This window comes from Acinetobacter sp. H1(2024), from assembly GCF_046557555.1.
GTDB classification, from domain to species: domain Bacteria; phylum Pseudomonadota; class Gammaproteobacteria; order Pseudomonadales; family Moraxellaceae; genus Acinetobacter; species Acinetobacter seifertii.
Genome location: NZ_JBKGFO010000001.1, coordinates 1,038,085 through 1,095,755 on the forward strand (window position 1 = coordinate 1,038,085; position 57,671 = coordinate 1,095,755).

Consider the following 57,671-nt stretch of genomic DNA (forward strand, 5'->3'; position numbering starts at 1 on the left):
AAAAAATTAATATTCCTTTGGATTGCCGTGATGGTGCATGTGGAACTTGCCGCGCATTTTGCGAATCCGGTAGTTATGACATGCCAGAAGAAACCTATATTGAAGATGCACTAACCCCAGAAGAAGCTGAGCAAGGCTATATTCTTGCTTGCCAATGTCGTCCAACTTCAGATGCGGTATTTCAAATTCAAGCCTCGTCAGATGTTTGCAAAACTGCAATTCATAGCTTCCAAGGTACCCTAGCTCGCGTTGAAAATTTATCAGACTCAACCATCACATTTGATATTCAACTTGATGAAGGTCAACCGGATATTCATTTTCTTGCAGGCCAGTATGTGAATGTTGCAATTCCTGAAACTGGCGAAACACGTTCATATTCATTTAGCTCAAAACCAGGCAATCGCTTAACGGGCTTTGTGGTCCGTAACGTACCGAATGGCAAAATGAGTGAATTCCTAAGCAAAAATGCCCAAGCTGGCGACAAAATGACATTTACCGGTCCATTCGGTAGCTTCTATTTACGTAATGTAGCGCGTCCAGTACTGATGCTTGCCGGTGGTACTGGTATTGCCCCATTTATGTCGATGTTACAAGTGCTTGAAGAGAAAGGTTCAGAACAGCCTGTTCGTTTAGTCTTTGGTGTCACCAATGACTTTGATTTGGTTGCTTTAGAAAAACTCAATGAGTTGCAAGCAAAATTCCCATGGTTTGAATATCGAACTGTAGTTGCAAGCCCTGAGAGCAATCATGAACGTAAAGGCTATGTCACTGGTCATATTGAAAGTGACTGGTTAAACGGTGGCGACGTCGATGTTTATCTATGTGGCCCAGTACCAATGGTAGAAGCGGTACGTGGTTGGTTAGAAACTGAAAATATCAAACCTGCTAATTTCTTGTTTGAAAAATTCTCTGCAAATTAACAGGTGGAGAAGTTATCTATGTCAAACTGTCAAAGATTTATCGATAAGGTCGTGATTGTTACGGGTAGTGCTCAAGGCATTGGCCGTGGCGTGGCACTACAAGTTGCAGCTGAAGGTGGACAAGTCGTCATGGCGGACCGCTCTGAATATGTTGAAGACGTTCTCAAAGAAATTCAGCGTGCAGGTGGCGATGCTGTCACGATTAATGCCGACCTTGAAACCTATGCAGGTGCACAAGCGGTTATTGCAAAAGCCATTGAACATTATGGTCGGGTAGATATCCTGATTAATAACGTAGGCGGCGCGATCTGGATGAAACCTTTTGAAGAGTTTTCCGAAGAAGAAATCATTAAGGAAGTGAATCGCTCATTGTTTCCAACGTTATGGTGCTGCCGCGCTGTGCTACCCGCCATGATTAAGCAACAAGCGGGTGTTATTGTAAATGTCTCTTCAATTGCAACCCGTGGTATTAACCGTATTCCCTACTCTGCATCTAAAGGTGGTGTAAATGCTCTAACAGCATCGCTTGCTTTTGAACATGCGAAAGATGGGATTCGAGTCAATGCCGTGGCGACGGGTGGAACCGAAGCGCCACCTCGTAAAGTACCGCGCAATGCCAATCCGTTAAGTCAAAATGAAAAAGACTGGATGCAGCAAGTAGTTGATCAAACAATAGATCGAACATTTATGGGTCGTTATGGCACAATTCAAGAACAAGTCAATGCAATTTTATTTCTTGCATCAGACGATGCATCCTATATGACCGGATCGGTTATTTCGGTCGGAGGTGGAGATCAGGGTTAACCCTGATCTTTTTGCATGATTGGGTAAATAATATGATTTGCATGGAGGCAATCACACATGGCAACCCTGTTCAAGACATTAAAAAATGACTGGTCCATATCAGCAACAGTTGCTGGCTTTCTTGCGGTTTTAATTTCTTACTCAGGCCCACTGATTATTTTTTTCCAAGCTGCTCAGCGCGCCCATGTGTCCACCGACATGATGGTGTCATGGATTTGGGGAATTTCAATTGGTGCCGCCGTTTCAGGTATTTATCTTTCAATTAAATATAAAACGCCTGTCATCACCGCGTGGTCTGCACCAGGTACTGCCCTGTTAGTTACTCTATTTCCAAACGTCTCGTTGAATGAAGCAGTAGCCGCCTATATTACTTCCGCTATCGTTATTTTGTTAATTGGCGTTACAGGTTACTTCGACAAGTTACTGAAGTGGATTCCGCAAGATGTTGCTGCGGGCATGATGGCAGGTATTCTTTTTCAATTTGGTATTGGTCTGTTTACCGCGTCTGATAGCATGCCTTTTATTGTATTTAGCATGCTTATTGTCTTTTTAATTGCCAAACGTTTAATGCCGCGCTACACCATGATTTGGGTGTTAGCTGCTGGAGTTTTATTAAGCCTCATTTTAGGCAAGATGAATCCGGTTGATGTGAGTTTTAGTTTAGCTATTCCACAGTGGATTAGCCCAGAATGGACATGGAACTCAACACTGAACCTCGCTGTTCCTCTCATTTTAGTCAGCCTAACCGGCCAATTTTTACCAGGTATGGCGATTATGAAACTCAGCGGTTACGATACCCCAGCCAAACCCATTATTACTGTCACCAGTATTGCCTCTTTAGCTGTTGCATGTGTCGGCGGTATTACAATTGTACTTGCCTCAATTACCGCAGCTTTATGTATGGGAAAAGATGCACATGAACTTAAAGAAAAACGTTACATCGCAGGAATCGCCAACGGAATTTTTTATATTTTAGGAGGCCTATTTGCTGGCAGTATTGTCATGCTATTTAGCTTACTTCCTAAAGAATTAGTTGCAGCACTGGCAGGTTTAGCCTTGCTTGGAGCGATTGCCACCAATATTTCTGTTGCCATGAAAAATGACAGTCAACGTGATGCTGCACTTATTACCTTTTTAGCCACAGCATCGGGCATGCATTTTCTTGGATTAAGCTCAGTTTTTTGGGGTATTTGTATTGGTGTAATCGCCCATTTCATTCTCACACCACGCTCAACGCCAGTCACAAATTAAGTTTTTTATCTAAGCACCCGCCACTAAAATAAAACCTCAATCGCCAAATTAGGATGCAAATAATTTGCTAATTCTGATTTGGCATTTTTTATTGAATATAAATTAAATTTCATTTTTAAGATCAATTTCTAAAATAATTAAATAATAGACTTTAGTATTTTATTTTTATATTTTCACTTCAACTCACAATATAAATTTAACGATATTTTTAGCTGTGATTTTCATCAATAAAATATATAAAAAAACATCTATAAAATCCTTAAAATTCTCATCATACAATATTTAGCCCTATTTTTAGAGACACAACCAAGACAGCTAAAACAATAAAAATAAATACATATTTTTTAATTAATTAAATCAATAAAAGCACAATACCTTAAACACATAAAGATATATCAATTAGGTTTTTGACTCTAATCCAATAACAAAATAGTTTATTAAAAAATAACGCGATACTTCACAAATTGGAGGTGAAGAAATGGATATGAGCAAGGTTAATATTAATGAGTTAATTGATAAGGCCAGTTTTACATCTTTTCATTGGAAAGTTTTAATCTGGTGCTTACTTATTATTATTTTTGATGGATATGATTTAGTTATTTACGGGGTTGCTCTTCCTCTGTTAATGCAACAATGGTCATTAACTGCGGTAGAAGCTGGTTTACTCGCCAGTGCTGCTCTATTCGGCATGATGTTTGGTGCCATGATTTTCGGCACTCTTTCAGACAAACTGGGACGTAAAAAAACCATCCTGATTTGTGTCACCTTATTTAGCGGATTTACCTTTATCGGTGCCTTTGCCAAAGGACCAACTGAGTTTGCTATTTTGCGCTTTATTGCAGGTCTTGGTATTGGTGGCGTTATGCCAAACGTCGTTGCGCTTATGACCGAATACGTACCAAAAAAAATCCGCAGTACATTAGTGGCAATCATGTTTAGTGGCTATGCAATTGGGGGTATGACATCTGCTCTACTCGGTGCATGGCTCGTGAAAGACATGGGCTGGCAAATCATGTTTTTAATTGCAGGTATTCCTCTTTTACTACTCCCACTGATTTGGAAATTTTTGCCAGAGTCTCTCACCTTTTTAGTGAAATCAAACCATAGCGAGCAGGCAAAAAGTATTGTTTGTAAAATTGCGCCTCAAACGCAGGTAAACGCCAATACACAACTGGTGTTAAACGAAAGCACAATCACAGATGCACCTGTCCGTGCGCTTTTCCAACAAGGCCGTACCTTCAGCACATTTATGTTCTGGATTGCTTTCTTTATGTGTTTACTCATGGTGTATGCCTTAGGAAGCTGGTTACCTAAACTCATGCTGCAAGCGGGCTACTCATTAGGTGCGAGCATGTTATTCCTGTTTGCACTTAATATTGGTGGCATGGTCGGTGCAATTGGTGGCGGTGCTTTAGCAGACAGATTCCATTTAAAACCTGTTATTACGATCATGTTTATTGTGGGATCAGCAGCTTTAATTCTGCTTGGTATTAATAGTCCACAAATTATTTTATATAGCCTGATTGCGATTGCTGGTGCTGCCACAATTGGTTCGCAAATCTTACTCTATACCTTCGTTGCACAGTTCTATCCAACGGCACTTCGTTCAACAGGCATGGGCTGGGCATCTGGAATTGGCCGTATTGGTGCGATTATCGGACCAGTTTTAACTGGAGCCCTACTCACTCTTGAGCTTCCACACCAAATGAATTTCTTAGCGATTGCAATTCCAGGTGTGATTGCTGCACTTGCAATATTTATGGTGAATCTCAAAGCCTCTGTTGCTGCACAAACGCCATCAACTTTTAACTCTCAAAACACGCTTACCCAGCAGTAAAAATACATGCGTCGAGGACTGGCGCATCTTTTTGGAAATGGATTATGGAATTATTACACCGTTTTAGACCATGTAATTTAGCAATAGCTACATTATTAGGTTTATTGACTAGCTCAAGTTTATGGGCAGCAGATACAGCTCAACAAAGTGAAGATGAATGGAAGTTCACTTTAAAAAACGCCTATATCAACCGTAATTTTGATAATGATGCCTTAAAAGATACTGGCAGTTGGTCTCAGGCAGCATCATTATTTTATAAGTCGAAAATGCATGACACTCCACTGCAAATTGCAGACAAACCGATTACGATTGGGGCCGATGCTTCTGTTCAATACGCCGTGCGCTTAAGTTCAGATAAACATGTTGCAGACACAGTTTTGCCTTTTAATAAAGAAACTCAGTCACAAGCATCGGACTTCTTAAAATACGGCGCAACTTTAAAACTCGGTTATGACAAAACCCTTTTAAGTGTCGGTGAACTTTGGCTAGATTTACCTGTAACGGCTGTCGATGCCAGCCGACAATTACTTGCCTCTTATTGGGGAACCAATCTTAAGTCGCAACTTTCAGATCAGCTCTATGCCGAAATTGGCCGAGTGGAAAAAGTTTCACCACGCAATGAAGAAGACTTTAAAAAGTTTTCGTTCACGGCAAATGGAATGACTAAAGAATCTGATGGTTTAAATTACATTGACCTGCGCTATCAATTTACGCCGTCATTCAAGGGTGAATATTACTTTGGTAATTTAGAAGACCTCTACAACAAACACTATGTTGGACTTGAGCATAATTGGAAACAACCTAACTTTGCGCTTACTTCTAAGTTTAAGTACTTCAATGCAAAAAATGACGGCAATACTTTTGATATTGATGCGCAAAACATTGGAGTACTAGAAACACTTAAAGTAAAAAATCATACCTTTGGTTTGGGTTACCAGCAAATCATTGGCGAGTCAGCCTATCCCTTACCGGATGGCTTTTTACCAGAGACCTATTTCATTAACTGGAATGCCACGGGATTCTTTAAAAAAGAAGAAAAGTCTTACCACGTTATGTACGGCTATGACTTTAAAGATTACGTTCCGGGCTTAAACGCGATGGTGAAATATGTTTACGGAAATGATTTTAGAGCAACCAATGGTGAGAAAAATCATGAAACTGAGTCAAATGTCATTCTAAACTATGCATTTCAACAACCTTTCTTAAAAGGTCTTGCCCTGCAATACATTCGGATTGATTACAACGTTAAACACGGCAATGACTTTGGTGAAGACCGCTTGTTTGTAAACTATACCAAAAAGTTTTAATTATTTTTGATTCAAATGAAGCGGGCCACTTTTGGCTCGCTTCATTATTTTCGACCTAAAAAAAACGCTCTTACGAGCGTTTTTAATTAATCTAGTAACTTAATTAAGCAACGTGCTTTTGAACAACAATCGAACCTACTGAATAACCAGCACCGAAAGATGAAATCACGCCATATTCACCATCATTCACTTCGTGGCCTGTACGGTGTAAAGCAATAATCACACCTGCTGAAGAAGTATTCGCAAACTCATCCAGAATAATTGGGGCGCGGCTTAAATCTGCATCTTTACCAGCCACATATTTCAAGATTAGTTCATTCATATTGGCATTGGCTTGATGTAACCAGAAACGCTTAATATCGTTTGCAGTTAACTGCATTTTTTCCAACTGCGCATTAATGATTTTTGCCACTAACGGACAAACATCTTTAAATACTTTGCGGCCATCTTGACGGAATAACTTGTCGTCAACCACTGCATCTTCGCTACGGTTTAAGAAACCAAAGTTATTGCGAATGTTGTTTGAAAATTGAGTAAATAAATGAATATCTAAAATTTCAAAACCAGTCTTAGTAGTCGTTTCTTCAATAATAGAAGCCGTTGCAACATCACCAAAAATGAAGTGACAATCACGGTTACGGTAGTCTAGGTGACCAGAAGTAATCTCAACGTTCACTAATAAAACACGGCGAGCACCTGAACGAATTGCATCAGCCGCTTGTTTCAAACCAAAAGTCGCAGCTGAACATGCAACGTTCATGTCATAGGCATAACCTTGAATGCCAAGTGCTGACTGAATTTCAATCGCTACAGCTGGATAAGCACGCTGCATGTTTGAACATGCCAAAATTACAACATCGATATCTTCAGCAGTTACGCCTGCATTTTCCATTGCCTGCTTTGCAGCGATCACACCCCACTCTGCTTGAAGTGAAAGTTCATCATTTGAACGTTCAGACAAACGAGGACGTAAACGTGTTGGATCGAGAATACCTGATTTCTCAATCACGTAACGGCGCTTAATACCAGACGCTTTTTCAATAAATTCAGCACTAGAACCACGTAATTCTTCGAGTTCACCTGCTGCAATTTTCTCTGCATTCTCTTGGTTATATTGTTCCACATAAGCATTTAAACTGTCGGCCAGTTCTTCATTAGAAATGATTTCTGTTGGGTGAAATAACCCAGTACCTGTGATACGAATGCCCATGTAAAACTCCTAAAAAAATGAATAGGGTCTGTTAATCTTTCATTTATAAATTGCGTTGTAGGCTAAACAAACGCATAAACAAACCCCGATCTATCTTAACTGATTCCCAAACGATCCCATAACTTTTGCAGTCGAGTTGGCGAAATAGGCATCTTGGTTTTCATCGGTTGAGAAAATAAAGAAATGCGAAATTCTTCCAACATCAAATACAATTCTTTGATTCTTGGATCGTTTTTGAATTTAAATACCTTGTCCATCCATGGATCGACATCATCAATAGCGGCATGATCTCGCTGTAGATTATTTGGCAATCGATCTAAACGCAATAGCAGCGCTTTTAAATAACGCGGATATTCTTGCCAAAGATCTACTGGTTGGCAGTAAACAAAATTGCCAAGTGACATGAGATCTAACTGATCTTCAATATCATCAATACTACGTCCAAACACCCCTGCATCAAGCACTAAAAGCTGACGGCGAATTTGCTGCCATTGAATGTAAATATCACTTAATTGCTCAAGTGCTTGCTGACCATAACTCAAAAATTGCTTTTTGACCTGATCTAGCAGCTTATTAAATTCATCAGCATTAATTGGCAAAGTTGTAATTGCCATCTGCAACGTAGCATAGACCAGCATCTGCTCAAGCTTAGCTTTATCGCCTAAAGGCGAATAAGCAAGCGCAAGTGGTTTTGAAATCTGCTTTTTCAACTGACGAACCAAGTCACCCAGTTGCATATGTACTAGACGAATAATCCCTTCACGATGCTGCTTAATAGCTTCAGCCTGATCATTAAAAGTCTGTATAACCACACCAGACTCATCTTTCACTTCAATATCGGCAAAAGTTTTGGTCGGTACCAAAGCTTGATATTGTTTAACAACAACACCTGTCACCTTTTGCGAAGCTTCAAAGGTAAAGTTTTCAGGGAAAGTTTTAAATTCGCCTTTTTGCTGTTTCACTGGACGATGCGTTTCAACACGACAGCGTGCTTTTAACTCAGGTAAATCACGTCCTTTGGCAATTAATTTACCTTTTTCATCAATGACCTTAATAAAAGGCACCAAATATGGATCAATACGTTCAAACGAAAAATCTTTTTCAGTAATTTGCTCACCACGTAAAGCAAAAGCTAAATAACTAAAAATATGCTGACGCAAATGTACAGCATCGATACCCTGCATGAGTTTACGAGCTGTGTCAGGAATAGGCACTACACTACGACGTTTGTCTTTTGGTAAAGCTTTTAGTAGTGCTTCGATTAAATCTAAACGCCAACCCGGAATACCCCAAGACCAGATATTTTCATCAACTTGAGGAAGAGCTTGGACCGGAATTTGAACCGTTGCACCATCTTCATCATGGCTTGGGTCAAAACGATAAGTCGTTGCTAAACGTAGCTGCCCATTATGCAAATGATCTGGGAATTGCTGTGTTGTTGGACGGTCATTGAGCCAAAGTGCATCATCTTCTACAAATAAATAACGTGGATTTTTTGCTTCAACCGTTGCACGCCAGTCTTCAAAACTACTTCGACTTGCAATTTCTTCAGGAATTTTAGAGGCATAGAACTGATAAATCGTTTCTTCATCCACCACCAAATCACGACGACGCAATTTATCTTCAACGCGTTCAACTTCTTCAAGTTTAAGTAAATTGTGTTTTAAAAATGGCGGAACTGTACCTAAGTTACCTGTGGTTAATGCATCACGTAAGAAAATTTCATGAGCAGCAGGCTGGTCAACTTTCTCAAAATTAATTAAGCGCTTTGGTTCAATAATTAAACCAAACAGCGAAATTTGAGCATACGCATTTACAATCCCAGCTTTCTTAGACCAATGCGGCTCAAAATAGTGATATTTCAATAAGTCACGTGCAGCAAGCAAAATCCATTCAGGATCAATTTTGGCTAAAGTACGTAAATAAACCTGAGAGGTTTCCACCATCTCAAAAGCCATCACCCAAGCAGTATTGGTTTTGTGCAAAGTACTGGCAGGAAAGACTTTCGCCTTTTGCTGACGCACTGCCATAAAGATATTACGTTCATCAGTTTTATTGGCAATAAAAGACAATAAACCTGTCAGCAACGCACGGTGCAGGTTTTCATAGTTCGCAGGTTTTTCATTAAAACTCAGTTTTAAACCTTCAGCTAACTCAACCAATTGTTTATGTGTCTGTTTCCATTCGCGTAAACGTAACCAGCTTAAGAAGTGCTGCTTGGCAAACTGGCGACGTTTATTTTCAGACATGCCTGCTTCACCTTTAGGATTTAAAGTCTCCCAAAGTTTTAAATAAAACAGAAAATCTGAATCTGCTTCTTTGAATAGTGCATGCTTTTGGTCAGCCTGCATTTGTTTGTCGGCAGGGCGCTCACGTGGGTCTTGCACTGCAAGCGCACTGACAACCACTAAAATTTCTTTAAGTACCCCGAAATGAGCACCGCCCACAATCATGCGCGCGAGTCGTGGGTCAATTGGCATACGTGCCATCATTTGCCCGACTTTAGTCAGCTCATTTTTCTTCTCGTTAAGTGCTCCTAACTCGATGAGTAGTTTTCGACCGTCATTTACAAGGCGGAAATCTGGTGGCTCAATAAAATCGAAGTTTTCTAGCTCACCTAACCCTAAGCTTTGCATTTGCAAAATAACCGAAGCCAAGTTGGTTCGTTTAATTTCAGGTTCGGTAAATTCAGGGCGGCTTAAGAAGTCTTCTTCGCTATATAAACGAATACACACACCCGGAGCAATACGACCACAACGCCCTTTACGCTGATTGGCCGCAGCCTGCGAAATTGCTTCAATTGGTAAACGTTGTACGCGTGAACGGTAGTTATAACGCGATATACGTGCAAAACCACTGTCGATTACATAACGAATATTTGGAACCGTCAGTGCAGTTTCGGCCACGTTCGTGGCAATAATAATACGACGACCTTTTCCACCCGGACTAAAAATCTTTTGTTGTTCAGAAACAGCTAAGCGTGCATACAAGGGTAAAATTTCGGTGTGTCTTGGCCCGTACTTTTGTAAGGTTTCCTGCAACTCACGAATTTCTTGTTCTGTGCTTGAGAAAATCAGAATATCGGCATGTTCAGGATGGCCTTTTTCTTCGGCATCGGCAAAACATTCTTCTACAGCTTGTACCACTGCGCGAGGAAGGTTTTCTTCAAAATCATCGAACTCGTCATCATCACTACCCCCAATATTCATCTCTGAAATTGGGCGATAACGTACTTCAACTGGGTAGCTACGACCTTCTACTTCAAAAACTGGTGCATTATTAAAGTAGTTACTAAAACGATTTACGTCTAAAGTTGCCGAAGTCACAATCACTTTTAGATCTGGGCGCTTTGGCAGTAACTGCTTTAAATAACCCATAATAAAATCGATATTGAGTGAGCGTTCATGCGCTTCATCAATAATGATCGTGTCATATTTAGATAAAAAACGGTCATTACCTAACTCAGCAAGCAAAATACCGTCGGTCATTAACCGTACAATCGAATCTTGCGAGCCTTGTTCATTAAAGCGGATTTTAAAACCAATCGATTCGCCGAGCTTTTCGCCGACTTCTTCTGCAATACGCTGAGAAACACTACGTGCAGCTAAACGACGTGGCTGGGTATGACCAATCATGCCCGTTAAACCACGTCCCGCTAACATGGCAATTTGAGGAAGCTGAGTAGTTTTACCTGAGCCTGTCTCACCTGCCACAATAATAACTTGATGCTTTTGAATCGCTTCAATTAAACGGTCTGCATATTGAGAAACAGGTAAATCCTGATTCAGTTTAATTTTAGGTAGACGTTCAAAACGCTGTCTAACTTTTGCATTAGACTGTTCAAATAATTTTTCAATCTCTGAAGTATCGGCTTTTTTATCTTTACGCAAACGATTTAAACGGTAACGATCTCTCGCCATCACCCATTGATCTATATTTAAACCATTCAGCACAGATAAATTTTCCTGAAAATTCAACAATCCGCTATTTTACGCTGTAATGCTCTTCAGGTAAAACAGTTGGTTTTTTATATATTTTTAATTTTTTAAAATTTTACCCTTGAATTTTGTCTCGCTAGACTTCATGTTGTTATGCAAGTTTCTTTTACGATAACTGTCATTTGATTTACATGTTTTTGCAGTCAAATCGAATACAGTGTTTGGGGACTTAAAAATCGTAAATTTATCACTTATTCAATTTTCCGATTTTAGTCATGTAAAAATACTATTTCCCCAATAAAGAATTTTTATTTATTCTACATCTCGTAAACAAGTTTAAATATAAACCTCAATCATGGAGACAATGATGAGCTTGATTAATACTGAAGTTAAACCTTTCCAAGCAACTGCTTACCACAACGGCCAATTTGTTGAAGTTAACGAAACTAACCTTAAAGGTAAATGGTCTGTTGTATTCTTCTACCCAGCTGACTTCACTTTCGTTTGTCCAACTGAACTTGGTGACTTAGCTGACAACTACGCTGAATTCCAAAAACTTGGTGTTGAAATTTACGCTGTATCTACTGATACACACTTCACTCACAAAGCTTGGCACGACACTTCTGAAGAAATCAAAAAAATCCAATACCCATTAGTTGGTGACCCAACTTGGACTCTTTCTAAAAACTTCGACGTTCTTATCGAATCTGAAGGTTTAGCTGACCGTGGTACTTTCGTTATCGATCCAGAAGGTAAAATCCAAATCGTTGAACTTAACGCTGGTGGTATCGGCCGTGACGCGTCTGAACTTCTTCGTAAAGTAAAAGCTGCTCAATACGTACACGCTCACCCAGGTGAAGTTTGCCCAGCTAAATGGAAAGAAGGCGAAGCTACTCTTGCTCCATCTATCGACTTAGTTGGTAAAATCTAATTTTTTAGATTAGACCAATACGTCTAAAAACCACCCTTTTTAGGGTGGTTTTTTTATTGATTATTTTTATAAATCTAAGTCTTATTATCTACCAAAATTTCATAGCTAATTTTTTACAATTCTTATACTTATAAATTTATAGCAACATTCATTTATGAATTGTCAGCCTGCTTAACTTAGAGTACTGTCGAATTATGAAACAAAAGAGTTTTGTATATGTATTAAAAGATCAAACAAAAGTAGGAGTAGTTATATGGAAAAATCTGTTGTTGTAACCTCTTGGAAATATGATGTTTCTTCACGCTATTTAAAAATTTTCTATAGCAATGGCTCAGGTGAGCTTTATCATCCCGTTCCAGAGTTTATCTACAATAATTTGTTACGCACCACGGATAAAACTGCATTTGTTCATAAATATCTTGAGTTTGATCTGCATTTTAACAGGCTCTGTATTTCTGCTTAATTATAAAAAATCAGCCCGCTTGGGCTGATCTGTTTTATATCTTTCGACTATTAAGCCGCGTTATTTTGCTTAATATATTTCTCTAGCATTTTTTCTTTCACATCAACATGCATATTGATTTTACTGAGGTCGCCCTTATAGTGCTCGACAACGCGTTCATCCATAATTTTTGACCACCAAGATGGAATAAACGCAGGCAAAATCATTGCACCATAACCTGCTGGCAATTGCGGCGCATCTTCAAAATGCCGCAAGGTCTGAAAGCTGCGAGTTGGATTGGCATGATGATCTGAATGCCGTTGTAATTGATACAAGAACAGATTGGTCACCACATTATTATTATTCCAGCTGTGCTCTGGCAAAGTACGTTCATATTGGCCATTTTCTTTCTTTGCACGCTTTAAACCATAATGTTCAATGTAATTCACCGATTCAAACAAAGTTATTGCATATGCAGCTTGAGTAACTTGAAACGGAATCGAACGGGCACCAAATTTCGCAAACATGGCTGCATGGTACACAGCCGACATTGCCCAGCCATGAATCAGTTCATTTTCCTTACAGAAGAAAGGCAATTTCTTACGCTCTAAGCGATTCTTCTCAATTTCAATCGCCGATTTAAAACTCCCAACTACAGTCCGCGGTAAGAATTTCCAAAAGGTTTCGCCAAATTGTGAAGATGCTGGGTCCTCAGGTGTCGCAACACGGCGGTGATGTCCATAAGGGTGTTCAATTCGGAAATGGTTATACCCCGAAGGTGCTAACGCCAAATGAGATAAATAATGTTCAAGTCGACCACTCTTATGACTAAGTTCATGTGCAGTATTAATCGCAATCCCATTGACCATTCCTACTAAAGTTCCAAGTAAAACCTGATCAGCTATAGGTGTATTTTTACGAGTTGCCAAATATGCTCCATAGATATTGGTTGCATATTGCAAAGGAATAAAAAGTTTAACAATGCGTGCGTAATACGGATCTGCTTCTAAATCATCGATTGCATCTAATGGTGGATTTTCCTTGTCTTCACCAATCAGTTTATCCAATGCTGGAATAACACCATGAATAAATAATGGCCCAAATGAAGCGAAGAACTTTTTAGTTTTTTTAGGACCAAATTGGTAACCTGCTAGCCCACCCATTGCAATGGTCGGTACAGCTAAACCCAATAGCCATAAATGGCGTTTTTTATCCTTAAATTTTGTTGTCGCTTGCTCGACATCCAGTTGAGTATGCATATTCATTAGAGACTCCAATCAAACACAAAATGTTTTGCTTGAATTGATTGTGCTCGCTCATAGCCCCTCTATATTATCATTTTAAGACTTGCTATTATCATTTTAAGACTTTGCTGAATTTTTCTTGTGCAGAAGCAACAGATTCCTGTTATCCCATCACGTTATTATTTACGGCTGATTGAAATTTTAATCGGCACGCATCAATACGATAATGATTTACTGAGAGCATTCCAACAAGAACTGGCAAAAACAGAATTATTATCGATTCAACAAATCGAACAATTCATTGAGATGGGTTTGAGTTTGCCCAACACTCAAGAATTAGCCTTTGAACTGGGTAAAAATATTAAACTCAGCTCACATAGTCTGGTCGGCTATGCGCTAATGACTAGTCCTAATTTGGAACATGCACTTAGGCTGATTGCACAATATTTTAGACTGATTATGCCGAGTTTTAAGCTCAGCATCGGGTTTCCAACCAATCAGCAAAAGGTTGAATTATTATTTGAACCGATTTTGCAGATGAATAAGCAGTGTTTGGCTTTTCATATTGAAGCGATTGCCGTGGCGTTTTACTACAGCTTGTTAGAGTTGGCAGGCCAGCAATTACAACGCTACCAAGTGTATTTGAGTATTCCTGAGCCGAGCTATCAAGAACGTTACATATCTTTAGTGAAGGCCAATTTCCACTTTAACTATACATGGCTTTCAGGTATACGCGTGGTGATTGATGAGCAACAACTAGCACTACCCTTGCCTCTAGCTGACGCACATAGTTTAAAAATAGTTGAGCAACGCTGTCAGGAACAAATCCAGAAGATCTACCATCAAGGCGAAATTGTTGAATGGGTCAGCATGATGTTGCGACAAGCCAATCAAGTTCCAACCCTAATGGAATGTGCCAAAGTATTAAATATTTCGACCAAAACCTTGCAACGTTATTTACAGCAGCAAGGTGTTGAATTCCATGCTTTAAAGCAACAAATCAGCACTGAGCGTGCCATTGATTTATTAGAGAATTCTAGCTTTACCATTACCCATATTGCCTATGAACTGGGCTATTCTAATCCTGCCAATTTCACTCGTGCATTTAATAGAGTACACGGCTGTAGTCCACAAGCTTATCGACAAGAATATCTCAAGAAAGTAAATCTACTTTAGAACCACTAAACATAAACCAGCGCCTATAGGTAAAATACTACTCATGAAATCTGCATTCTGTTTAATCAAAGATAAAAATGGACTTACCTCAGCTGCATGTGAAATAACCTTATCAATAATAAGAACACCACCTTTGGGCTTCATCAGACGCTTTAAATCTGGCCAATAACTTTCATATGCATCACGTTCAGCGTCTAACAAAATAAAATCGAAAGTTTCCTGAGCTTCATTTAAATAATCTGCGGCATCCCCTATCCAAAAATCAACCACTTCATTTAATGCCAGTTCAGTAACATGGCGTTTCGCTTCATTACTACGATTGGCATCAATTTCAAGCGTGATTACTTTCCCGTGTGTCGATTGTGCAGCCTCAGCAAGCCATAAAGTAGAATAACCCGTTGAAGTACCAATTTCTAAAATTGATTTGGCCTGCTGCATTCGAATCAATTGCGATAGAAGTTTTGCAGACTCAGCCTCTATATTTCGATAACGCAGCAAGCGATCTGACTGCTGGGCATCATGCCGTTTAAAGGTGTCATATAAATCTGCAACTCTTTGTAAGAAAAAAGTATTTGGCATATTTTCACCCTTTAAAATTGTTATTTTATATGACAGCCGTTTAAATTAAGTGCTTTGAATTAACTTGAACCGCGGCACGATACTTCCATCAGCCATTTGAACCGTTTCAGTAAACATATCTAGCGGACGTACCCATGTTGAATAGTCACCATAAAGACACTGATAAACAACTAACTCTTCTTCAGTCTCGCTGTGTTTTGCCACAGAAAAAACTTGATAGAGATTACCTTTATAATGCTGATAAATGCCGCGTTGCAATGACATGAAAGTACCTTTTAATGTTATGACATAAAATCTTTACAGCCATATAACATATATAAATTTTTAAATACTTTCACTTTAAAAGATAAAAATGAGTAATAAAGAGCATTTATAGATAAATTATTGAACTTATTTATGAATACACTCAATAATTCAAAAAACCGATTAAATCTATAAAAACATACTGTTTCACCTATTTTGTGTTTTAACGTACTATGCATCTATTGAAAGAATTTGGATGCATTGGAGTAAAAACAGATGTTAGATCAAAATATTAAAACTCAATTAAAAGCTTACTTAGAACGTTTAGAAAGTCCAATCGAATTAGTAGCTGCTTTAGATGAATCAGATAAAGCTGCTCAAATTAAAGAACTTGTGACAGAAATCGCTGAGCTTTCTGACAAGGTGACTGCCCGTTTTGATGGCAACAATACACGTCGCCCAAGCTTTGGTGTAGCTAAAGCAGGTGAACAGCCACGTGTGTTCTTTGCTGGCTTACCGATGGGCCATGAGTTTACGTCTTTGATCTTGGCGCTGTTACAAGTCTCTGGTTATGCACCTAAAGTGTCGGATGAAGTGCTCAACCAAATTAAAGGCCTAAACCTCAAAGCCAACTTTGATGTGTTTGTATCCTTAAGCTGTCATAACTGTCCAGACGTGGTACAGGCACTTAACCTGATTGCCATTTATAACCCGAACACCACAGCAACCATGATTGACGGTTCATTCTTCCAAGACGAAGTGGAACAACGCAAAATCATGGCTGTACCAATGGTATTTCAGGACAACGAACACATTGGTCAAGGTCGTATGACCCTTGAAGAGATTGTGGCAAAACTTGACACCAACTCAGCTGAAAAAGATGCAGCAGCACTGAATGCCAAAGATGCCTTTGATGTATTGGTGATTGGTGGTGGTCCTGCGGGTGCAACAGCTGCAATTTATGCAGCACGTAAAGGTATTAACACAGGTATCGTAGCTGAACGCTTTGGTGGTCAGGTCATGGATACCATGGACATTGAAAACTTCACGTCTGTGCAAAAGACTCAAGGTCCTAAGTTTGCTGCCGAGATGGAAGCACATGTTCGTGAATATGATGTCGATATCATGAACCTGCAACGTGTCAGCAAAATCACAGGGGCCAACCAAACTGAAAATGGTCTGGTTGCAGTTGAACTTGAAAACGGTGCCAAACTTGAATCGAAAACTGTCATCCTTTCAACAGGAGCGCGTTGGAGAGAAATGAATGTACCGGGTGAAGCTGAATACCGTACCCGTGGTGTCGCATACTGCCCACACTGTGATGGTCCATTGTTCAAAGGCAAACGTGTCGCAGTGATTGGTGGTGGTAACTCAGGTGTTGAAGCTGCAATTGACCTTGCAGGGATTGTTGAACATGTAACTTTGGTTGAGTTCGATACAAAACTTCGTGCTGACCAAGTCTTACAAAACAAACTGCATAGCTTGCCGAACACCACTGTAATTATGAATGCCTTAAGTACAGAAGTGTTAGGTGATGGCTCACAAGTAACTGGTCTTAAATATAAAGACCGTGCGACGGATGAAGAGCATGAGGTAGAGCTTGCAGGGATCTTTGTACAGATTGGTTTATTACCAAACACTGACTTCTTAAAAGACAGTGAGGTTGAGTTAACCAACCGTGGTGAGATTATTGTGAATGACCGCAACGAAACCAATGTACAAGGTGTATTTGCTGCGGGTGACTGTACCACTGTGCCTTACAAGCAAATCATTATTGCTACAGGTGAAGGCGCTAAAGCATCGCTCTCTGCGTTTGATTACATCATTCGTTCTGGACAGTAAAAACTGGTTAGCCCCCTCTTATTAAGCGAAAGCCTAGCATTGCAAAATGCTAGGCTTTTTTAATATTGAAGTTACAACTTTTTAACAATTTTCGATCTTTATTAATCATTTACTTTATGTTTATATTTTAGACATCCATATTTGGATGCCATGAATTAGAAGGAAAAACACAATGAATAAATTACTTGTTGCTTTAGGTCTTGCTGCGACCGTAGCCCTAGTTGGTTGTAATAAAGATAAAGCTCCAGAAACTGGTGCGACTACAGGTGAACATTTAGAAAATGCAGCTAAACAAGCAACCGCTGATATTAAATCTGCTGGTGATAAAGCTGCGAGCGATATTGCAACTGCTACAGACAATGCTACAGCTAAAATTGATGCTGCTGCTGACCACGCTGCCGATAAAACTGCAAATGCTGCTGCTCAAACTGAAGCGACTGCGCGTAAAGCAACTGCTGATACAGCCAAAGCTGTTGAACATGCTGCTGCTGACGTTAAAGAGAAAGCTCAAAACTAACAATCTCTAATATTAAAAAAGCCCCTATTGATTAGGGGCTTTTTTAATACACTTAAAATCGCTTATGAAATTAAACCTTCATCACGCATTGCAATTTGTACAGATTGACGCTCAGCTACTTTATTACGTAATGCAATAATATTTTTATAAGGTGTTAAATCATGCTCAATAGAGTTTGACCAATTCGTTAAAACAAATAAATAAGCATCAGCTGGCCCAAAATTATCATTTACTAAATAGTCATAGTCCGATTCAGATAAATAACTATCGATATATTTTAAAAGACGGTCGATTTCAGCATAAGCTTTCGTCTTTTCATCATTTGTTAACTGCGCCCCAAAAAATACTGCATAAGCATCATGTAATTCAGAGTTCAAATAACCTAACCATTCCAATACTTTCGCACGGCCTAAGCCTGAAGGAGGAATTAAATCCTGTTTGGGGTCATGTTGCGCAAGGAATGGTAAAATCGCCACGTTTTCAGTCAAAATTAAACCCGGGTTAATTTCTAAAGCTGGTACATAGCCCTTCGGATTAATTTCGTAATAATCTGCGCCTTTTTCTGTTTTATGTGTTTTTAAATTTACTTTTTCTAAATCAAAATCAACATTAATTTCATTTAAAATAATATGTGCAGCTAAAGAACATGCGCCTGGCGAATAATATAATTTCATATCTGATCCTTCTTATCTCACATTAACGTTTTAAATTGCTTCTAAAAAACCTGCAAGGTTTGTACAATTCCTTAATTGTAAAAAAGCGTAAATTTATAAATTAGTTACACTATCTAATATTCTTGAAAAAGTTTGACCTTGCAAGTTGTCTTGCGTGACGATTGTTTAAAATATGATAAAACACATTCACATCACGCATTTTTTACCGTTAATTACGCTTAAAAAGTTGGCTAATCCATTCCACTAATTGGTTTAAGAAATCCAATATAGGATTTTTGTTGCCATTATCAGGATGACTTGAGTCTTTACCATTTAAATCTAGATCGACAATGACAGGATCATGGTCCGAAGAACGATAGGCATCTTCACCATAAAATAGCGCCTTTTGTTCATCGGTTTTATATTCTTCGTTGTAGTCTAGAACTGTTGGCTCATCTGCATTGATATGCCAAGCAAAGGTACGAACTACTTTTGGATATAAATCTGCGTCGGCAATTGCATGGTCTAAGTTACCCGCTCCACCATTGCCATTTGCATCACTTGCCACACCAAAAACATAGCTATATGCCTGAGTACCTTGCCCAATCTTAGCGTCATTGAGTAAAACCTTATAGTTGGCTTTTTCAAAAGCTAAAATTGGTGCTTCTTTTGCGTAGCTGTTCATATCCCCTACCAGCAAAGCATTTTGCTTAGGAACTTGAGTTGGATTTTTCGCGAGCCACTGCACGATTTGATCAACTGCTTTCACACGGGTTGGGTTCCAACATCCTTGACCATCATTTTGATCAGCGTCAGTAGAGTTCGCGTCTACTCCAGTACAACCTTTTGACTTTAAATGGTTTGGAATAACAGTAAATGTCTTATTGCCACGAACAGCTTGGAAAGTTTGTGCTAAGGTCGTTCGGTTTTTATCACCTAAGTCCAGCACAACAGGTTTGTTTAAAGGTTTAACACGCTTACTGTTATAAATAATCGCAACAGCAATAACATCACCACCTAAACGATCCAAGTTTTCAGGAACCACATATTTCCAGTCTGGACCTAATGCACTTGTTAAATGAGCAATTGCGCTGTTTGGACCATAACCATTGTTGGCAATTTCCATTAAACCGTATACGTCAGCATCAATCGCTTTTAATGCACTTACAATTTTACGATGCTGTTTATCAAACTCTGCTTGTGTGTTTGCACCACGCTCTGTTGGGAAGCCAGTTGCACCATTGTCATAGTTCAAAACGTTAAATGAAGCTACACGAATGTGATTAGCATTTTTTGTAAGGACACTTTGACGCGGGTTTGTTTGAGTAACAACTTCTGGTTGTGTCCGTCCAAGTACTGGCTGTACGCGCCAGCCATTAAAACGATACTCTAAAATCCCTTCAACGTTTTTAAGCTGATAACCTGAACGTAATGTATTGGCAGCACTAAAATTTGTTGGTAACCACGGAGTACGATTTTGGTTGTTATATCCATCATCAAAAATAATTTTCGATAATAAATTTTTCTGAGCTAAAGCTTTCGCTTCTGGCGACAAGGCAGGATATAAATTGGTTGGAATATATAAGCGGCCTAAGCTCAGCGATAGTTCACCATAACGGCCATAGTTATAGTTTTCACTTACCGTCAAAGCTTGAGGTAATTTGACCAACATCCCTTGATAACGCTGCGGAGAATTTGTTGAACCGCCTGCTAAGCTAGTAAATGGTAACTCCAAGCTAATTGGCTGAACTTGATTTGCCATATTGCTATTACAGCTTTGAATATCTTGCTGTAATTGGTCTATTTGTAGCTGGTTTTGATAACTTGTTAAACGGCCTCGTAAAATAACTTCATCACCAACTTGGCCACCTTTTACCGTGCTGCTATTTGGAATATAAACAAAAATGGCATTACTTACATTTGCACGTGCTTTGGTGTCAGGTGTTTGAACATAAAAGCCTGAAAAACCATTCGCATAGCGATAGTCAGCAGTAATTACGCCACGTACTGTATAAGTCTGGTTTTGTGTTGAAGATGCTAAATCGGCAATTGGTGTATCTGAGCTTGAACAACTGACCGTTTGCACTGGCGGCTGAGTCGTAGAACCCGATAGATTTGAAAAATCATTTCGGTTTGCCCATGCTGTCCACGAGTGGTCCAAATCAAATACTGCGGTTGGATCGATACTTAAAGCTGGATTTTCAGTTTCAATACGTTTAAAACTATTTCCTAAACTTGAAACGGCTGTTCCCCAACCTGCCTCTGGTCGTTCACCAATACGCCCAAAACGATCGACAGGTGTGCCTTTATAAACGAGTACAACTGCATCATCACCATTAAAAGACAAGGCAGCTACTTGATTTACTTTACTACCAAGTTCAGTTTGTAGCTCCGAGCGGCCCACTAAAAACTTCTGCTTACTCGCAAGTGTACCCTGTAAACGGAAAGTCACCGTTTTTGCAGTACCACCATTATTAAACTGTTGAATCTCATAATCGGCTAAGTTAACTGTAGTACCATCCGGGTTATAAATCTCTAACCCTTTTTTATTGCTACTACCATCAACATACTGGCTAAACATGAGCTGTGCCTGAGCAACAGAACTATATGAAAATGCACCAAATGCACTTAAAAAAACTGAAAGTGTTCTTAATTGAAAAGTTTTCATGATTAAAAATGTTCATGTGAGTTTTAATTAGTCTCTTAGATTAAATATTGATCATGACATCTACATGAAGAAAAACACCGAAATATTTGACTTGACCACCTGAAGACTTAAAATACCGCATTTGAATTTCAATATTGCCAAGGTTATGTCGATCGATCAGTTAGAAACGCAAATTGCAGAATTAGACAATTTGCCTGAACACCGTGAAATTGTGACGTTTATGCGTCGTTCAGCACCACTTAATACGTCTCAACGCACGGCATTAGAACAACATCGCGATTTAATTTTGGAATATCCTGTTGGTGACTTACGTCAACACTTTGAACATCCAGAACGTCCTTTAACTGTTGAGATCGGTTTTGGTATGGGACGTTCGCTAGTGCTTATGGCTAAAGCAAACCCAGAACGCAACTATGTGGGCATTGAAGTCCATGTACCTGGTATTGCTCAATGTCTATATGAAGCAGGTATAGCGGAACTTAAAAACTTACGTGTACTCGATGCAGACGCGATTCAAGTTTTACGTGAAATGCCAGACAACAGTATTAACTGTGTACAACTTTACTTCCCAGACCCTTGGCAAAAGAAACGTCATTTCAAACGCCGTTTTGTTATTCATGAGCGTATGCAACTGGTTGAACAGAAACTTGAGCTTGGTGGTACATTCCATGCAGCAACAGACTGGGAACCATATGCAGAATGGATGCTTGATATTTTAGATAACCGCCCAGATCTTGAAAATTTGGCAGGTAAAGGCAACAGTTACCCTCGACCAGAGTGGCGTCCAGTGACTAAGTTTGAACGCCGTGGTATTGAGTCAGGTCATAAAATTAATGACTTTATCTTTAAAAAGATTAAGTAAACAACAAAAGGCTTAGTTCTTTACTAAGCCTTTTATCTTTTAATATTAAAAAATTTATTAGCACTTACTTATTCTATTTTTTCTTTCGAATTAATGTTTGCCAATCGCACTAAATCTAGCTATTTATAGAAACTGGTATTAGCCACACTAAAAAACACTAAGGACAACCCATGTTAAAAATTTTAGGGCGTGATAACTCCATTAATGTTCGCAAAGTCTTATGGTTATGTGAAGAATTAAATCTTGAATATGAGAGAGAAGACTGGGGTCGAGGCTTTCGCTCTGCTCAATCACCTGAATATTTACAATTAAACCCAAATGGTCAAATTCCTGTTGTTTTAGATGGCGATTTAGTCCTTTGGCAGTCCAACAGTATTATACGTTATCTCGCCAATGCTTATGATAAAGAGCATAAGCTTTACCCTACTCAAGCGAAAGAAAGATTCTTTGTTGACCAGTGGCTTGATTGGCAAGCGATCGAGCTAAATAATAGTTGGACTTATACGATTATGTCTTTGCTTAGACATTCACCAAATCATCAAGATCCAGATTTATTAAAAAAAGGTATTGATAATTGGAATCACCATATGCAGATTCTTGACCAACAGCTTGCAAAAACTCAAGCCTATGTTGCAGGAACTGAGTTCACTCTAGCGGATATTCCAATTGGTCTATCTGTACAGCGCTGGAAGGCCACCCCTTTTGACCATCCAACACTTAAGCATGTCGACCAATATTTTGAACTATTAAATCAGCGTGCTGGCTTCTTAAAATGGGGCAATAACGGCGAACCTTAATTTTAGAATCACTTTTAGTCCGAGTGATGGCGCTTCACGATGCCATCACTTAAAAGTTGATAGACCTGTTTTAAGTCATCCCTATTTGCTTGAGTTAATAGACTCTCATGCATTGCCAAGATATTCTGATCCCCCCTTACCGCAGGCCCAGTTTGCATTTGTTTCGGATCGTTTTCAGTGGCTTTTTTTGCTGTTTCCACTATTAATGGGTAGAGCAAGCTAAAGTCGACTTGTTCTGCATCCACAATCTGTTTAGCCATATCAAAACAGTAATTAGTAAAATTACAAGCAAATACAGCTGCCAAATGTAATGTTAAACGCTGCTTTGAGGTGTATTGATATACTCGATTACTTAGGCTATTTGCCAAATCAGAGAGCATGGCTAAATCGGCTTTATTGGTCGCCTCTACAAATAATGGTGTGGCTTGCCAATCAACGTCTCTTTCCAGACTGAATGTTTGTAAAGGATAAAACACCCCTGCTTTTTCATGAATATTACTGATAACTTCAATATTGGTACTCCCCGATGTATGAACCATAAGCGTTTCTGGGAATATCTCATGTACCTGCATTACAAGTTCAGCAATAGCGCTGTCTGAAACTGCCAAAATAATTAAATCACTTGCTTGAAACTCTTGAAGAGACTGACATGCTTTTGCTTGAATTTTTTCTGCAAACTTCTGGGTTTTCTCAAAATCACGCGCATAGACTTGGGTAATGTGATGCCCCTTAGCCAAAAATGCCTTTGCCAAATGAAAAGAAACACGCCCACTTCCTAACAAACTGATTTTCATGTCAACCCAACAATATTGATCTCTATAAAAAAGCTTCTCAAAATGAGAAGCTTTTTTCAAATCAGAATTCAGTAAAATCAAGATTTCTTATAAATCTATTGATTATTGGGCTACTGAAAACTCAATACGACGGTTTTTAAAGCGACCTTCTTCAGTCTTGTTGTCAGCAACAGGGTTTTCTGAACCATGACCTTGGGCAACAAGCTTAGAAGCATCTACTCCTTTAGAAACTAAGTAATCTACTACAGCTTGAGCACGGCGTTGAGAAAGTGCTTTATTGGCAGCAGCATTACCTGTTGAGTCAGTATGACCACCTACGTTTAATTTCACGCTAGTCACTTTATTTAACAGTGTTGCAGCTTGATCAAGAATAGCTTTGTTATCTGCTGGAATTTCACTTGAACCACTCGCGAAGTTAATGATTTGCAAGTTAAGAGCTTTAACTAAAGCATTTACGTCTACATTGTTCGGATCAATTGAACCTAACGCTGTTTGCGAAGCCGTTAAACTATTACTCACAGATTGCTCAGCTGTTGCAGGTGCTGTACCAACAACTTCAGTATGTGGCACCAACGCTTTTACCTTAGCAGTTAAAGCTTCTAAAGCTGCGGCATCACCTGCTTTCAATGTAATTTTGTCACCTACCCATTCTAAAGATGCATTTGGAACACCTTTCAATGCACCAAGTACACCTGCTAATGCATCCTTATCGGTAAATGCAGCGGCATAAGTTTGGCTAGTATCAACATCACAGTCTTTAGTCGCTGAAAGAACTTTCTTAACATGCATTTGCAAAGTTGCTAAGAAGCCCTGATCACCAATACCCGCCTGACATTGGCTCACAGCGCCTTTGTCGTCTGTACTTAAAGTTAAAGTAGCAGGTGCAGCTGCTGCGGTTGCCACACCACTTGCAGGTGAAGTCTCAGGTACAGGTGCAGCCTCTTTATGCTGGCAAGAGCGCCATAACCAAGCAATTAACAATCCAAGAATAATGAGTGCAATAATCGGTAAAATTCCGCGAGATTTCCCTGTTGTTTCGGTTGCTGCTGCAAGCGGTGGTGCAGTTGATGTAGTTACTGATGATAAACCTGCACCAAGACCTAATGGTGCCAATAGTCCAACTGCCCATCCTGGTAAATATGAACGAATCGTTTCTGCATGTTGACGTAAATAGTTCACAATACTTTGTTGATCACTTCCGGCAACTTCAGAAATTGTATTAAGACTAGGTTTGATCGCACTATTGAGTGTACTTTCAATTTCGGCAGATGGCGCAGTACCGCTTAAATGAGTCAGTACAGTATTTTTAATTTGATCATTATGAGAAAAAAGATCGGATAATGAGGGGGCTAAACTATTTTTCAATTGTCCAATAAGATCAGGTTTAGCAGCTAATAATGAAAGTAAAATTGGATAAAACTTAGAAAGCGCATTAGTTTTTTCGCCTAGGAATCCATCCTGATTATCTAATATTGTTGAAGATACTTTTTCTTTAAGCAGTTCTATAGGGTTTATCGACATTGTTTATTCTCCCGAATCTTATACGTCGTAACCAGCAATTTTTTGGTTATTCAAATACTTCTGTTTGCTGATAGTTTTTTATTCTAATGCGCTCGAAATCTTTTGTTGTTTTTTAAATAATTTATATACAATTTTCCATCTAGTATTTACAAAACAGGCAGATCAAAAAGATCTGCCTGTTTATATTTTGAATAAGTTTTTAGCCGTCGGAAACTACACAGCAAAAGTTTGTAGCACTTTACCAGTAAGGTTTTGACCCAGTAGTGGCGTATTTTTCCCTTGCGATAAAATAGTGTCTTTGCTTAAGGTCCAGCTTAATTCAGGATCGACCAACACCCACCCTGCTTCGGCTTGCCAACGTGTAGTCATGTTTGCTACCTGTGCAGGAGCACTTGTCACTTTGGTAACCCATTCAAGCGGCTCAAATAAGCCTTCATTAATAAGTTGAATGCCTAGGGCTACATAAGTATCGAATGCTGTAATACCCGGTTGAGTTTCAGCAAATGGTGCCATTTTCGCTGAACTGCTTAATGGTTCGTGATGCGTACAAATTGCATCAATGACACCTTGTTTTAAACCTTGGCGTAAAAGCTCTTTATCTTGCTCAGAACGTAATGGAGGACGAACATGGGCTAGCGAGTTGAAGCCATCAGTTAATTGCTCAGTTAAATGTAACTGATGCATTGCTACATCGGCAGTCACAGGCAAGCCTTTTGCTTTTGCTGCACGAATTAATTCAACCGACGCACCGCAAGACAACAAGCCAAAGTGAGCATTGACACCTGTCGCTTCAATCATAAGCAAATATTTTGCAATTGCTACAGTTTCAGCAATTGCAGGAATCATCGGCAAACCTTGACGCGATGCGATAAAACCTTCATGAGCACATCCGTCTTTAGCAAGTTGCGGTTCTTCAGCATAGAACACGACTGTTAAACCAAGACCAGCCGCATACTCAAGCGTGCGAACAACAACATCATCATTTTCAAAAGCAGCATTCGCATTTGAAACAGCAGTACAACCACCCTTTTTAAGGCCAGCCATATTTGCTGGTTGCTTACCATTTAAGCCTTGAGTTTGAGCACCGATAATATGCATATGGATACCACCATCAAGCCAAGCTTTTTCAACTAAGCCATGAATGAGGGCGCCATTGTCTTGAACAATTGGCTTTGAGTCTGGAGGGGTAATGACATGCAAAATACCATTAGCACGTGCAGCCTTCCCTTCAGACTTCAGTGTACCGTGTTGTTGTTGACCCGGTTCACGCAAACGTGCGCACAAATCAACCATAGTCGGCATCAACCATTTCCCCTGACCATCAATGGTTTGTTCAACTTGGTCAACTGCTGCAACTAACTTACCGTCTTGAATATATACAGTTTGTACGCTGTCTGTTTTTTGGATTGGGTCTAACACACGTACATTTTCAATTTTTACAATACTCATGTGATCCATTCCTTACAACGCAATTGCTTCAATTAAACCTTGTTCTTGAAGTTGCCCTTGCATAGACAACGCCAATACAGCCATACGAACTGCAATACCGTTAGTGACCTGTTTTAAAATCACAGACTGGTCACCATCGGCAATACTCGAATCAATTTCTACACCGCGGTTCATTGGTCCCGGATGCATAACAATACAGTCTGGTTTAGCTAAACTTAGGCGTTCTTTGTTTAAGCCATACATTCTGTAAAATTCAGATTGCGAAGATAATGCTGGTGAATCAATACGTTCATTTTGAATACGTAGCGCAATAATCACATCACAACCAGTAACACCTTCATCCATGTTATTGAACAAACGAACATGGTCACCGTATTCTGAAAAACCAACTGGCAATAATGTATTCGGTGCAATCACACGAATGTCTTTACATCCAAGAGTTTGAAGTGCAGCCACATCTGAACGTGCTACGCGAGAGTGCTTAATGTCACCAATAATCGCAACACTCAACTCTTCAAATGGTTTTTTGGTTTCACGGCGAATGGTCAGCATATCAAGCATCGCTTGCGTTGGATGAGCATGACGTCCATCTCCAGCATTAATAATTGCGACTTTTGGGCACACATCTTTAGCAATGAAATGAGCAGCACCCGAAGATGAATGGCGTACTACAAAAATATCGGCAGCCATTGCCTCAAGGTTCCAAAGCGTATCTCGTAAAGTTTCACCTTTAGATGTACTTGAACGAGCAATATCAATGTTCAGCACATTGGCAGACAAACGCTTTGCTGCTGCTTCAAAAGTAGTACGAGTACGGGTGGAGTTTTCAAAGAAAAGATTCATCACCGTCCGTCCTTCTAAAAGCGGGCGGTTGATTAAATTATTATTATCGTCTAAAAAGCTTTGCGCGGTATCTAAAATCTTAGTGAGGTTTTCTTTTGAAAGGCCCTCAATCGTTAAAAAATGTTTTAAATTTCCGTCTTGATTGAGCTGAACCTGGCTCGGCTGATGCAACGCTGCAATATGCATAATGGATTCCTATGGGTCGAATCGCGAAAACGTGCATAGTGTAGCTGAATTCCAGCTTTTTCGCAGAAGAACTTTACAGAATAAGACCCTAAATTGACCAGAAAATTTAGGGTCGCGCAAAGATTACCTTAAAGCACCAATATAATGATGTGGAACTTGTGCCCTATAAATATCTTCAGCCGTGATTTCTGTTTCTTCGCTCAACTGAACATTGCTAGCGATTTGTTTTTGAGGAAGCTCGGGTATTGAGTCAGTCAATGAGTTTAATCGCTCAACAAAACGTTTTAATTCATCGTCATCTGTTTCCAAGGCAAGTGCTATTACATACTTTGCATAATCTTTATTTTGGACCACATACAATGCATCTATGACTCGTCCAGTGACTCTACGCATACGTACATATATTTGTGTAGAGATTGAAAAAGCTTCCGCATTGGTTACAAAACCATTCCCCATCATATCTTTCATTTATATTCCCCTATGCTTTCAAATCATAAAATTGGTTAAAAACCATTTAATAAATAAGCGTTACTCATAGAGGTTTAGCAAAATACATACCAGTTTATATATTTTAAGCTTTAAAAATCAGTTTATTGGTTGCCAAGTGATAGGTTGCAATAATTTAAAGACCTTTACACATCAAAATAAGTTAAACTTTGCATCGTTAATATTTATCTGTTTTGGTCAATTGAGTTTATGAATACCTCTTTACGTTTAAACCACTATTGGATTACTTGTGCTGATGGTTTAGAAAGCCTCTTACAAGAAGAAATAGAACAGCTTGGCACCAAAGTGACAGAACGTAAAGCTGGACGTTTAATCATTGAAGGAACGCTTGAGCATGCTTATCGTATTTGCATGTGGTCACGTCTCGCTTCTCGTGTTTTACTTCCAATTCATACTTATAAACTTGAACACACACATGATGCACGTGACGTAGCAGAAGAGCTTTACGAAGGTGTAATGAGCTTTGACTGGTCACTTATTTTTGCACCACAAAGTACCTTTGCTATTCGCTTACATGCAGAGCGTGAAATTAAAGTTAATACCCAATTTGCAACGCTTCGAGCAAAAGATGGTGTCGTCGATTCCTTTATGGAAGCGGTAGGCCGTCGCCCGAGTATTGATACTAAACAACCAGAAATTACCTTATATGTGCTTGCTGGTAAGACCGAACATACTTACTGTCTAGATTTATCTGGTGACTCATTGCATAAACGCGGCTACCGTCGTTACATGACAGATGCACCGATTAAAGAGAACCTAGCTGCCGCAATTTTACAAAAAGCTAAGCTTAAAGAACGTAATCCAGAACTTGTACTCGACCCAATGTGTGGTTCAGGTACATTTATCATTGAAGCATTAATGATTTTAACTGACCGCGCACCTGGTCTTGTTCGTCGTTTTGGCTTTAATGGCTGGCATGGTCATGACCGTGAACTTTGGCTTTCGCTCAAAGCTGAAGCAGCAGAACGTCATGAGAAAGCGCTTGAGTTACCTTTACCTAAATTTTATGCCTACGATGCTGACTGGGAAGCGGTAAAAGCAACACGCGAAAATATTATTGCGGCGGGCTTTGAAAAACTATTAAGCGAAATTCAAATTGAAGAACGTACTTTAGCTGACTGGCCAGATTTTGCCGCTGAAAAGAAAACAGCTTTTATTGTAACTAACCCGCCATATGGTGAACGTTTAGGTGATAAAGCATCAAACCGTTCTCTTTATTTAGGTCTATCTGCACTTTTACAAAAACATTTCCCAAATCAATATGCCGCTATTATTGCAGCTCAAATTGAACAAGCGGATGTATTAGCTTTTGAAGCGCCTGAAACTTTACGTTTAATGAATGGTAAGTTACCAATTTACATTCGCTTCGGTGCAATCAAACCAGAAAAAGTAACACAGCCATTTTTAGCAACTTGGCAAGCTCAACCCGTGGAAATAGAAGAAGCTCAAGACTTTGCTAACCGTTTGCAAAAAAATATGACTGCCTTAAAAAAATGGGCTACTAAAGAAAATATTTATTGCTTACGCTTATACGATGCCGACTTACCTGACTTTAACGTCGCTGTAGATTTATATGGCGATCGCTTACATGTTCAGGAATATGCTCCACCAAAAACGATCGATCCTGAAAAAGCAAAAAAACGTTTTAACTTAGCGCTTGCTGTAATTCGTGCTGTGACTGGTTTGAACCGCGATGCGATCTTTATTAAGACACGTGCTCGTCAAACAGGAACTAATCAATATACGAAACAAAGTACAGCTTCAAAACGTTTTATCGTTCAAGAAGGTAAAGCTAAAATTTTAGTGAACCTAACCGACTACCTCGATACAGGTTTATTCCTTGACCACCGTCAAATGCGTTTACGTATTGCTCAAGAAGCTCGTGGTAAACATTTCTTGAACTTATATAGTTATACCTCTACAGCAAGCTTACATGCTGCTTTGGGCGGTGCTGCTAGTACCACAAGTGTCGACTTATCGAATACTTACTTAGGCTGGTCAAAAGAAAACTTCGTTTTAAATGGTTTAACTGTAGATCATGCAGATGAACAACACATGTTCTTTGCAAGCGACTGTTTTGAATGGTTAAAAGAAGGTCACGAACAATATGATCTTATCTTTATTGACCCACCTACCTTCTCTAACTCTAAAAAGTTCTATGGTACTTTCGACGTACAACGCGACCATGTTTCTCTTATTAAACGTGCAATGAACCGTTTAACAAGTGAAGGTACACTTTACTTCTCGAATAACTATCGTGGCTTCGAGATGGATGAAGAGATTGAAGCACTATACGACGTTAAAGAAATTACGTCTGAAACGATCGGACTTGATTTTAAACGAAATCAAAAAATCCACCGTGCTTGGAAAATTCAGCATCTAGGTCTGAACTAATATAAATTTGGCGAGAAGTTATTATTACTTTACGGTAATGATAACTTCGCCACGTACATTTTTTGGCTCAAATTCATAACGTGTAAAACGATCTGCCCGATCTGGTAATGCAACCATCTCTAGTTCTTTCTTTTCTTTAATATCTATTACCTGATTTTGTTTTTGTTCCTGATAAGGTGATAACACACTCGACCTTAATGAATTCCAGCGAACTTCTTGTAAATAGTTATCTCCTAATTCTTTTCGAGCTCGATGCTGTTCTTTTTCAGGCTTCTTGGCATCATCTTGGGCTTTAGCAATAATAACGGGTAAAGATGCGGTTATCGCTCCTGTCTGAGTCGAAAGCGCACTTTCACTCATGGGTTGAGCAGCCCAAGTATTTGATAATAATACAGACATACCGCTTAAAATTATTAGCGCACACCCTTGCTTATTATTCATTACCTACTTCCTAAAATTGTTATTGTTTGTTATATCGAATAAAACTAGCAACTTTTTAACCTTGTCGCAATGTTATAAAGAAACTTCCCGATAATTAGCATTGATCATTTTAAAATCAAAATATATCACAAGTATTTCGTCACTATTCAATAGTTTTATAGATTGTTATCTCAGACTTGAAGGGTACCTTTAAATCACTTACTGTAATTTTATAATTCATTTGTATTTGATTTTATTTATAAATACACACCATACGAGGTGAAATAATGCTCCAGCAATGCTGCCAATTATTAGAAGATCTTCAACTTAAAGTTGCATTTATTGAAAGTGCCAGTTCAGGCTACTTAACCAGTCAGTTTTCGATTCATAAAAATAGTGGCGCTGATATTTTACTAGGCGGTTTGGTTAGTTATGACCCCAGCATTAAAATTAGTATTTTAAAAGTCGATCCAAATTTAATTAATATGTACACAGCTGAATCGCCACAAGTTACAGAAGAAATGTGTAAGCAGGGTCAAATCTTATTTCAGCAAGCGGATATTATTGTAAGTTGTACGGGTTTACTCAAACATGGTGGAAGTGAAACCGCAGAAAAGCCTGTAGGTACTTTTTTTATCTGTATTTCTTACAAAAAGCGTATTTATCATTATCATTATTTTTTATCTGGCCATGCCGAACAAAAACTAAAAACTCTCACACAAAAAGTAGCAGACTCAATTATTACGCTTATATCATCTAATCAAAATAAAATTTAAATATAAAAAAAGAGAATATGTTTCCATATTCTCTTTTCGGTTTTAGCAGAAAGAGCTTAGCTCAGTTTCATCTTATCAAAAACTAAGTGGCCATGCTCGCCTTTAATTAAAATAGTGTCACCTGCGACAAAATCACCCGATAAGATTTTTTGAGCTAATGTGTTTTCAACCTGTTGTTGAATTGCACGTTTTAATGGACGCGCTCCGTACACAGGATCAAAACCAGCATCAATCAATAAATCAAATGCACTGTCATCAACATTCAAGCTCATATCACGATCAATCAGGCGTGAACGTAAGCGATCTAACTGAATATCCGCAATACCACGAATCTGCGCTTTCTTGAGTGAGTGGAAAACTACAAGCTCATCAATCCGGTTAATAAATTCTGGACGGAAATGCTGACTCACTGCATTCATCACGACTGTACGTACTTCGTCATCAGTTGCACCATCACCTAGCTCACGTACATCTTGTGAACCTAAGTTTGATGTCATCACAATAACCGTGTTTTTAAAGTCCACTACTCGACCTTGTGAGTCGGTTAAGCGACCGTCATCCAATACTTGTAGCAAGATATTGAAAACATCTGGATGCGCTTTTTCAACCTCATCAAACAACACCACACTATATGGTTTACGGCGAACAGCTTCTGTTAAAACACCACCTTCTTCGTAGCCAACATACCCTGGAGGCGCACCAACTAAACGGCTGACAGAATGTTTTTCCATGAATTCACTCATGTCGATACGAATCATGGCATCATCACTATCAAACAAGAAGTTAGCTAAAGCTTTAGTCAACTCAGTTTTACCTACACCCGTTGGCCCCAAGAACAAGAATGATCCGCTAGGACGATTCGGGTCAGATAAGCCTGCACGTGAACGACGAACTGCATTCGATACAGCAACGACTGCTTCATCTTGCCCAACAACACGGTCATGTAAAAACTCTTCCATATGAAGAAGTTTTTCACGCTCGCCTTGCATCATTTTAGCAACCGGAATACCTGTTGCAGCACTAACCACTTCAGCAATTTCATTTTCAGTCACTTTAGTACGAATGAGTTTTGGCTCTTCGTTCTCTTCAGCAACTTCGTCTTGCTCAAGTTGTTTTTGAAGCTCTGGAATTACACCATATTGCAAACGTGCTGCTTCAGCCAAATCACCTTCACGCTGAGCTTTTTCAAAAGCAATACGCGCTTTATCAAGTTCAACCTGAGCTTGTTTGGTACCCTCTACTAGAGTTTTCTCAGCCTTCCACACTTCTTCAAGATCGTTATATTCTTTCTGAACTTCAGCGATCTGCTTTTCAAGATGAGTAACTTCGGCTTTACTGCCTGCATCTTCATCTTTTTTCACCGCTTCCAATTGCATTTTCAACTGGATTAAACGGCGGTCAAGCTTATCAAGTGCTTCAGGTTTAGAATCAATCTCCATTTTAATACGAGAAGCTGCTTCATCGATCAAATCAATTGCCTTGTCTGGTAATTGACGGTCTGTAATATAGCGATGAGACATTTTCGCCGCAGCAATAATCGCTGAGTCTAAAATTTGCACACCATGGTGAGTAGCATATTTCTCTTTTAGACCACGTAAAATCGCAATGGTATCTTCTACACTTGGCTCATCAACCAGTACTTTTTGGAAACGACGCTCTAAAGCTGCATCTTTTTCAATGTATTGGCGATATTCGTCTAAAGTAGTCGCACCCACACAGCGTAACTCACCACGAGCCAATGCAGGTTTCAACATGTTCCCTGCATCCATCGCACCGTCGCCTTTACCAGCGCCTACAAGCGTATGCAGCTCATCAATAAACAGGATGATTTCGCCTTCGTGTTTCGCCAAATCTTTTAAAACTGCTTTTAAGCGTTCTTCAAACTCACCACGATACTTCGCGCCCGCAAGTAATGATCCTAAGTCGAGGGATAAAACACGTTTATTTTTTAAGCCCTCTGGCACTTCGCCATTCACAATACGCTGTGCTAAACCTTCAACAATAGCGGTTTTACCCACACCCGGCTCACCGATGAGTACAGGGTTGTTTTTTGTACGACGTGACAAGACTTGAATGGTACGGCGAATCTCGTCATCACGCCCAATAACTGGATCAAGTTTTCCAGATAAAGCCCGCTCAGTTAAATCAATCGTATATTTATTAAGTGAGTCACGTTGGTCTTCGTGATTATTACTCATGACTTTGTCACTACCTCGAATATGTTCAATTACTTTGCGTAAGCTGTCGGGAGTTACACCTACGGCATTTAAAATATTTTTTGTTTCACCAGTTTCTGCCAAGCCCAATAAAACCCAGTCAGTTGACAAAAATTCATCACCCGCTTTTTGCGCATATCGATCTGCCAAGTTAAGCGCTTTAACTGCTTCTGGGTTTAAGTTGACATCGCCTGTCGGATTCGCAATAGTCGGAGCATCTTTTATAGCTTGCTCAAGCTTTTGTTTAAGTTCAGGTAACCGTGCACCTGCTTGTTGCAACAAGCTAATATTTGAAGGCTCTTCTAATAAGGTACTCAAAATATGAATACCTGCTATAGCGGTATGGTCTTTACCCATCGCTAAAGATTGAGCATCTGAAAGGGCTTGCTGCAAGCGGTTTGTAAATTTTTCAAAACGCATTCTTGTTATTCCTCACAACAAATTTGTACTTGTCTAATAGATGGGAACACTTTTTCGGATTTCAAATAAATTTTTATATATTTTTCATAATGTTATTAAAATAACAATAAGTAAAACTCCATTATAATATGGGTTTATGAATGATCTATTTCAAGTATATTTTGTATAATTTTTAAGAGAAAACAAAAACGTGATATTTCCTCTGAATTTTTATCATAAATGGCAATTTTAAAGCCATAATATCTTTATTAATTATCGTATTTAAATTTAAAAAGATTAAAGGTAGTCCCTCACTTGAGAGACTGCCTTATAAAATGGCTAATTAATTATGCCATTGATGGAACGGACACTTAGCTTGCTCTGTTTTTTCTTTTGGAATATCTGGCGTAGAGATTGGACGACGCTGATGCTGTTCCTGAATGATAGGAAATACCGAAGTAAAGAAGTTTGACCAACCACCAGTACGTACTCTTAACAAATTATATTGCTCAGGTGATGTTACCGCTTGAGTAAATGTTTCTGGGTTAGCGACCGTGATCGTTAAAATATTAGATGACCCACCTTGGCTGAATTGTTTCAATATCTTGATCAAATCTTTAACGCCAAAGTCTTCACGAATATTAAAGTCTGTAGGTGCACCATCTGCCATTAGATTTGTACCAGTACCATCAAAACCTTGCAAAGCCCGACTGAATTCAGCGATTTGATGATCAACAGCCAAATCAGCTGGACTTGGTGATGGGCTTAAATCTGATGCTACTGTTGTACCTAAACGACGACCATCAGCGCTCGCCCCATTCCATGCCCCCATCTCCACATGATTTTCAAAAGTTCCCACACCGGGTTGAATCTGAATACCAAAAGGATGCTCTTCTGAACCATAACGTTCAGCTAAGCCTTTAAGACTTTGCGCAAATTGTGGCCATGGTTTTCTAAATGTTTCGACTGAAATTTCAGCAATCATTTGAACAATCTGATCGCCTAATTTATCGACTTCAGAATTTCCTCGTCCATAACGCGGTTGTGCCAAAGCAATCTCTCGTAAACGCTTATAGCGATCAGCTTGTGCAGCAATACGAGCATGCCCAGCTAAATTACTAATAAATGGCTCAGTCATTTTATAACCCCAGTCACAACACAAGCACTCTAAGAGTTCAGGTAATGTAGTTACTGCAGTTAATGGATCAAAAACCATTGCCTTAATCGCATATAGTGAATTAATGGTATTACTGAGCGAGATATAACACGGTCCATAAATATTATATTTAGCCCCACCACTATAAAAATCCTGACCTTTAGCCAAACAATCATCCATCAAAACATTTAGAATTGGAGATGGACAAATATCTGTATTGGCACCATAACCCAGAATTTGCCCATTAAATGCCTTGCGATTGAGCAATTCAAAATGTTGCTTATATAGATCTAATAGTTCTTCAAAACTATCTATCTGATCGGCAGGTTTCGTATTTAGTGAAACAGTTTGCCCAAACAGATAGCTTTGCCCAGCACTTGGAATTGTTCTACCCTGATTTAATGCACATTCCAAAGGCTGTAATGTCGAGAAACCACCTAATGAAAACCAGTTTTCACCAGGGAACTGAGGTTCATAACAACCATCACAAGCATAATTTTGAGCTGAACGAATATCGACTTTAGAATTCCAATTTGGCAAATTAGAGAGCGCATCTCCCCCTACACCATCTCCACTTTGGTGAAGACTAGGAATAAGCTTTTCATCATTTAATAAAATCGGGTGAGCACCACCAGACAAAATTGCATGTGCAGCTTCTTCTAAAATATCTTCAGGAATATCTTTGCGAGTTCTTAAAGACAAACACGGTGCATTTAACGGTAAACGGCCTGACGCACGAATGAATAATTTTGTGACCTCATTATAAGCTGGTTTGGTTTTAGAAAAGTCTTCTTCACCATCAGCGACTGTACCACCAACTGTAATCTGTTGAATCCATTGGCCCAAAGATGCACCTTGAGGATAAGGTCCCGAACTACCACCCATTGCGAGATTACCAAAAGGTTGATGGTCTTCCATAAACATACGGTTCTGTTGTACTTTTTCGTCTAGCTTGATATAGAAGGCATCGATAATTTCCTGTGCTTCTTCAGGCGGAATCGCATCTTTGTCAAGGAAAGGTTGCAACAGCTGATCCATACGTCCAAATGCTGTTGGCTCACCATTTAAATGCAAACAACTATGCAATGTGAAAATAAATTGAACTGCTTCAAGAAATGTGTCCGGTTTATCTTTCGATAACTTTTCCATTCGATGACCAATCGCAATTAAATTATCTCTTTCGAACTCTTGTCCTTTTTGCATCTGGTCTGCGACTTTAAATGCGAGCTTTGAGTAATTTAAGAAATATTCAGAAATACCAACTAGTGCTAATCTCGAAGCTTCATAGAAGTCTTTTTTCTCTGGAGTCTGGGCATTGCTTGCATGTTTCGCAATTTCTTGTTGTAGACCAGCTAAACCTAAATCTAGTGCCTTTTTATAATTTGGAATAACATGCCCAACCCCCGATGCTTCACTTAAGTTACGCAAAAAGCCCTGAAGACGCTCTTCTTCAGACAAATACTTCATGACATAACGACCTTCACCCAAGGTCAGATTTGGCATAGCTCCCACAATAATTTCATCTGGCATAATGCGATAGGTATCTGATCCATAAATGACCTTACCTTCACATTCACGCCCAGTTGAATATGGAATCATTTCACCATTTTTTAATAAAATTTTCCGTCCGCGGAAACCATAGTTTTCTGATGAGAATAACTGCAAACTTAATCGGATAGCCCAACCTTTGCGCAGCATAATAGATAAACCCATAATATTTTCAGGCTTATCACTGATGTCGAACTCATCAATATAATAATCTACCCCTCGTTCAATTTCTTCTTGTTTACGGTTGAAGTACCAGTTGTCTTGCCATAAAGAAAATGTATTTTCAAGTAAACTTAAAATACGATTAGAAGGTGGTTTAAAAAATTCACTATGGGGATTTAGCCCAGTTGCCATATTAAAAAGATAATTACTATGATTATAGTACATCAAACCATTATCTGAACTGTTCGTATAATGGCGATCAAATCGATTCCAATCCATACCTGGGAAAAAATTCCAGTTATCTTTATCTAATCGACTAAAATCATTTAAATATTCTGGCGCATCATCTAATGCTAAATCTTTTAAACTTGGAATATAAAATATTCCTCCCAAGTCTGAATGAAGGCTATTGAATAGACGGTCATTCATAAAGCCTTCTATTGCCCCAATCTGACTTGCCATAACTTCTTCTAAAATGGCAGCAGTTTTTGCAAAACCAGCAAAATAAATTCCTGCTTCATCGGCTTTAGTTACCAATTTTGGCACTCTAAAACTTGAATTTGATTCAGCACGGCCAAACGGTAAACCTAAGCGTAGAATAGGCGTGGTATTTCCATTTTCATCTTGTACACGAGAAGCTTTGATGTGCGAACGGCTATCACGGTCTGGAATAATTGTGTCGTCAGTTTTACGCCCAATCAAATCTTCAATTTGATCTTCTGACATCATGTTGATTTGATCCCAATTAATTAGAAATCGTTGGGATAAAACGTATGAGCCACCAAAATGATCAATATCTTCTGCACCAATTAAAGTATGTTTTGCCAGTGAAATAGGATCAGATGGATTATTTAAATTTTCAGAAAAACGACACCCTAAAACCTTACCATTGCGACCTGTTTTAGATTGTGAAGCAGTAACTTGACTAAATATTTCTTTAATATCTGAAGCTAAAAAATGCTCAATATATGTCTGTAATACTGTACACGCATCGGCATCATCACTTTTTACATGCAACCAAATGTCACCATCCGAATTTTTAAAACTCCCATTCGAATCAGAGAAAACTTCTGAGACATTTGGGTTCTTTTCTTCTGGATAATGTAATTGCATTCCCTTTGGTCGTGACAACTTATCTTTTTCACAAATCAGATCCCAATTGTCAAAAGATACACCAATTGCCAAAGTTGTATTTTTACTAGAAAGTGCTGGATTCTTATTAACCTCTTGACGCACAGCTATCATTAATTGTCGTATTCTTTCCCGCGTAATTTCTTTATTTAACCAAACTGTACTAAAAATGGCATGGGGTGAAGGATAAACCAACCCACGTTGCATATATTTCCATATTTCAGTAAAACGATCTTCATAAGATATATTTAACATTATATTAGTTCCTTTAAAATTTTTATATAATAATTAAAAGTATGATTATAAATTTAATTACAAAAGCATTATTCATAATAAAATTTCAAATAACAAGATATTTAAAATCAAACAAAAATAGTAAGAATTAATAAAAATTCCCAATAAAAATTTAAGTTTAGAGAATTTAAAATATAAAGCAGAAAAAAGTCACAAAAAATAAAGCCAATCACATAAAACAAGCCATCAATTATTAATATAAAATAATAAATAAAATTAAAATAAAATAAAATCATTAAAAAAATTAAAACAACTTTTAAGTAAAGCTTACTGATATAATTTCTAGCATTCTTTTAGAAAATTATTGTCGCTATGTTGATAAAAAAACTTATTTCTACTTTGCTTTTTACATCAATACCTTTTTACTGCTTTGCCGAACTTCCTCAAGACTCAAGAAGACCCGGTGGAATTGCAGTCGTTCCATTAACTGCCGATATTACTCAGGTCACTTTTCAACAGAAACCAGTTTTAATTAGTCAAGAAGGCCATCAACGTTATGCTGTCGTTGGTATTCCGTTATCTACACCACTTGGCAGTGTTCAGCTCAATACCAATAAAGCGCCTATTCCAATAGAAGTTAAGTCTTATCCTTATGCTGAGCAACGGATTAAAGTCACTAACCAAGACTATGTGAACCCTAACCAAAGTCAGTTAGATCGTTATGCTCAAGAAGCGAAAGAACAAAATGAAGTTTATAACTCTTTCACATCAAGTTCATGGCAAAGCTTACCCAAATTTATACGTCCCACTTCAGGGAAATTTACCAATTCTTTTGGAAGAAAACGCTTTTTTAATGGTGAAGAACGTGCACCTCACTCAGGTCTTGATATTCCAGCCCCTGTAGGTCAAAAAGTAATTGCACCAGCAGATGGCGTGGTCGTTCAGACAGGAAACTATTTCTTTAATGGCCAAACTGTATTAATTGATCACGGCCAAGGCCTAGTCAGCATGTTTTGCCATTTAAGCTCAATCAAAGTAGAGAAAGGCCAACATATCCGCCAAGGAGAAACATTAGGTTTAGTGGGCAAAACAGGACGCGTGACAGGCCCTCATTTACATTGGGGCATGAGTCTTAATAATGCTCGGGTAGATCCACAGCTTTTTCTAAATACACCTCGTTAATTTAAAGCCTTACGAAAATACTTTGGTGCTTCAACATAACCTTCTTTTAGATAAAATTGATGTGCCAAAGGTCTTTGTATTCCTGAATGCAATTCCATTCGATCACAACCACGCTGCTTAGCTAGACGCTCTGCTTCTTGCATAAGCAAATGCCCCACTCCTTTACCACGCATATTCTGATCAACACACAAATAGCAGATTTTGGCAAAATCTCCTTTTAAGGCAATTTGCGGAATAAAATAGAGGGACAAAACTCCATACACATGCGAATCATCGGCTGCGACCAATGTAATTGCATTGGGATCTTCACTTAACTTTTGAAATTGTTCCTGAACCAATCCTAGAGGCTGCGAGTATCCCATTTGCTCCAGCAAGTGACATAGGGCCTCGGTATCTTGCGACTGTGCTAAACGAATGTTCACCCAACATTCTCCTTAATATTTTTTGAATTATTCTTATCACAAAAAAAGCCAACATCACTGTTAGCTTTTCTTTTTCAGGCATTCATATGAAATTATGCAGCTTCAATAATCTCAAAATCGTGAGTAATTTCTACACCACCATCAGAAAGCATTTTACTCGCTGAACAATATTTTTCAGCTGATAGCTCTACTGCTTTTGCAACCTGTTTTTCTTTAACAGCTTTACCTGTTACCACAAAGTGCAAATGAATTTTTGTGAAAACCGCTGGAATCGCATCGGCACGCTCAGCTTTAAGCTGACATACGACATTCGTCACATCTTGACGAGATTTCTTTAAAATCGTCACAATATCAAACGAAGCACACCCACCAAGTCCCATTAATAGCAATTCCATAGGACGTGGTCCACGGTTTTCACCACCATACTCAGGTGAGCCATCCATGATGACACTATGTCCACTATCCGATTTCGCTTCAAAAGCAACATTCTCTAGCCAATGTACACTTGTTTGCATTGCAACTACCCAAAAAAAATTATAAATTTAAGCAGGGTCTGTTGACATTTCATCTATGGATTGCGTAATAGCTAAAAATTAATTCAAATAAAAACGCAAAACACAGACAAGGGCAATCCTTTGTCCAGTTTTGTAATAAAATTTGTTAAATTTCAGCCAAAATCTGAGGTGTGATTTAAGCATCTGAGAAGCAGCGCAAGACCAGATTTTTTTGTGCGTTTCGTTGTTAAGCTCTATTTATTTAGAATGACTAAATTCCATAGTTCTTGCTTCCTAACGTCTAGAAAAATCGTCTTATGTCGCAACCATCTGTGAAATGTCAACAGGCCCTTGTTTTGTACACTAACATAAAATGAGTTGATAAGGAATTTCATCTCTTCTGTGTAATAGCTCATCTCGAGCCTGTGTGAATTGTTTACCCTATTCGGAACATATCAAGCATGACTTCAAATTTTTCACAACTCAGCACAGATGCTTTATCTCCGGGGCAACTACCTGAATCCGTTAAAGCATTGTTAAAGCGTGCTCACATCAACAGATATCCAAAACGAACCACAATTGTTGATGCCGGAACAGAGTCAAAATCTTTATATTTAATTTTAAAAGGCTCAGTTTCAATTATTTTGCGTGAAGATGACGAACGTGAAATTGTTGTGGCATATTTGAATCCTGGTGACTTCTTTGGGGAAATGGGGCTTTTCGAACCGAACCCTCAACGTACAGCTGAAGTCCGTACTCGTGATGTTTGTGAAATTGCAGAAATTTCATATGACAACTTCCACGAACTGAGCAAGCAGTATCCAGATCTTAGCTACGCCGTTTTTGCGCAACTTGTTCGTCGCTTAAAAAATACAACTCGCAAAATGACTGACCTTGCGTTCATTGACGTATCTGGTCGTATTGCTCGTTGCTTAATCGACTTATCTTCACAGCCAGAAACAATGATCTTGCCGAATGGTCGTCAGATTCGTATCACTCGCCAAGAAATTGGACGTATTGTTGGATGTTCACGCGAGATGGTTGGTCGTGTATTGAAGACTTTAGAAGATCAAGGCATGATCCAAACTGATGGTAAAGCCATTCTCATTTTTGATGCTTCATTAGAAGAAAATTCAGTCACTGATGAAGACTATGATGATGATGAATAAGTAATTACAATGATTTAATAAAAAGCAAACTTCGGTTTGCTTTTTTTATATGCAACAATGAGTTAATACACAAAACTTACAAACTATTCTAATTTTATGATTTAAGTTGAATACATATTTGCGATTAGGCCAACTCAAATTTCTCAAGGATTTCGATATATGCAATTTAACTCGCTTGGACACACTGGCATTAACCTTCCAGAAATTTGCTTAGGTACCATGACATTTGGTGAGCAAAACACTCAGCAAGAGGCTTTCGAACAACTCAATTATGCTTTAGAGCACGGTCTTTATTTTTGGGATACAGCAGAGATGTATTCTGTACCCCCAAAACCAGAAACATATGGCGCTACTGAAACTATATTAGGTCATTGGTTTGCACAGCATGGTCAACGCGACAAAGTATTCCTTGCTTCAAAAATTGCAGGTCCCGGCTTTGGTGGAACTCATATTCGAGAAGGCCATACCAAGTTCAATAGTAACCATATCTCACAAGCACTTGATGGCTCACTTAAACGATTACAAACTGATTATATTGATCTCTACCAACTGCACTGGCCTGAGCGTCATACTAACTTCTTTGGAACGCTCGCTTATGGCAATCAACAAGCACAAAATGATTATGACACGACACCCTTAGAAGAAACTTTACTTGCCCTTCAAAAAGAAATTAATCGTGGACGTATCCGTTATATCGGTTTGTCTAACGAAACACCTTGGGGCACCATGAAATTTTTACAGCTCGCTGAAAATTTAGGAATAAGTAAATTTGTAAGTGTACAAAATCCGTATAGCCTGCTTAATCGTACTTATGAAATAGGTATGTCTGAGATTGCTAAATATGAAGGTGTAGGATTACTTGCTTACTCTCCTCTGGCTTTTGGTTATTTAACTGGTAAGTTTAGAAATGGTGCACGACCTGCGAATGCTCGCGTTACTCTATTTCCACGTTTCAGTCGCTATAGCAATGCACAAAGTGAATGGGCAACTGAACAATATGCACAACTCGCTGAAAAGCATGGTTTAAGCCTGACTCAATTGGCTCTAGCGTTTATTAAGCAGCAGTTCTTTGTGACAAGTACAATTATTGGAGCAACCAACCTAGATCAGCTCAAAGAAAATATTCAGGCTTTTGAAATTGATCTTTCACCAGAAATTTTACAAGGTATTGAAGCTATTCATATACAACAGCCAAACCCCGCTCCTTAAAATAAAAAACGGATGCTTAAGCATCCGTTTTTATATGAACTGAAAGTTTTAAAACTTACTTACGACCATTGTAAATCGCTAATGCAGCAGGTAAGTTTTTACGCATATCATTAATACGCTGTGAGTTAGATGGGTGAGTCGATAAGAATGATGAACCACCAGCACCTTCAAGCTTGTTCATTTTTTCCCATAATGTAATAGCTGCATTTGGATTATACCCAGCACGGGCCATTAACATTAAGCCACCTTGGTCAGCACGGCTTTCTAAACTACGTGAATATGGTAAGCCTACACCCACTTGCGAGCCTAACTGAGCAGCAGCAGTACCAAGCTGCCCCACATTATTACCCGCATAGCTTAATCCAATGCCTAAAGCTAAATCAGTGAGAGCTTGAGCACCAATTTTACTTTTCGCATGTTCTTCTAAAGCATGCGTCATTTCATGGCCCATAACAGCTGCAATTTCAGCATCGGTCAGGTTCAATTTATTGACGATGCCTGTATAGAACACCACCTTGCCACCTGGTGCAACGTAAGCGTTAACCGTATCTGATTTCAGTACAGCCAACTGCCAACTAAATGGCTGACCTGTTTGGTTCATTTGGTTAGCATAAGGTCTCAAACGGTTAAAAACAGCATTAATACGGCTATAGGTACTTGAACTTGTATCTAAAGTCCCTTTACCACGCGCTTCCTGCACCATTTGATTAAAACCTTGTGCAGATTGCGCATTTAGTGTTGCTGTATCTGCACCAGCCATGTCTGCTACTGTTGCACAACCAGAGATTGTTACCACACTCGCAGCACATAAACTTAACAAGAGTTTTTTATTCATCAACATGGATCACCTAAATCGTTAAAAAAACTGTTTATTCTTTTGCACTAATTATAAGAAATAGCACACAAGCTTTGAATGTCTCATTTCTTCACGATCATAGTATTTATGTAAAGATCAAGTCGATAAAGTCATCAAATAAATCCAGAAAATTAAACAAATTATGTTTAAGCCCAAATATACATGACTTAAGGTCTTAACTTTTTCCTCAAGAGTAGGACTTTTCCTTTTCCACAGCAAATAGCTATTTTGTATGAGTACGACAGGAATGAGCACACATGCGAACAATACGGACAAGCTCATAAAGGCTGTCATAAAGAAATCTTGATTATAATTTTGCCCATAGATGACTAACATTGCTAATGTAGGCGAACCACCAATAGCAAACAAAAAAGAATAAAACATCGTTTTTGAAATAGCTGGCTGTAATTTCATTTGAGTTCATCATCCATGATATAACCTATGTCTATGTTGTAATCTGAATTAGAAAAAACAGAAACTGCACTTTAGTCGGATATAAAAAAAGCCCCCTTTTCAGGAGGCTTTTATCATCTTTGCGAATTAAGCAGAGAACGGATGACGTAAAACAATTGTTTCTGCGCGGTCTGGACCAGTTGAAACGATATCAATCGGACATTCGATTAATTGTTCAATACGTTTCACATAAGCCAAAGCATTTGCAGGTAATTGATCGATGCTAGTCAAACCAACAGTTGACTCGCTCCAACCTGGCATAGTTTCATAAATTGGTTTCAAGCATTCAAAAGAAACCGCATCAGAAGAGCCTACGCAACCTGAATCAGTATTTTCATAACCTACACAGATTTTTACTTCTTCTAAACCATCTAAAACGTCAAGTTTAGTTAAGCAAATACCTGAAAGTGAGTTAACGTCTACAGAACGACGTAGGATTTCGGCATCAAACCAACCACAACGACGTTGACGACCAGTAGAAGCACCAAATTCATGACCTACAGTACCGAGGTGTTTACCAATTGCATCACCAGAGTCAGTTGCAGCATCGTAAACCAATTCAGTTGGGAATGGTCCAGCACCTACACGTGTTGTATAAGCTTTAGTAATACCCAATACATAATCAAGATGTAAAGGCCCCATACCAGAACCCGAGCTTACACCACCAGCCGTTGTATTTGAGCTAGTCACATACGGGTAAGTACCGTGGTCGATGTCTAGAAGTGAACCTTGAGCTCCTTCAAACATCACAGCTTTACCTTCTTTACGGTAGTCATGCAATACTTTAGTCACGTCAATCACTAATGGAGCAAGAACTTCACGCCATTGGTTGCAAAGAGCCAATACATCTTCAAATTTAACAGCTTCTACACCGTAGAACTGAGTTAACTGGAAGTTATGTAACTCAAGCATTTCTTGAAGTTTCTCTTCTAGCGCTGCACCACCACGAACAAGGTCAGCAACACGCACTGCACGGCGAGCTACTTTGTCTTCGTACGCAGGGCCGATACCACGACCTGTAGTACCAATTTTAGCGTTACCACGTTTCTTCTCACGAGCCTGATCAAGAGCAATGTGGTTAGGCAAAATAAGTGGACAGTTTGGAGAAATGCGTAGACGTTCCTTAACTGGAACACCTTCAGCTTCCAAAATTCCCATTTCTTCAATTAGTGCTGCTGGTGAAAGCACCACGCCATTACCAATTAAGCACAATACGTTTTCACGTAAAATGCCTGATGGAATGAGGTGCAATACAGTCTTTTTACCACCTACGACAAGAGTATGACCTGCGTTATGTCCGCCTTGATAACGTACTACCGCAGCCGCTTGATCTGTGAGCAGGTCGACGATTTTACCTTTACCTTCGTCGCCCCATTGGGTACCAAGTACCACAACATTTTTGCCCATAATAGCCTCATTACATCATGCTGTTAAAATTGGAAACCATCAGTAAAATACTGTTGGCGTTTAAATCTTTTCAATATTCCATTGTCCATTTTGCAACACCAATTGATGTGTGGCATATGGAATAGAAGTTAAATCATCATTACCTAACAATTGAACCACACGTAAGCCTTGTGAACGTGCATTTGCAATTGCTTTAAGCAAATCTGTATCTGTACCTTTAGGTGCAACTACTGTTTCAATCTCAGCGAATTGATTTGCACCTAATGCATATAAATCACAACTAAAACCAGTAGCAGGACGCGCACGACCAAAGTGCTCACCAATACCGTCATAGCGACCACCCTGTGCTAAAGGTGCAGCACGGTTTGGTGCATAAACTGCATACATCAAACCAGTGTGATAGTGGTAGCTACGAAGTTCAACGACGTCAATTCCGACGTTCAGTGCTGGCCAACGATTTTTAATTTGGTCAAGTGTTGTTTTAAGTGCGTCTAATGCTGCTTTAAATTCAGCATCTTGTAATATGTTTGCACTTAAATTTGCCTGTAGTGCATCTAAATCACTTGAATAGCGACCAAGCGCATAAAAATCAGAACCCATATTTAGGTTTTGAGTAAATTCTGCTAACTCTGGCAATGCTTTTCTTTGGTATAGATCAGACAGCTCATGTTCTTCATTTTTTGACAGACCAGCGTACTTTACTAGACTACGGAACAAACCTACATGGCCCAAATCTAGATGAGCGCCTTGTAAAGTATAAATGTTCTCAATTAGCCCGAGCATAACATCGACCATTTCGACGTCAGCTTCGATACTATCGTGGCCATATAGCTCTGCACCCAATTGTAAAGGTGCACGAGTCGCATTAAAATTTTGTGGTTTTGTATGTAATACAGTCCCTGCATAACAGTAACGTGCAACACCTTCAACGGGTCTTACATGTGCATCAATACGTGCAACTTGCGGTGTCATGTCAGCACGGATGCCAAGTAAACGGCCTGAAAGCTGGTCAATGACTTTAAAAGTTACTAAATCCAAGTCTTGATTTAATTCTGATAATGAAGACAACGATTCGATGTATTCGATAAATGGTGTATATACCAGTTGATAACCTCTTACTGCGAGGAAATCGATAGCTTCACGGCGAAGTTTTTCAATGACTTGCGCCTGTTCCGGCAATACATCTGCTACCCCGTCAGGCAGCAACCATGTCTCTGAAATGGTCATATTTCAAGCCTAAAATCTGATCAACGTGGAACGACCCCACATAAAAAAATCGGGAACACACCCGATTTCTCTTAGTGTAGCATGATACTTTGTGCCATGCACCTTACAATTTGCATAAATCTTTCTGAATAAACTCTAAAGTCAAAAAGAAGATTTAAACAATTAATAATAACATTCAATATCTTACTGCGCTTTGCTTAAATCATAATCAAAAGTTATTCGACCAAAGAATGGGCCAATATCTGAACTATCGCCTTGTTTCCAATTAACCAAATTTAGCTTTTGAATAGCTTGAGCTGCTTGAGTATTAAAAGCAAAACAACCTTTTTCAAGACTTGCTATTTTTAACTTTTGTCTAAAAGCAATTAATGAATGCACTTCATTAAGCGGGTTATCATCGACAGAATACAGATGAGACTTCTCATAGGCCAAACTTCTATCAGCATCCCATAAACTGCTTGATACAAAATCCATAGAAGCAGACTGGTCATTATTATTTCCCAGCGCACTTTGAATATCGCCTGTTTCCAAGTTTTCTAAAACAGTTAAGTTATAGCCATACCACTGCGAGTTTAGAAGCCTAAAATACTTTTTATCTGTACCTAAGTTATTATATCTTTCGCCGATTGACTGTTTTGTCTGACTAAAAGAAGGATTTGAATTAAAACTAGATATATAAGAAATATAAGATTGATTCCATTGAGTTTCTTTTAAACGATAGCAATAGCTACCTTTTGGGAAGGTAACATTTTTATAATTTCGATAGAAGTCAATTAAACTTTTATCAAGCTGATTATGAAGTCCTGTATCTAAATTCTTATTTTCTTTATAGCCTGGCAATACTCGATCAAAGATTTTTTCGCCATCTATTTTAACAATTTCAAAATTTAAGTTTTGTTTTAAACTTGGTGTTAGCTCATAAGTCCAACTGCTCGGTGTTAACCTTTTTACAATGTTTGTTTGTAGTGTTCCCTTATTTAAAACTTTCTGTTCTGTTAAAAGTTCTTTTTCTAGTGGTTGGTTATGTGACTTTGCAAAAAATATTTCATTATTTTGAATAGGATATTTAGCTATTTCAAAATAATCACTATAAACCTCAGAAGAGATATCCGAAGGTTGATAATACACTTGATAAATCGCGGTATCTTTTTCTAAATTACTGTCAGTTTGACCATTAGTGTCTTGATCTGAACCTTCACCAGTACATGCAGTTAAAATAATAGTAGATGTGATAATTAAAAAACCACTTATTCTTTTTGAGTTAAATTTCATATGAACTCTATAGTTAAAATTTTAATGTTTGCGAATCATACAAACAGAAATAGTCACATACAACACCAAAACTAATTTTTTATTTTCAAGCATTTCTATTAGAGATTTATATTAACCATTAAAAAAGGATATTAAGTTAACTTAATATCCTTAAAATATTTAAATATATATTCAAAAAGAATTGCACAAATCTAATAATCGATTTGCATAACCCCATTCGTTATCGTACCAAGCAAATACTTTAGCTTGATGTCCCACAACCATAGTTTGAGTTAAATCAACAATAAGTGAATAAGGTGAATGATTAAAATCGCTTGAAACTAGCGGTTCATCAGTTACTGCCATAATTTCTGCATAATCTGTTTGAGAAGCTTTAATCAGCAACTCATTAATATGATGAACAGTAATTGGTGATTGTGCGATAAACGTTAAATCAATTGCAGCCACATTAATAGTAGGAACTCGAATTGAGTAGCCATCAATACGGTCTTCCATTTTCGGCATCACACGTTTTAATGCGCCAAGTGCACTAGACGTAGTGGGAATAATATTTTGCCCAGAAGCTCTAGCACGACGTAAATCACGATGCGCATGATCAAGAACAGACTGATCTGCTGTTACTGCATGAATTTCGGTCATGAGCGCAGTTTCAATACCAAATGCATCATCAATAATTTTTACTAATGGCACTAAAGCCTGCGTAGTACATGACACACTAGATATGATTTGATCAGTTGCTTTTACATCTGCATGGTTAACGCCATAGACAATTGCCGCATCGACATGATCAAAAGGTGCTGCCCCAATAATGACCCGCTTCGCCCCTGCTTCTAGGTGGCGTGTTGCATCAGCATGAGAACGGAACAATCCAGTACATTCGAGTACAACATCAATTTGCAAGCTTGCCCATGGTAAAAGTTCTGGTTGTTTTTGCTGAAGAACTTCAACTTTCAGATTTCGCTGGTTTGATTGAATATTTAAATAAATCTTTTCATTTTCAATAGCTATGTCAACTTTGCCATTAAAACGGCCATGGGTTGTATCATATTTGAATAAATGCACTAGTGTTTGTACATCTGCTATATCGTTAATCGCCACGATTTCAAAATGAAATTGTTTAGGGCTTTCAAACCAAGCACGTAAAACATTACGTCCAATCCGGCCAAACCCATTAATGGCGATACGTTGCATGACCTATCCTTATCTACAAAACCAGAAACGAAAGAAGGCATATAGTAAAACACGTGAAGGCTAATTGAATATAGATTTTTAGCCAAATCACAGTTTTGTAAGATATTCCCTCTAAAATCGTTGGTTCGGTGGGGTTTTTCCGTTACAATTTAGCGTTTTTTAAAAATAAGCCCCGTATCACATGCAAGATTTGTGAACAAACAAACTTGTAGTGATGCTTTTAGCCAAATTCGAAAATATGGAGTGACTTGGTTGTGAGTACTCGTTTAATGACATCTGCTGAAATTCGTGAAGCATTTTTGCGCTACTTTGAAACGCAAGGGCATACACGTGTCGCGTCGAGTTCTCTTGTTCCTGCCAACGACCCAACTTTATTATTTACAAATGCTGGGATGAACCAGTTTAAAGACTGTTTTTTAGGTCTTGAGAAACGTGACTATGTACGTGCCACAACATCACAAAAATGTGTACGTGCAGGTGGTAAACATAACGATTTAGATAACGTCGGCTATACAGCTCGTCACCATACATTCTTTGAAATGTTAGGTAACTTCTCATTTGGTGACTATTTCAAACGTGATGCACTTAATTTTGCTTGGGAATTTTTAACCAGCGAACAATGGCTTGCTTTACCGAAAGACCGCTTATATGTAACGGTTTATCACACCGATGACGAAGCTTACGACATCTGGAATAAAGAAATTGGTTTAGCACCAGAGCGTATTATCCGTATTGGTGATAACAAAGGCGAAAAATACGCTTCAGATAACTTCTGGGCAATGGGTGATACAGGTCCATGTGGTCCATGTTCTGAAATTTTCTTTGACCACGGTGACCACATTTGGGGTGGTTTACCTGGTTCTGCTGAAGAAGATGGCGACCGTTTCATTGAAATCTGGAACAACGTTTTCATGCAGTTTAACCGTACTGCTGATGGCGTGCTTCACCCTCTTCCAGCTCCATCTGTAGATACAGGTATGGGCTTAGAGCGTATTTCTGCTGTATTGCAACATGTTAATTCAAACTATGACATTGACCTGTTCCAACACTTATTAAAAGCTGCTGCAAACATTATTGGTATTGAAGACGAAGGGCAGCCTTCTTTACGTGTTGTTGCAGACCATGCACGTTCTTGCTGTTTCTTGATTGCTGATGGTGTAAACCCAAGCAATGAAGGCCGTGGCTATGTACTTCGCCGTATTATCCGTCGTGCTGTGCGTCATGGTAACAAGCTTGGTGCAACTGGTACGTTCTTCTACAAAATGTTGCAACCTTTAATTGAAGTTATGGGTGATGCATACCCAGAACTTGCAGCACGTAAAGACGTGATTGAAGCAACTTTAATTCGTGAAGAAGAACAGTTTGCTAAAACACTTGAGCAAGGTTTAAAACTACTTGAAGGTGAACTTGCTCAGTTAAAAGACAAAACTATTCCTGGTGCGACTGTATTTAAACTTTACGACACTTACGGCTTCCCAACAGACTTAACGGCTGATATTGCACGTGAACGTGGCTTTATTATTGATGAAGCTGGTTTTGAAGTTGAAATGGCTGCACAGCGTCAACGTGCACGTGATGCTGGTAAGTTTGCAGTTGACTATAACAACATTGTAAAAGTTGAAGGTGAAACTCAATTCGACGGTTACATTAACACCACTGGTCAAGGTGAAATTGTAGCGATCTATAAAGATGGCGTACAAGTTGATGAAGTTTCTGAAGGTGACGAGGCACTAATCGTTTTAAACCAAACTCCTTTCTATGCAGAAAGTGGTGGTCAGATTGGTGATACAGGTATCTTCAAAAACGAAACTGGTATTTTTGAAGTTCAAGACACCAAAAAGTCAGGCGGTGCTTTTGTTCATCAAGGTATTGTGACTGTTGGTAACCTCAAAGCAAATCAAAATGTAGAAGCGATTGTTAAAGCAGACATTCGTGAAGCTACTGCGCGCAACCATTCAGCAACTCACTTGTTACATGCTGCCCTTCGTCAAATCTTAGGTTCACATGTACAACAAAAAGGTTCTTTAGTTGCAAGCGATATCTTACGTTTTGACTTTGCAAATGACCAACCTGTTTCATTTGAACAATTACAACAAGTTGAACGTCTCGTAAATGCTGAAGTTATTGCCAACACTCCAGTAACGACTGAACTTCTCGACATTGAAGCTGCGAAAGCAAAAGGCGCAATGATGTTGTTCGGTGAAAAATATGGTGATGAAGTACGTGTACTTTCTATGGGTTCAGTCATTGATGAGAAAAACTTCTCAATCGAACTTTGTGGTGGTATTCACGTAAAACGTACAGGTGATATTGGTTTATTCAAAATCACTTCTGAAGGTGGTGTAGCTGCTGGTGTACGTCGTATTGAAGCAGTGACTGGTACTAAAGCGTTAGAAGTGGTACAAAAAGCTGACAACGATATTCAGCACATTAATAGCTTACTAAAAGCACAGAAAGACCAAACTGTTGAGCGTGTACAGGCTAATGTAGAACTTGTTTCTGCATTACAAAAGCAGATTGAACAACTCAACCAGAAATTGGCAAACTTCCAAGCGGCTGACTTGATTGATCAGGTACAAACGATTGCTGATCGTCAAACGCTTATCACTACTGTTCAAGGTGTTGATGCAAAAGCGCTTCGCAACTTGCATGACAGTGTGAAATCAAAATTAGAGAATGCAGTGATTGTGTTAGCAGGTGTAGAGGGTGACAAGGTCAGCCTGCTTGCATCAGTCGCGTCGCAATACACTGCAAATCTAAAAGCAGGTGACATCATCAAACATCTAGCAACTGAGTTAGGTGGTAAAGGTGGTGGTAAACCTGACTTAGCACAAGGTGGCGCGCCACTTAACGAGAAGTTTGGACAAGTTATTGCAGCATTGCCTGCTTGGCTTGAACAAAAATAAGACTTCACTTTTTGTGTAACTGACCCTGAAAAGCCTCTCAGGGTCATGGCTTATATGGAACAACTATGGCATTAATCGTTCAAAAATATGGCGGTACTTCTATGGGTACCCCCGAGCGCATTTTAAATGTTGCTCGTCGTGTGAAGCGTTGGCATGATCACGGTCACAAGGTTGTTGTGGTCGTATCTGCAATGAGTGGTGAAACAAACCGCTTACTTGCCCTCGCTAAAGCCATTACCGAAACACCTGACCCACGTGAGTTAGACCAAATGGTTTCAACCGGTGAACAGGTGACGATTTCCATGTTAGCTATGGCACTTAATTCGATTGGTGTGGAAGCTAAATCCTATACCGGACGTCAAGTCGGTATTAAAACTGACAGTGCATTTACCAAGGCGCGTATCGAGTCTATTGATACAGATGTCATGACCAATGACCTAGATGCAGGCCGTGTTATTGTGGTTGCTGGTTTCCAAGGCTTTGATGCAAATGGAAATACTACAACACTAGGCCGAGGTGGTTCAGATACTTCTGGTGTTGCTCTTGCTGCTGCTTTAAAAGCTGACGAATGTCAGATCTATACCGATGTAGATGGCGTTTACACCACTGACCCTCGTGTTGCTCCTAAAGCCAAAAAAATCGACCGTATTTCTTTTGAAGAAATGCTAGAAATGGCATCATTAGGTTCTAAAGTTTTACAAATTCGCTCAGTAGAGTTTGCCGGGAAATATCAAGTTCCTTTACGTGTATTATCAAGCTTTGATAATGATAACGATGGCGTTTTTGACGACGAATTTAAAGAAAATGTAGGTACACTCATTACGACTGAGGCGGAAGACAATATGGAACAACCAATCATTGCAGGTATTGCTTTTAACCGTGACGAAGCAAAATTAACGATTTTAGGTGTGCCTGATGAACCAGGTATTGCTTCTAAAATCTTATCACCAGTAAGTGATGCCAATATCGAAGTCGATATGATAGTGCAAAATGTTGAAGAAGATGGCACAACAGATTTCACTTTCACTGTAAACCGCGTTGATTTAGCGAAAGCTGAAAAAATCTTAAACGAAACTGCTAAAAATATTGGCGCGCGTGAAGTTTCAACACGTGATGACATCGTTAAAGTATCTATCGTTGGTGTTGGTATGCGTTCACACGCAGGTGTAGCGAGCAAAATGTTCACTGCCCTTGCTGATGAAGGCATTAACATCCTTATGATTTCAACTTCTGAAATTAAAGTTTCTGTCATTATTGATGAGAAATATCTTGAACTTGCAGTTCGTTGCCTACATACCGCATTTGGTTTAGATCGCGAACATGGTGAAAGCAGCGCCCGCGCTTAATTTTACCAAACGGTCAAGAATTCATTAAAAAATGTTTACTTGTCCGACAATAATCAAAGAAAACACAGAGCCGCTATAGTTTTTTTTATAGCGGCTCTGTTATATTAAACGGAAAGTTTTTTGGCAGTGATTATCAAAATATGACTTTGTTCTCATATTTCTGTTAGAATCTGACTGAAAACTGAGGTTGAGCTTTTATTTGGGTACCAATATTGCAGTTTTAAGCGTTTAGCAAGGAGATAAACATGCTGATTCTGACCCGCCGTGTCGGGGAAACATTAATGATTGGGGATCAAGTCAGTGTTACTGTGCTTGGCGTCAAAGGAAACCAGGTTCGAATTGGTGTGAATGCGCCAAAAGAGGTTTCTGTTCATCGCGAAGAAATTTATCAACGTATTCAACATGAACGTGCAATGCATGAACACCTTCAACATCTTGATCAAGATTATCAAGTTTCATATGAAGATGATAATTATGCACAGAAAAACTTCAATCGTTAGTATGAAGTTATTCTCTCCCTAATTAAAGCGACTTTCTAGTCGCTTTAAATTTTTTGGGAGTATATAAATTTATAGTCCTAATGCACGTTTAACCGGTGCATAACTACGACGGTGTTGATCGATCACCCCGTGAGCTGCAATCGCTTCAAAGTGTGCTTTTGTTGGATAGCCTTTATGTTTGGCAAATCCAAATAATGGATACTGTTGATCTAATTCTGCCATTTGGCGATCACGTGCGACTTTTGCCAAGATACTGGCAGCACTAATTTCGGCGTGGCTCGCATCTCCACCAACAATTGCTTCACAAGGAATAATGATTCCTTTGGGAATTTGGTTGCCATCTACAATAACTTTTTCAGGCAGTGTTTTAAGGCCGTCCACTGCTCGCTTCATTGCTAGAAATGTTGCTTGTAGGATATTTAGCTCATCAATTTCTGCATGCGTCGCTTCCGCAATTGACCATGCTAAAGCTTTTTCCTGAATTTCAATAAACAACTTTTCACGTTTTTTTTCAGTTAATTTTTTAGAATCGTTTAGTCCTAAAATCGGATTTTCCGGATCTAAAATAACAGCTGCGGCAACAACCGACCCCACTAATGGGCCTCGCCCCGCCTCATCTACGCCTGCAACGAACATGTATACTCCAATGAAAAAAAGAGGCTGATCAATATGAATCAGCCTTCTTTAAAACTTAAATTATTAATTACTTTTGTAAAGCTTCAGCCACGCAAGCATTTACAGTATTAGAAACGACTTGGGTTACTATTGTTGCACGTGCAGCTGGGTCAAGTGCAGCAGTAGCCAAATCAACTGCAGTAACACTGTTTGGTGCCTTTTCACTTACGCAGCCACAAACATTAGTTTGAATACTATCACGTTGTTCAGCCGTCATAAGCTTTGTTGCTGTTTTCCATGCAGGAACATTATTAATTTCTGTAATACATTTTGCATTTACAGCAACTTTCAATGCAGTCATACCTAACTGTTGAGTTGTAGTTTCTGCAGAACCTGTACCAGGAGTTGTTGCACATGCAGTTAAAGCCAAAACAACTGGTGCCACAGCAAGCATCAATTTTTTCATCATTTTTCCTTTGATCGAACGTAAGCAGCGCGTATTTTGCCTAAACTCGTGCTTAGAAGAAACAAATAAATTGATGCATTTATGCAATCTAATTTTCCTACACTCCAGTTTGATTTAATCATGTGCTTCAGCTAAAGCGTTCTGTTTATAGTACGCTCCGTTACGAGAACAACATTTCTCAAAAATACTGCTTTACCATAAAATCTAGCGCTAAAATGACAAAAAATTAGGGTCTTTTATGCCTGCCTCATCCTCTCAATACTACACCCGCACTGCACAGATTTTGCATTGGGTTATGGCAATCATTTTCATTACGGCTTGGGTGATTGGTTTCTACAGTGGAAATTTTTTAAGTTATGATACTGATGGCAGCTTTAAAGGTGATGTCATTACACTGCATAAAAACATCGCCACAACCATTATCTTTCTAGTGGTTATTCGCCTTTTCTGGCGTTACACCCATCCAGCCCCAAAGTTGCCTGACACCATGTCGCCAACAATGAAAACTTTGGCTCACATTGGGCATTTATTACTCTATGTGATTTTAGTAGCGTTACCTATTACTGGTTGCTTATTTAGCTGGAGTGCTGGTCACCCTGCACCAGTTTTATATTTATTTAATATTCCACGCTTAGTACAAGACAACCCTGAGTTATTAGCGATTGTTAAACCATTACATATTTATATTTCATGGTTTGCAGGTTTGCTTATTGTTGGACATGTTCTGGCAGCTTTAAAACATCACTTTGTGGATAAAGACAATGTTTTAAACAGCATGACCAAACAACCTAAATAACTTCAATGTTAAAAAAACCGCCTATTAAAGGCGGTTTTTTTATTTAGATTTTTTGGATTTCTGAAATCCACTTTTGTTTTTCTTCATCTGAAATGAAAGAAGCTTCAAAAGAGTTAATTGCGAGTTGCTTCAACTCATCATTACTTAAATCTAAGGCTTGCTGAATAGCAACGAAGTTATCATTCATATATCCCCCAAAATATGAAGGATCATCCGAGTTAACAGTCACGTGTACGCCTTTTTGCAACAGACGACGGATATTGTGATCTTTCATATCCTTAACAACACATAGCTTTAAGTTACTTAAAGGGCAAACGGTTAATGGCATTTTTTCATTAATTAAACGAGCCATTAATTGTTCGTCTTCTTCAGAACGCACGCCGTGGTCAATACGGTTTACTTTAAGCAAGTCCAAAGCTTCCCACACATATTCAGGTGGGCCTTCTTCGCCTGCGTGAGCCACGATTAAGAAGCCTTCTTCACGTGCCTTAGCAAAAACACGTTCAAATTTAGCTGGTGGATGACCTACTTCACTTGAGTCAAGCCCTACGGCAATAATGTCTTCTTTAAACGGTAAAGCTTGCTCAAGCGTTTCAAATGCAGCTTCTTCGCTTAAATGACGCAAGAAACACATAATGAGCTGAGAGCTAATACCAAATTTAGCTTTTGCATCAGCACATGCACGTTTAAGCCCATTGATTATTGTCGCAAAAGTAACACCACGGTCAGTATGGGTTTGCGGGTCAAAGAACATTTCTGTATGAACGACACGATCTTCTGCACATTTCTCAAAATATGACCATGCTAAATCATAAAAATCTTGCTCATGAACAAGAACATTTGCACCAGCATAATAAATATCTAGAAATGATTGAAGATTATGAAAGTTATAAGCTTGCTTTACTTCTTCAACAGATTTGTAAGGAATCTGAATCTGATTACGCTGTGCAATAGCAAACATTAATTCAGGTTCAAATGTCCCTTCAATATGCACATGCAACTCGGCTTTTGGTAAGGCCTGAATCAGCTCGACTTGATTCATATTAACTCCACATCTAAAGAAAAAAAGGGTGTGGTAACACACCCTTCAATAACTTCCTTCTTATATAACGATTACGAAATATAGTTCTAGAAGGAAATTATAAAAAATCGTATTAACCGCCAAAAGCGATAAATTTAAATACCCAAAGAGCAGCAATAATC

The 57,671-nt window shown here is 38.8% G+C and carries 48 protein-coding genes (2 of these 48 only partly in view); 21 read left to right on the forward strand and 27 right to left on the reverse strand.

The features are described from left to right. The 5 genes from benC to ACLCEG_RS04865 all read left to right on the forward strand — a co-directional run. A protein-coding gene (benC, locus tag ACLCEG_RS04845) for a benzoate 1,2-dioxygenase electron transfer component BenC (RefSeq protein WP_151741868.1) crosses the window boundary here: on the forward strand, positions 1–920 show its 3' portion. 97 nt of this gene lie to the left of the window's left edge; only the last 920 of its 1,017 coding nucleotides appear in the window; its start codon lies off the left edge, out of view; its stop codon occupies positions 918–920. An 18-nt stretch (positions 921–938) separates the two neighbouring features. Further along, complete coding sequence (locus ACLCEG_RS04850; protein ID WP_410566277.1) at positions 939–1,724, forward strand: 1,6-dihydroxycyclohexa-2,4-diene-1-carboxylate dehydrogenase; 786 nt, start codon at positions 939–941, stop codon at positions 1,722–1,724. A 57-nt stretch (positions 1,725–1,781) separates the two neighbouring features. After that, on the forward strand, positions 1,782–2,975 hold the full coding sequence (gene benE / locus ACLCEG_RS04855) for a benzoate/H(+) symporter BenE (RefSeq protein ID WP_410566280.1): 1,194 nt from the start codon (positions 1,782–1,784) through the stop codon (positions 2,973–2,975). A gap of 478 nt (positions 2,976–3,453) precedes the next feature. Next, positions 3,454–4,812: an aromatic acid/H+ symport family MFS transporter gene (locus tag ACLCEG_RS04860; protein WP_410566283.1), complete on the forward strand. Its 1,359-nt coding sequence runs from the start codon at positions 3,454–3,456 to the stop codon at positions 4,810–4,812. A 44-nt stretch (positions 4,813–4,856) separates the two neighbouring features. Next, positions 4,857–6,119, forward strand: coding sequence for an OprD family outer membrane porin (locus tag ACLCEG_RS04865; protein WP_410566286.1), 1,263 nt, complete (start codon positions 4,857–4,859; stop codon positions 6,117–6,119). 103 nt (positions 6,120–6,222) lie between these two features. On the opposite strand, the gene ACLCEG_RS04870 is transcribed toward ACLCEG_RS04865, so the two are convergent. Then, positions 6,223–7,329, reverse strand: coding sequence for a beta-ketoacyl-ACP synthase III (locus ACLCEG_RS04870; protein WP_039250692.1), 1,107 nt, complete (start codon positions 7,327–7,329; stop codon positions 6,223–6,225). Positions 7,330–7,424: 95 nt separating this feature from the next. Next, positions 7,425–11,282 carry an ATP-dependent RNA helicase HrpA gene (gene hrpA, locus ACLCEG_RS04875; protein WP_410566289.1) on the reverse strand — a complete coding sequence of 1,286 codons (3,858 nt, stop codon included), beginning with the start codon at positions 11,280–11,282 and terminating at the stop codon, positions 7,425–7,427. Between the two features lie 352 nt (positions 11,283–11,634). On the opposite strand from hrpA, the gene ahpC reads away from it, so the two are divergent. Together ahpC and ACLCEG_RS04885 are read left to right on the forward strand one after the other, a co-directional pair. Next, positions 11,635–12,198 (forward strand): alkyl hydroperoxide reductase subunit C, encoded by a 564-nt coding sequence (ahpC, locus tag ACLCEG_RS04880; RefSeq protein ID WP_003652649.1) that lies wholly within the window; start codon positions 11,635–11,637, stop codon positions 12,196–12,198. Between the two features lie 253 nt (positions 12,199–12,451). Next, entirely contained in the window at positions 12,452–12,661 is a 210-nt protein-coding gene (locus ACLCEG_RS04885) for a KTSC domain-containing protein (RefSeq protein ID WP_004702739.1), read from the forward strand. Positions 12,662–12,711: 50 nt separating this feature from the next. On the opposite strand, the gene ACLCEG_RS04890 is transcribed toward ACLCEG_RS04885, so the two are convergent. Next, the gene (locus tag ACLCEG_RS04890) at positions 12,712–13,905 is read right to left on the reverse strand and encodes an alkane 1-monooxygenase (RefSeq protein ID WP_410566292.1); all 1,194 of its coding nucleotides are present in this window, start codon (positions 13,903–13,905) and stop codon (positions 12,712–12,714) included. A gap of 120 nt (positions 13,906–14,025) precedes the next feature. Here ACLCEG_RS04890 and ACLCEG_RS04895 point away from each other — a divergent pair, with 120 nt between their 5' ends. Beyond that, on the forward strand, positions 14,026–15,060 hold the full coding sequence (locus ACLCEG_RS04895; protein ID WP_077162578.1) for a helix-turn-helix domain-containing protein: 1,035 nt from the start codon (positions 14,026–14,028) through the stop codon (positions 15,058–15,060). On the opposite strand, the gene ACLCEG_RS04900 is transcribed toward ACLCEG_RS04895, so the two are convergent. Continuing rightward, a complete protein-coding gene (locus tag ACLCEG_RS04900) occupies positions 15,052–15,639 on the reverse strand; it encodes an O-methyltransferase (protein WP_004702745.1) in 588 nt (195 codons plus the stop codon). The two genes, ACLCEG_RS04895 and ACLCEG_RS04900, sit on opposite strands and share 9 nt — an antisense overlap. A 45-nt stretch (positions 15,640–15,684) precedes the next feature. Then, positions 15,685–15,903 (reverse strand): DUF1653 domain-containing protein, encoded by a 219-nt coding sequence (locus ACLCEG_RS04905; RefSeq protein WP_004702746.1) that lies wholly within the window; start codon positions 15,901–15,903, stop codon positions 15,685–15,687. Positions 15,904–16,158: 255 nt separating this feature from the next. Here ACLCEG_RS04905 and ahpF point away from each other — a divergent pair, with 255 nt between their 5' ends. Both ahpF and ACLCEG_RS04915 read left to right on the forward strand, forming a co-directional pair. Continuing rightward, entirely contained in the window at positions 16,159–17,724 is a 1,566-nt protein-coding gene (ahpF, locus tag ACLCEG_RS04910; protein WP_410566295.1) for an alkyl hydroperoxide reductase subunit F, read from the forward strand. 172 nt (positions 17,725–17,896) lie between these two features. Next, positions 17,897–18,241 carry a hypothetical protein gene (locus tag ACLCEG_RS04915; RefSeq protein ID WP_004702748.1) on the forward strand — a complete coding sequence of 115 codons (345 nt, stop codon included), beginning with the start codon at positions 17,897–17,899 and terminating at the stop codon, positions 18,239–18,241. A 62-nt stretch (positions 18,242–18,303) separates the two neighbouring features. Here the strand turns inward: ACLCEG_RS04915 and ACLCEG_RS04920 are convergent, their stop codons facing one another. Both ACLCEG_RS04920 and ACLCEG_RS04925 read right to left on the reverse strand, forming a co-directional pair. After that, on the reverse strand, positions 18,304–18,915 hold the full coding sequence (locus ACLCEG_RS04920; protein WP_019457444.1) for a glutathione binding-like protein: 612 nt from the start codon (positions 18,913–18,915) through the stop codon (positions 18,304–18,306). Positions 18,916–19,123: 208 nt separating this feature from the next. Further along, positions 19,124–21,562 carry an ExeM/NucH family extracellular endonuclease gene (locus tag ACLCEG_RS04925; RefSeq protein WP_410566298.1) on the reverse strand — a complete coding sequence of 813 codons (2,439 nt, stop codon included), beginning with the start codon at positions 21,560–21,562 and terminating at the stop codon, positions 19,124–19,126. Positions 21,563–21,707: 145 nt separating this feature from the next. On the opposite strand from ACLCEG_RS04925, the gene trmB reads away from it, so the two are divergent. Then, positions 21,708–22,424: a tRNA (guanosine(46)-N7)-methyltransferase TrmB gene (gene trmB / locus ACLCEG_RS04930; RefSeq protein WP_077168203.1), complete on the forward strand. Its 717-nt coding sequence runs from the start codon at positions 21,708–21,710 to the stop codon at positions 22,422–22,424. Between the two features lie 170 nt (positions 22,425–22,594). Continuing rightward, on the forward strand, positions 22,595–23,221 hold the full coding sequence (locus tag ACLCEG_RS04935; RefSeq protein ID WP_004702752.1) for a glutathione S-transferase family protein: 627 nt from the start codon (positions 22,595–22,597) through the stop codon (positions 23,219–23,221). A 14-nt stretch (positions 23,222–23,235) separates the two neighbouring features. Here ACLCEG_RS04935 and ACLCEG_RS04940 read toward each other — a convergent pair whose 3' ends face one another. From ACLCEG_RS04940 to ACLCEG_RS04960, 5 genes are all read right to left on the reverse strand, one after another. Beyond that, the gene (locus ACLCEG_RS04940) at positions 23,236–24,015 is read right to left on the reverse strand and encodes a Rossmann-like and DUF2520 domain-containing protein (protein ID WP_410566301.1); all 780 of its coding nucleotides are present in this window, start codon (positions 24,013–24,015) and stop codon (positions 23,236–23,238) included. A gap of 102 nt (positions 24,016–24,117) precedes the next feature. Continuing rightward, positions 24,118–25,536 carry an OmpA family protein gene (locus ACLCEG_RS04945; RefSeq protein ID WP_410566304.1) on the reverse strand — a complete coding sequence of 473 codons (1,419 nt, stop codon included), beginning with the start codon at positions 25,534–25,536 and terminating at the stop codon, positions 24,118–24,120. A 213-nt stretch (positions 25,537–25,749) separates the two neighbouring features. Next, entirely contained in the window at positions 25,750–26,985 is a 1,236-nt protein-coding gene (locus ACLCEG_RS04950) for a dihydroorotase (protein WP_410566307.1), read from the reverse strand. Between the two features lie 12 nt (positions 26,986–26,997). After that, complete coding sequence (locus ACLCEG_RS04955; RefSeq protein WP_004702756.1) at positions 26,998–28,014, reverse strand: aspartate carbamoyltransferase catalytic subunit; 1,017 nt, start codon at positions 28,012–28,014, stop codon at positions 26,998–27,000. Between the two features lie 123 nt (positions 28,015–28,137). Further along, a complete protein-coding gene (locus ACLCEG_RS04960) occupies positions 28,138–28,482 on the reverse strand; it encodes a hypothetical protein (protein WP_049066570.1) in 345 nt (114 codons plus the stop codon). A 228-nt stretch (positions 28,483–28,710) separates the two neighbouring features. Here ACLCEG_RS04960 and rlmKL point away from each other — a divergent pair, with 228 nt between their 5' ends. Then, positions 28,711–30,915 (forward strand): bifunctional 23S rRNA (guanine(2069)-N(7))-methyltransferase RlmK/23S rRNA (guanine(2445)-N(2))-methyltransferase RlmL, encoded by a 2,205-nt coding sequence (rlmKL, locus tag ACLCEG_RS04965; protein ID WP_410566310.1) that lies wholly within the window; start codon positions 28,711–28,713, stop codon positions 30,913–30,915. A 24-nt stretch (positions 30,916–30,939) separates the two neighbouring features. Here rlmKL and ACLCEG_RS04970 read toward each other — a convergent pair whose 3' ends face one another. Then, positions 30,940–31,356, reverse strand: coding sequence for a hypothetical protein (locus tag ACLCEG_RS04970; protein ID WP_004702759.1), 417 nt, complete (start codon positions 31,354–31,356; stop codon positions 30,940–30,942). A 266-nt stretch (positions 31,357–31,622) separates the two neighbouring features. Here ACLCEG_RS04970 and ACLCEG_RS04975 point away from each other — a divergent pair, with 266 nt between their 5' ends. Beyond that, positions 31,623–32,111: a CinA family protein gene (locus tag ACLCEG_RS04975; protein WP_198071399.1), complete on the forward strand. Its 489-nt coding sequence runs from the start codon at positions 31,623–31,625 to the stop codon at positions 32,109–32,111. Between the two features lie 56 nt (positions 32,112–32,167). On the opposite strand, the gene clpB is transcribed toward ACLCEG_RS04975, so the two are convergent. After that, positions 32,168–34,747 carry an ATP-dependent chaperone ClpB gene (clpB, locus tag ACLCEG_RS04980; protein WP_410566314.1) on the reverse strand — a complete coding sequence of 860 codons (2,580 nt, stop codon included), beginning with the start codon at positions 34,745–34,747 and terminating at the stop codon, positions 32,168–32,170. Positions 34,748–35,069: 322 nt separating this feature from the next. Next, positions 35,070–38,978, reverse strand: coding sequence for a Dyp-type peroxidase (locus ACLCEG_RS04985; RefSeq protein WP_410566317.1), 3,909 nt, complete (start codon positions 38,976–38,978; stop codon positions 35,070–35,072). Positions 38,979–39,329: 351 nt separating this feature from the next. On the opposite strand from ACLCEG_RS04985, the gene ACLCEG_RS04990 reads away from it, so the two are divergent. Beyond that, positions 39,330–40,139: a peptidoglycan DD-metalloendopeptidase family protein gene (locus tag ACLCEG_RS04990; protein ID WP_174740762.1), complete on the forward strand. Its 810-nt coding sequence runs from the start codon at positions 39,330–39,332 to the stop codon at positions 40,137–40,139. Here ACLCEG_RS04990 and ACLCEG_RS04995 read toward each other — a convergent pair. Together ACLCEG_RS04995 and ACLCEG_RS05000 are read right to left on the reverse strand one after the other, a co-directional pair. Next, positions 40,136–40,561: a GNAT family N-acetyltransferase gene (locus tag ACLCEG_RS04995; protein ID WP_348902357.1), complete on the reverse strand. Its 426-nt coding sequence runs from the start codon at positions 40,559–40,561 to the stop codon at positions 40,136–40,138. The genes ACLCEG_RS04990 and ACLCEG_RS04995 overlap by 4 nt on opposite strands. Before the next feature lie 92 nt (positions 40,562–40,653). Further along, complete coding sequence (locus tag ACLCEG_RS05000; RefSeq protein ID WP_039253874.1) at positions 40,654–41,076, reverse strand: OsmC family protein; 423 nt, start codon at positions 41,074–41,076, stop codon at positions 40,654–40,656. A 440-nt stretch (positions 41,077–41,516) separates the two neighbouring features. Here ACLCEG_RS05000 and crp point away from each other — a divergent pair, with 440 nt between their 5' ends. Continuing rightward, positions 41,517–42,224: a cAMP-activated global transcriptional regulator CRP gene (gene crp / locus ACLCEG_RS05005; RefSeq protein WP_410566322.1), complete on the forward strand. Its 708-nt coding sequence runs from the start codon at positions 41,517–41,519 to the stop codon at positions 42,222–42,224. Positions 42,225–42,383: 159 nt separating this feature from the next. Beyond that, positions 42,384–43,433 carry an NADP(H)-dependent aldo-keto reductase gene (locus tag ACLCEG_RS05010; protein WP_410566325.1) on the forward strand — a complete coding sequence of 350 codons (1,050 nt, stop codon included), beginning with the start codon at positions 42,384–42,386 and terminating at the stop codon, positions 43,431–43,433. A gap of 55 nt (positions 43,434–43,488) precedes the next feature. Here ACLCEG_RS05010 and ACLCEG_RS05015 read toward each other — a convergent pair whose 3' ends face one another. The 6 genes from ACLCEG_RS05015 to ACLCEG_RS05040 all read right to left on the reverse strand — a co-directional run bounded on the left by ACLCEG_RS05015 (position 43,489) and on the right by ACLCEG_RS05040 (position 49,839). Continuing rightward, positions 43,489–44,268, reverse strand: coding sequence for a M48 family metallopeptidase (locus ACLCEG_RS05015; RefSeq protein ID WP_031944517.1), 780 nt, complete (start codon positions 44,266–44,268; stop codon positions 43,489–43,491). 117 nt (positions 44,269–44,385) lie between these two features. Continuing rightward, complete coding sequence (locus ACLCEG_RS05020; protein WP_004702777.1) at positions 44,386–44,703, reverse strand: hypothetical protein; 318 nt, start codon at positions 44,701–44,703, stop codon at positions 44,386–44,388. 126 nt (positions 44,704–44,829) lie between these two features. Continuing rightward, entirely contained in the window at positions 44,830–46,149 is a 1,320-nt protein-coding gene (locus tag ACLCEG_RS05025) for an adenylosuccinate synthase (RefSeq protein ID WP_004702779.1), read from the reverse strand. Positions 46,150–46,209: 60 nt separating this feature from the next. Further along, positions 46,210–47,376 (reverse strand): ATP phosphoribosyltransferase regulatory subunit, encoded by a 1,167-nt coding sequence (locus ACLCEG_RS05030; protein WP_019458153.1) that lies wholly within the window; start codon positions 47,374–47,376, stop codon positions 46,210–46,212. A 183-nt stretch (positions 47,377–47,559) separates the two neighbouring features. Then, positions 47,560–48,648 carry a hypothetical protein gene (locus ACLCEG_RS05035; protein ID WP_410566328.1) on the reverse strand — a complete coding sequence of 363 codons (1,089 nt, stop codon included), beginning with the start codon at positions 48,646–48,648 and terminating at the stop codon, positions 47,560–47,562. Positions 48,649–48,819: 171 nt separating this feature from the next. Beyond that, complete coding sequence (locus tag ACLCEG_RS05040) at positions 48,820–49,839, reverse strand: type I glyceraldehyde-3-phosphate dehydrogenase (RefSeq protein ID WP_004702784.1); 1,020 nt, start codon at positions 49,837–49,839, stop codon at positions 48,820–48,822. Between the two features lie 269 nt (positions 49,840–50,108). Here ACLCEG_RS05040 and alaS point away from each other — a divergent pair, with 269 nt between their 5' ends. The 3 genes from alaS (at position 50,109) to csrA (ending at position 54,591) form a co-directional block, all read left to right on the forward strand. Next, complete coding sequence (gene alaS, locus ACLCEG_RS05045) at positions 50,109–52,745, forward strand: alanine--tRNA ligase (protein ID WP_049063549.1); 2,637 nt, start codon at positions 50,109–50,111, stop codon at positions 52,743–52,745. A 65-nt stretch (positions 52,746–52,810) separates the two neighbouring features. Next, the gene (locus tag ACLCEG_RS05050) at positions 52,811–54,091 is read left to right on the forward strand and encodes an aspartate kinase (RefSeq protein WP_004702788.1); all 1,281 of its coding nucleotides are present in this window, start codon (positions 52,811–52,813) and stop codon (positions 54,089–54,091) included. Positions 54,092–54,336: 245 nt separating this feature from the next. After that, entirely contained in the window at positions 54,337–54,591 is a 255-nt protein-coding gene (gene csrA / locus ACLCEG_RS05055) for a carbon storage regulator CsrA (protein ID WP_000906487.1), read from the forward strand. 69 nt (positions 54,592–54,660) lie between these two features. Here csrA and rnhB read toward each other — a convergent pair whose 3' ends face one another. Further along, on the reverse strand, positions 54,661–55,227 hold the full coding sequence (rnhB, locus tag ACLCEG_RS05060) for a ribonuclease HII (protein ID WP_107973657.1): 567 nt from the start codon (positions 55,225–55,227) through the stop codon (positions 54,661–54,663). Positions 55,228–55,294: 67 nt separating this feature from the next. Next, positions 55,295–55,672: a hypothetical protein gene (locus ACLCEG_RS05065; protein ID WP_077166139.1), complete on the reverse strand. Its 378-nt coding sequence runs from the start codon at positions 55,670–55,672 to the stop codon at positions 55,295–55,297. Positions 55,673–55,910: 238 nt separating this feature from the next. Between ACLCEG_RS05065 and ACLCEG_RS05070 the strand changes: the two genes are divergently transcribed. Beyond that, positions 55,911–56,468, forward strand: coding sequence for a cytochrome b (locus ACLCEG_RS05070; protein ID WP_086496971.1), 558 nt, complete (start codon positions 55,911–55,913; stop codon positions 56,466–56,468). A gap of 43 nt (positions 56,469–56,511) precedes the next feature. On the opposite strand, the gene ACLCEG_RS05075 is transcribed toward ACLCEG_RS05070, so the two are convergent. Further along, positions 56,512–57,510, reverse strand: a complete 999-nt coding sequence (locus ACLCEG_RS05075; RefSeq protein ID WP_410566332.1) for an adenosine deaminase — start codon at positions 57,508–57,510, stop codon at positions 56,512–56,514. Between the two features lie 112 nt (positions 57,511–57,622). Next, a protein-coding gene (locus ACLCEG_RS05080) for an NCS2 family permease (RefSeq protein WP_004702799.1) crosses the window boundary here: on the reverse strand, positions 57,623–57,671 show its end. Its footprint extends 1,271 nt past the window's final position; only the last 49 of its 1,320 coding nucleotides appear in the window; its start codon lies off the right edge, out of view; the stop codon is at positions 57,623–57,625.

Excerpts from the sequence above, each read along its gene's own strand:
- csrA (WP_000906487.1), top strand. The coding sequence starts at position 54,337 with ATGCTGATTCTGACCCGCCGTGTCGGGGAAACATTAATGATTGGGGAT.
- ACLCEG_RS05040 (WP_004702784.1), bottom strand. The coding sequence starts at position 49,839 with ATGCAACGTATCGCCATTAATGGGTTTGGCCGGATTGGACGTAATGTT.
- ACLCEG_RS04940 (WP_410566301.1), bottom strand. The coding sequence starts at position 24,015 with ATGAAAATCAGTTTGTTAGGAAGTGGGCGTGTTTCTTTTCATTTGGCA.
- ACLCEG_RS05075 (WP_410566332.1), bottom strand. The coding sequence starts at position 57,510 with ATGAATCAAGTCGAGCTGATTCAGGCCTTACCAAAAGCCGAGTTGCAT.
- ACLCEG_RS04915 (WP_004702748.1), top strand. The coding sequence starts at position 17,897 with ATGAATAAATTACTTGTTGCTTTAGGTCTTGCTGCGACCGTAGCCCTA.
- trmB (WP_077168203.1), top strand. The coding sequence starts at position 21,708 with ATGTCGATCGATCAGTTAGAAACGCAAATTGCAGAATTAGACAATTTG.
- ACLCEG_RS04920 (WP_019457444.1), bottom strand. The coding sequence starts at position 18,915 with ATGAAATTATATTATTCGCCAGGCGCATGTTCTTTAGCTGCACATATT.
- benE (WP_410566280.1), top strand. The coding sequence starts at position 1,782 with ATGGCAACCCTGTTCAAGACATTAAAAAATGACTGGTCCATATCAGCA.
- ACLCEG_RS05070 (WP_086496971.1), top strand. The coding sequence starts at position 55,911 with ATGCCTGCCTCATCCTCTCAATACTACACCCGCACTGCACAGATTTTG.
- ACLCEG_RS04885 (WP_004702739.1), top strand. The coding sequence starts at position 12,452 with ATGGAAAAATCTGTTGTTGTAACCTCTTGGAAATATGATGTTTCTTCA.
- ACLCEG_RS04905 (WP_004702746.1), bottom strand. The coding sequence starts at position 15,903 with ATGTCATTGCAACGCGGCATTTATCAGCATTATAAAGGTAATCTCTAT.
- crp (WP_410566322.1), top strand. The coding sequence starts at position 41,517 with ATGACTTCAAATTTTTCACAACTCAGCACAGATGCTTTATCTCCGGGG.
- ACLCEG_RS04925 (WP_410566298.1), bottom strand. The coding sequence starts at position 21,562 with ATGAAAACTTTTCAATTAAGAACACTTTCAGTTTTTTTAAGTGCATTT.
- ACLCEG_RS04865 (WP_410566286.1), top strand. The coding sequence starts at position 4,857 with ATGGAATTATTACACCGTTTTAGACCATGTAATTTAGCAATAGCTACA.
- ACLCEG_RS04990 (WP_174740762.1), top strand. The coding sequence starts at position 39,330 with ATGTTGATAAAAAAACTTATTTCTACTTTGCTTTTTACATCAATACCT.
- ACLCEG_RS04850 (WP_410566277.1), top strand. The coding sequence starts at position 939 with ATGTCAAACTGTCAAAGATTTATCGATAAGGTCGTGATTGTTACGGGT.
- ACLCEG_RS05035 (WP_410566328.1), bottom strand. The coding sequence starts at position 48,648 with ATGAAATTTAACTCAAAAAGAATAAGTGGTTTTTTAATTATCACATCT.
- ahpF (WP_410566295.1), top strand. The coding sequence starts at position 16,159 with ATGTTAGATCAAAATATTAAAACTCAATTAAAAGCTTACTTAGAACGT.
- ACLCEG_RS04970 (WP_004702759.1), bottom strand. The coding sequence starts at position 31,356 with ATGAATAATAAGCAAGGGTGTGCGCTAATAATTTTAAGCGGTATGTCT.
- ACLCEG_RS05010 (WP_410566325.1), top strand. The coding sequence starts at position 42,384 with ATGCAATTTAACTCGCTTGGACACACTGGCATTAACCTTCCAGAAATT.
- ACLCEG_RS05020 (WP_004702777.1), bottom strand. The coding sequence starts at position 44,703 with ATGAAATTACAGCCAGCTATTTCAAAAACGATGTTTTATTCTTTTTTG.
- ACLCEG_RS04950 (WP_410566307.1), bottom strand. The coding sequence starts at position 26,985 with ATGAGTATTGTAAAAATTGAAAATGTACGTGTGTTAGACCCAATCCAA.
- alaS (WP_049063549.1), top strand. The coding sequence starts at position 50,109 with ATGACATCTGCTGAAATTCGTGAAGCATTTTTGCGCTACTTTGAAACG.
- ACLCEG_RS04960 (WP_049066570.1), bottom strand. The coding sequence starts at position 28,482 with ATGAAAGATATGATGGGGAATGGTTTTGTAACCAATGCGGAAGCTTTT.
- ACLCEG_RS05030 (WP_019458153.1), bottom strand. The coding sequence starts at position 47,376 with ATGACCATTTCAGAGACATGGTTGCTGCCTGACGGGGTAGCAGATGTA.
- ACLCEG_RS05025 (WP_004702779.1), bottom strand. The coding sequence starts at position 46,149 with ATGGGCAAAAATGTTGTGGTACTTGGTACCCAATGGGGCGACGAAGGT.
- ACLCEG_RS05065 (WP_077166139.1), bottom strand. The coding sequence starts at position 55,672 with ATGAAAAAATTGATGCTTGCTGTGGCACCAGTTGTTTTGGCTTTAACT.
- ACLCEG_RS04935 (WP_004702752.1), top strand. The coding sequence starts at position 22,595 with ATGTTAAAAATTTTAGGGCGTGATAACTCCATTAATGTTCGCAAAGTC.
- ACLCEG_RS04860 (WP_410566283.1), top strand. The coding sequence starts at position 3,454 with ATGGATATGAGCAAGGTTAATATTAATGAGTTAATTGATAAGGCCAGT.
- rlmKL (WP_410566310.1), top strand. The coding sequence starts at position 28,711 with ATGAATACCTCTTTACGTTTAAACCACTATTGGATTACTTGTGCTGAT.
- clpB (WP_410566314.1), bottom strand. The coding sequence starts at position 34,747 with ATGCGTTTTGAAAAATTTACAAACCGCTTGCAGCAAGCCCTTTCAGAT.
- ACLCEG_RS04975 (WP_198071399.1), top strand. The coding sequence starts at position 31,623 with ATGCTCCAGCAATGCTGCCAATTATTAGAAGATCTTCAACTTAAAGTT.
- ACLCEG_RS05050 (WP_004702788.1), top strand. The coding sequence starts at position 52,811 with ATGGCATTAATCGTTCAAAAATATGGCGGTACTTCTATGGGTACCCCC.
- ACLCEG_RS04985 (WP_410566317.1), bottom strand. The coding sequence starts at position 38,978 with ATGTTAAATATATCTTATGAAGATCGTTTTACTGAAATATGGAAATAT.
- ACLCEG_RS04890 (WP_410566292.1), bottom strand. The coding sequence starts at position 13,905 with ATGAATATGCATACTCAACTGGATGTCGAGCAAGCGACAACAAAATTT.
- ACLCEG_RS04945 (WP_410566304.1), bottom strand. The coding sequence starts at position 25,536 with ATGTCGATAAACCCTATAGAACTGCTTAAAGAAAAAGTATCTTCAACA.
- ACLCEG_RS05015 (WP_031944517.1), bottom strand. The coding sequence starts at position 44,268 with ATGAATAAAAAACTCTTGTTAAGTTTATGTGCTGCGAGTGTGGTAACA.
- rnhB (WP_107973657.1), bottom strand. The coding sequence starts at position 55,227 with ATGTTCGTTGCAGGCGTAGATGAGGCGGGGCGAGGCCCATTAGTGGGG.
- ACLCEG_RS05000 (WP_039253874.1), bottom strand. The coding sequence starts at position 41,076 with ATGCAAACAAGTGTACATTGGCTAGAGAATGTTGCTTTTGAAGCGAAA.
- ahpC (WP_003652649.1), top strand. The coding sequence starts at position 11,635 with ATGAGCTTGATTAATACTGAAGTTAAACCTTTCCAAGCAACTGCTTAC.
- ACLCEG_RS04900 (WP_004702745.1), bottom strand. The coding sequence starts at position 15,639 with ATGCCAAATACTTTTTTCTTACAAAGAGTTGCAGATTTATATGACACC.
- ACLCEG_RS04955 (WP_004702756.1), bottom strand. The coding sequence starts at position 28,014 with ATGCATATTGCAGCGTTGCATCAGCCGAGCCAGGTTCAGCTCAATCAA.
- ACLCEG_RS04870 (WP_039250692.1), bottom strand. The coding sequence starts at position 7,329 with ATGGGCATTCGTATCACAGGTACTGGGTTATTTCACCCAACAGAAATC.